Below are 57,671 nucleotides of genomic sequence, written 5' to 3'. Positions count from 1 at the left end.
CGTCTTGAAGGGGTCCGCGCCACCGCCGGTCTCCAGCGTCACGCCCCGCGCCTGCGCGTCGCGCATCAGCAGGTTGTTGATCAACCGGTACAGCCCCACCTCCTGCGGCAGCGACGTGTCGTAGCCGGAGACGGGCGAGTACATGACGCCGTTCACCACGTGCGTGGCGTAGAACATGTCCACGCGGCCGTCCTTCACCAGCGCGCGCACGTCCATGAGCGAGCCCGCCAGCATCTCCTCCATGTACGTGACGCTGATGGGCGGGTTGGTGGCGTACTTCTCCCGGTGCAGCCGCCGGTACAGCTCCGCGAGCCGGGGCGCGCAGCCGGGAAGCTCCCGGGCGTCCACCACGCGGTAGCCGGACGGCTCCAGCAGCCGCGCGTCGCGCCGCCGGTTCTCCCGGACGCGCCGCTCCAGCTCCGCCTCGAAGGGGAGCATCATCCGCGTGTGCGTCATGTACGAGAACGCGTAGCCCTGTGCCTGGAGGTGGTTGAGCAGGGCCGCGTGCGTGACGGGGTTCACCGCGAGGAAGTAGGGGGCGTGGTCCGGAAAGCGCGTGGTGAGGAACGCCGTCAGACGCCGCGCCTGGTCCTCCGTGAGGTCCGCGCCCGCGTTGCGCAGGCTGGGCCAGCAGTCCACCTGGACGGCCTTGTCCAGGCGCAGGGTCTTCATCACCGCGCCCACGCCCCAGAGCGCGCTGCTGGCGGCGAAGCCGGCCAGGGGCTTCCAGTTTCCGGTCCGGATGGCCTTGCGCTGGCTGCCGATGAAGCGCTCGTACACCGAATGCAGCACCGAGTTGCCGAAGGTGCCGTCGGTGACGGACAGCGGGATGAGCAGGTCGTCCAGCCCCAGCACGAACATGCTCGCGCGGTCCTCGAACCACGGGCCAGGGCCGTGCTGGACCAGCGGGACGAGGAAGCTCCTCATGCCGCGCCCCTCCGCCGTGTCGGGGAAGGGGGCCGTGTGGATGGTCGTCGCGTCGTAGAGGATCATGGTCGGCTCAGGACTCGACGCCCAGGTGCGTGCACACGCGGCTGCGCGCGGCGTCCAGCGCCGCGTCCACGCCGTCCGCGCGCGAGCCCCCGCCCCAGGCCACGTCCAGCGACCCGCCCCCCTTGCCGTCCACGCACGGCGCCGCCGCCGCCATGAGCTGCCCCGCGTCCAGGCCCAGGCCGCGCAGCGCCGCGCTCGCCGCCGTCACCAGCACCACCTTGTCGCCGCGCGTGGCGGTGAGCACCACGCCCACGCTGCCGGCCGCGCCCCGCAGGGCCTCCACCAGCGCCTTGAGGTGCGGCGCGGGCGCTTCGCCCAGGTGCGCGGCGACCAGCGCGGTGTCGCCCCAGCGCGTGGCGGATTCCAGCAACTGCCGCGCGTGCTCCGCCGGGGTGGGACCCTGGGGCTCGGCGGGCCTTGCGGGCTTGCGGCGCGCCTCGTGCTCCAGCTTCGTCAGCCGCTCGCGCAGCGCGACCACGCGCGACATGGGCTGGGGCCAGTTGTGCAGCGTCTGCGACAGCGGGGCCAGGGCCTGGAGCCGCGCATCGCCGGGGAGGCTCGCCGCCGCGTCCAGCGCCGCCTCCAGCGCGTCCAGCTGCTCGCGCACCTTTCGCGCCGCCTCCAGCGGCGTCTGCCCCAGGGGTGATGCCAGGGGCGTCTGGGGCGGGCCGAAGCCCACCACCGCGTCGCCGTCCACCTTGCGCAGCATGGCGACCGTGGGCGGCCGCACGGCGTCGTTGGCGTAGCGCTGGAGCGCGCGCCAGGCGAGGCGGCGCGGGCCGGACAGGTGCTCCGTGTAGACGGCGCTCCAGCGGGGCAGCGGCACGGAGCCGCGCATGCTCTTGAACGGATCCGCGCCCGGTCCCAGCTCGATGGTGAGGCCCACGTCCAGCGCGTCGTTCATCAGCTGGAACACCAGCCCCCGGTACAGCCCCAGCTCCTGCGGCAGCGACAGGTCGTAGCCGAACAGCGGGGAGAAGAGGACGCCCTGGCTGACGTGGTGGGCATAGAAGCCGTCCACCCGCCCGTCCTTCACCGCCAGCTTGTAGGTGAGCAGGCCCTGGCGCAGCGTCCAGCGGTACCACTCCTGGGTGAACTGGAGGTTGGTGTGGTACTTGCCGCCGTTGAGCGCGCGATACAGCTCCTCCAGCCGGGGCTCGCAGTCCGGGACCTCGCGCCCGTCCACCACGCGGTAGCCGGACGCCTCCAGCAGCCGCGCGTCGCGCCGCCGGTTCTCCCGCACCTGCTTGCTGACCTCCTGCAGGGGTAGCGTCATGCGCGTGTGCGCCGCGTAGAGCAGCGCGTAGCCCCGCTCCACGAGCGTGTTGAGCAGCGGCGCGTAACCGGCCGGGTTGAGCGCGCAGAAGACGATGGCGTGGTGCGGAAACCGCTCCGCCAGGAACGCGGTGATGCGGTCCACCTGTTCACCGGTGGGCTGCGAGTGGACGTTGCGCAGCACCAGCCAGTGGTCCACCAGCACCACCTTGTTGATGCCCGCCGCCTTGAGCAGCGCCCCCACCGTGTGCATGGCGCCGCGCATCACCGCCGCGCGCGCCGCGCCGAACGCCTCCGCCGTCACCCCCGTCATCTGCAACGTGATGTAGCGAGAGAAGGTGGAGTGCAGCGCGGAGTTGTCATACTCCGTGTCATTGACGGCCAGCGGCAGGCGCAGCTCCTCCAGCGCCAGCACCTGGAAGGTGGTCCGGTCGGTGACGTACGCCGTGCTGCCGTGTTTCACCAGCGGCACGATGAAGTCCCGGGCCATCCGGCCCTCGGGCGTGTCCGGCCAGTTGCACGAGTCGACAGTCTGCGCGTCGTAGAGATTCATGAATGAGTCACGATTGCGTGTATCCCAGAGCGAATCAAGGTAGTCATACAGAGCGTGATTAACCGGTCTTCATGACTGGAAAGGAATGAAGCCATGAACCGGATGTTCGCGGGTGCGTCGGGCGTTGGGGGCGGCGCGGCGGTGGGCCCGTCGGCGGCGGACGCGCGCACGCGGCTGCGGCAGGCGGACCAGGCGATGTCGGAGGCGAGCGCGAAGGCCGGCTCCGCGAAGGGCTTCTCGGACTTCCTGGCGGAGGACGCGGTGATGCTGGTGGAGGGTGAGTACGCGCTGAAGGGAAGGCAGGCCATCCTGACGTGGCTGACCGCGCACCCGCTGGAGCAGGGCGGCGCGCCGCGGTGGGAGCCGGTGCGCTGGGACGTGAGCGCGGACGGGACGCTGGGCTATTCGGTGGGCACGGCGACGGTGGACGTGGAAGGGGCGACGCAGCAGGTGGTGGGGCGCTACATCTCCGCGTGGAGGCTGCAGGCGGATGGTCAGTGGCGCGTGGCCGTCACGGTGCGCAACGCCGCCACGACGCCCATGACGCCGCCCGAGGGCTTCTCTCCGGCGAACACGGAGCCCGGAGCCGCGGCGCGCACGCTGTCGAAGGACGCGGTGCTGGAGGAGGCGATGGCGGCGGACCGCGCCTTCTCCGCGCAGTCCGTGCGGGAGGGCATGGGCAAGGCGTTCACGGCCTGGGCGGCGCGGGACGCGGTGCTGCTGACGGGCGCCGCGGGCCTGTACGGCCAGGACTCCATCGCCAGGGCCTACGCGCCGTTCACGCTGGAGCAGACCGACCTGCGCTGGGAGCCGGTGCTGGGCGACGCGGCGGCGTCCGGGGACCTGGCGTACACGGTGGGCCGCGCCATCTCGACGGGCAAGGACGCGCAGGGCCAGCCGCGGAAGGACTTCGTGAAATACCTCTCCGTGTGGCGCCGCCAGGCCGATGGCTCGTGGCGCTACGTCACCGACGGCGGCAACTCCAGCCCCGGCCCCCAGGGGCCCTGAAAGCCAATCGCGCCATGTCCACCACCCTCCTATCCGACGCCATCGCCTTCCATGACGACCTGCTCCAGCAGGGCGACCTGGCGCGCCGCACCCATGAGCTGCTCGAGCGCACCGCCCGGGAGAAGGGCATCACCTACGGCGGCCGGGGGCTCAACCACGTGCTGCGGCCGTTCTTCGTGACGCCGGAGCAGCACCAGGAGATCCGCCGGGGCGCGCACGCGGTGTGCCAGACGCTGGAGGAGCTGGCGGCCCGGGCGGCCAGGGACCCGGCCTTTCTGGCGTCGCTCGCGCCGCAGGGCTGGGAGGAGATGCTGTTGCCGGTGGACGGCCTGCGCCCGGACCAGGCCGTCGTGGGGCGGCTGGATGGCTTCCTGGGGCCGGACGGAGTCATCCGCTTCATCGAGTACAACCCCGACCCGGGGGGCCCCATCAACTCGCACCACCTGGGCCAGGCCTTCGACGTGGCGCCGGTGATGGAGGCGTTCGGCCGGCGCTACGAAGTCACCCGTCCGGCGACCGCGCCCAACCTGTTGAGGTCGCTCGGCGCGCTCCAGGCGAAGGGCGGACGGTCCGGGCTGCCCACGCTGGCCGTGTTCGGCCCGGCCAGCCCGGACGACGCTGACGAGGAGGTGGCGTATCAGCAGTACCTGGAGGCGCACGGCGTGCGCCAGCGCATCGTCACGTCCGAGGACGACTGGACGTACGCGGGTGGCGTGCTGCGCGTTGGGGACTTCCCGGTGGACGTCGTCACGTACATCTCGTCCGTGGGCTTCGGGGGCTTCGTGGTCGGTTGTGGCCCGGACCACCCTGTCACGCGCGCGCTCACCGACGGCGCGGCGCGGTTCCTCAACGGGCTGTTCCGCGCCGTCATCTTGCGCACCAAGGCGCTCTTCGCGGTCATGAGTCGCATGGCGGACGAGGGCGCCCTCGACGCGGAGCGCGGCGCGCTCCTCAAGCGGCACCTGCCGTGGACGCGCCTGGTGCGCGAGGAGCACACGTCGCGCGACGGCGCGAGCGTGGACCTGGTGCCGTGGATCGCGGAGCACCGCGAGCACCTGGTGCTCAAGCCCGTCAACGAGTTCGGCGGCAGCGGCGTCACGCTGGGCTGGCAGACGGACGCGGACACCTGGAAGGCCACGCTCCAGCGGGCGCTGGGGGAGGCCTGGGTGGTGCAGGAGCGCGTTCCCATGCAGCCGCAGGCGTTCCCGGTGTTCGACGGGAGCGAGGTGCGCCAGCAGTCGCTGAACTCGGACATGAACCCCTTCCTCTGGGAGAACGGCCGGCAGGAGGGCTTCTTCGTGCGCCAGTCCGCCTCCAGCATGCTCAACCTGTCCCAGGGCGGCAGCCTCACCACGCTGGCCGTCGTCCGCGCCCGCTGAAGGCGCACGGGCCTCCGCTCTGGGTGTTCAACAGGCAGAACCTGGACACCGGGACGGCGAAGCCCGTGCGCCTGCAGTGGCTGCTGCGTCGCATGTACCGCCACAGCTGTGACAGGGATTCGTCTGACATTGGCTCGGTCACGTCATGCCGTCGAACTCCCAATGGAAGACCTCTGCTATCCTCTCGTGCCGCTGTCCCCTCCCCGCTTCGAGGTCACCATGAGCCCCTCCGTGAAGAAGTTTGGAAAGCTGCTCCTCGCCGTCGCCATCGGCGCGGCCGCGTCGTTCGGCACCACCGTGGCCGCCTCCTCCGGCCCCTCCGAGCAGTCCCAGTCGCTCGCCTGCGTGGGGTCCCACGGCGGCAGCTGTGTCAATGACTGCATCGAGGACGGGTTCGACTACGGGCGCTGCTACGGCGACTGCGTCTGCTTCTACGCGTACTGATTCGCTCCAGAGCGGACCGCCCTGTTGAAACACCTTGGCGGTCCGGGGGTTCAGTTCCGCCGAGGAGCGATCCAGATGCGCCACGGGCCCTCCTGCGCCGTGCCCCGGGTGGTGTAGGCTCAGGCCTCGCCGCACTCCTTCTGGACGGTCCTCCTTGGAAATCCTTCTTGCTCCCGCCCGGCGCATCGACCTGGGCAAGCGCGCCGGTGTCACGGGCGGGCTGTTGGGCGTGCTCTGCGTCGTCGCGGAGTTCTGCTTCCTGTTCCCCCACGTGCTCGTGTCCAACGACGGCCGGGCCTTCTACGTGGAGCACCTGGAGGTCTTCCGCGGCATCCTCCAGGTGTCCATCGTCGCCACCTTCCTGCTGGGCACCTTCAGCGTGCTGACCCTGCGCTCCAAGGCGCACGGCGGCATCGCCATGGTGCTGGCCATGGTGGCGCTGCTCCTGGGCGGCAGCGAGGCGGAGCCCCTGACCCACACGCCGCGCGCGATGAGCGCGGGCCTGGACTTCTTCGCGTTGGACCTGCTGGTGCTCGGGCTGGTGTTCATCCCCATGGAGCGGCTGTGGGCGCTGAACGACCAGAAGATCTTCCGCAAGGGCTGGCAGACCGACCTCAAACACTTCTTCGTCAGCCACGTGGGCGTACAGCTCATCTCCTTCGCGGTGCTCATCCCCGTGCAGGTGTTCCTGTCCTGGGCCGTGAAGATGGACTTCCAGGCGCACGTGGCCGCGCAGCCCATCTGGCTGCAGTTCTTTGAAATCCTGCTCGTCATCGACCTGGTGAGCTACTGGGTGCACCGGGCTTTCCACACCTTCGGGTGGATGTGGAACTTCCACGCCATCCACCACTCGCCGCTGCAAATGGACTGGCTGGCCAGCTCGCGCAGCCACCTGGTGGACACCCTGGTCAACCGCTTCGCGGGCTTCGTGCCGGTGTTCCTCCTGGGCTTCCACCCGTCCGCCATCTACGGCTACCTCGTCTTCGTGTCCTTCCACGCGGTCTACATCCACGCCAACGTCAACCACCGCTGGCCGTACCTGCGCTGGATCTTCGCGACGCCGGAGTTCCACCACTGGCACCACACGTCGGACGACGAAGGCATCGACAAGAACTTCGCCGTCTTCCTGTCGTTCATCGACGTCATCTTCGGCACCGCGTACATGCCGGCCCACTGGCCCTCGAAGTACGGGACCACGAAGTTCCAGCCGCCGGAGACCTATCTGGGGCAGCTGGCCTACCCGTTCCAGCGCCACAAGCAGACGCCCTACGGATAGGCCCACTCCTTCAACAGCAACCACGCACATGGAGGCTGCGTGGCGATGAGCCTCGGTCAGGCGAACCGCTCGCGGAAGGCCCGCAGGTTGGGCCCGTCCCCGCCACGCTCCCACACCGCGAACACCACGCGCTCGAAGACGCCCGGGAAGGCGTCCAGGGCCCTGGCGAAGGCATCCGCCGCGTCGTGGGGGTTGTTGCGGAAAGCACCGCAGCCCCACGCGCCCAGCACCAGCGTGCGGTGCCCGTGGTGCGCCGCCACCTGAAGCACCTTGAGGGCTCGCGCGTGCAGCGCCTCGCGCATCCGGGGCAGCAGGTGCGGTGCATTCCGCGCGGCCGAGCCTGCGTTGGGCGCGGGCGCGGTGATGACGGACACGCGGAAGGGCGTCTCCAACAGCGTGAGCCCCTCGTCTCGGAAGAAGGGCACCTGGGGCGAGTAGATGAGGTGGTCCGTGTACAGCGGTGAGGACTCCGCACGGTTCGCGTCGTAGTACTCGCGCTGCGTGAGGAGGCACGGATAGAGCGCCGAGCAGCGCGCCAGGTCCTCCTCCTGCGCCTTCGCTCCGCCCAGGAAGCCGCCGCCCGGGTTCTTCGCGGACGCGAAGTTGAGCGCGACGACGTCCTCCACACCTTCCGCCTCCACCCACCGCCGCGCCGCGGCGCCGGTCTTCTCTGACGTGACCTCGATGCGAAGCGCGACGCTTCCCGCGCGAGGCTCGGGCCGGGGCAGCCGCGCGAAGTCGCCGGGCCGGTAGAGCACCGTCCCGCGCTGGGCGCGCTCCACCTGTTCCCGGAACCGCACGGGCCTCCCGGACGGCGCCACGTACTCACCCCGCTCCACGATTCCCACCGTCTCCTGCGCAACTCCCTTCAGCGACATGTCCCTCTCCCTGGCTGGCTGCCCCCGGCAACCTTCGTGTCCGAAACACACGAAGATTGGCGCGTAGGCCTGACATGTGGCCGGTGCCGGCAGGAAGATCACCGGCGCTCCGCCACGACCCATCGCATGAGGCGCCTGGCGAAGTCGCCTCGGTAGAAGCAGGGGGCTACCTCGCCATGATAGGGTTTGAAGTCCACTCGAAGGTCCCCCTGGGGTTTCCCATGAAGCTCTCTCTTGCTGCGATGGTGACGGTGGTTGGCCTTTCCCTCCTGGCGTGCGGAGGTCCGGCCCTTGAAGACACGATGGCCCCCGAGGCCGAAGCGCGGACGGTGTCCCAGTTCGGAACCTGTACGGCGACCTGCGCCGGGGGAACATCGGTCTCCTGTACGGGGACCACCTGCTCGTCGACCGACAACCAGGGCGTGACGTGCGACGGAGTATTGACCGCGTGTGCGTCATCGTGCGCCGGACTGCCGTCGTGCAGCCTGTACGTGAACCAGCGGTGCACGACCCCGAACGCGACGAAGGACTGCTGCAACGCCACGAGCCACAGCGTGAACTCCCTGCTGTGCTCGGGCTCGGCGAGCACGGGCTACCGCTGGCTCAATTTCTAGCGCTGCCTCTCTGCCCCTGATGACTCCAGAGCCCCCGACTCCAGTCACCAGGGGCCCTCCGGAAGGCCCCCCGCTTCGCCGTAGCTCCCTGGAATCAGGAAGGAGCAAGCACGCCGACGCACCCGTCTTCAAGCAGTACCCGTCGCATTCGGCCGACATGAAGGAGACCGTCGACGACCGCCTCCGCCTCCGGGAGGAGTTCGAGACCATCGACAACTACGACGAAGGCACCGACGCCCGGAACTTCTTCCAGAAGATGTCCGGCCAGCCGTCGCCCTTCCAGAAGGTCGTCGGCGACCTGGAGAAGTGATGCACCGGCTCGTGAACTGAAAAGACACAACTAAAGCTGAAAATCCGGAACTGACTGACATTCAAGCAAGTCTTATGATAGGCTGCCTCCGCATCGTTCCGCTACGGAGGCAGTCCCATGACGTTCAAGTCCAAGCTGGCCGCGCTGTCTGTTCTCACCCTCTCCCTGGCCTTCACGGGTTGTGGCCTCAGCGAGGAGCAGACGCCCGCGCAGCTGGAGTCCCCGGCGGCGGAGGTGGATGACCGCGAAGTGTCGGCCCAGGCCTTCGACGGGCCCTGCGCACCGTCCTGTGATGACGAATGCGTCATCTACGCGCGCTGCCGGACGGAGCATGATTCCTACGGCATCAATCTGCCCTATGGCCTGTTCAGCTGGGCCGACAAGAAGGCCATCATCAATAGCAACCATGCGCACCCGGGCTGCGTGGCGATGATCCTCGGGTCGAACCCGGCGGGCCACACCGCGTTCGTGGACAGCGTGAACACCGCCGCCTCGCCCAACCGCATCACCCTGCATGAGTCCAACTGGAGCAGCGGCAGCTCCTGCGACGCGCGCACCGGCACCAAAGCCCAGTTGAACATCACCAACTACTGGTGCCCGCCGGGCGCTCACACCAGCAGCTGCGCCGGCCCCCTGTAGCCGCCACACGTTGCGCCGCCCGTGTGTCCCTCCCCGCACCCACACCGCGAACACCTGACGACGGGCCCTGACTGTGCGGCTTTGACGGCTTCGCATGGCAAGGCTAGCGTTCAGGCCGCAGCCCTTGCCGCGGTGTTCCGACCGTGCATCCGCCCATTCAGGAGGTTGTCATGATTCGCTTGTTGAAGAACGCGGGACAGACATTGTTCACTGTCGTTGCGGCCGCTGCCTTGTCATTCGGCGCCACACAGGCCTTCTCCACGCCAGCACCCCAGGGGCAGGCGTATACCTGTGACGCCTGCATCCAGTATTGCCTCGACAGCGGTTACTCGGGTGGCTTCTGCCCCAGCAGGAACGAGTGCGCCTGCTATTGAAGTCCGGGCTGGGCCTGGCGCGCGCTCACGGGGCCGAGTAGTGCACCGGCGGTGACTCGCCTGGGAAGGTGGGGATCCGCTCGAGCATTTGCTCGTCCACGAAGCACCAGGCCCAGTCCTCCCCAGGCTCGAACGATTTGATGACCGGGTGGGAGCTGGCGTGGAAGTGCCGGGTCGCGTGGCGTGACGGCGAGTCGTCGCAGCAGCCCACGTGCCCGCAGGTCAGGCACATCCGGAGGTGGACCCAGTCCCCTCCGTCCTTCAGACACTCCACACAGCCATGGCCGCTGGGGTGGACGGGAGCCGTCCGGTGGTGCTCGGTCGCTTCCAGATGGGAACATGCCTTCTTCATGGCTCGCGCTCCGTGTGGGGGCATCCGTGCGCTGGCCCCCGGGTGTCGAACATGGGGATGCGAGGGGGCCTATCGCAACGCATCTGGCGGCCCCCCCGTGCTGCCGTGCCGGGATTCGGACGCGGTGGCGGAGGCCAGGCAGGCGTGCAGCTGCGCCACCACCGCCGAGCCCTCGCCGATCGCCGCGCCCACCCGCTTGACGGAGTCCGCGCGTGCATCGCCGATGGCGAACACGCCGGGCAGGGTCGTCTCCAACGCGAAGGGTGCCCGCCCGGTGGCCGCCCAGGCCTCCGCCTGGCGCGGCTGCTCGCCTGACGCCACGCCCGTGCGCACGAAGCCCTTCGCGTCCAGCGCGACACCGCAGCCCGCGAGCCAGTCCGTGGCCGGGTCCGCCCCGATGAAGAGGAAGAGGTGGCGCACCTCGTGCTCCTCCTCCCGCCCGCTGGGCAGGTGCCGCCAACGTACGCGCTGCAGGCCGCGCTCGTCCGAGCCCGCCAGCGCCACCACCTCCGTCTCCAGCATCAGCTCGATGCGAGGGGACGCGGTCAGGCGCTCGACGAGGTAGCTGGACATGCTCGCGGCGAGCCCCGGCCCCCGCACGAGCACGCGGACCCGACGCGCGTGGTTCGCGAGGAACACGGCCGCCTGGCCCGCGGAGTTGCCACCGCCGACGAGCACGACCTCCTCGCCGTCGCACATGCGCGCTTCGATGGGGCTGGCCCAGTAGAAGACCCCACGGCCCTCGAACCGGGCGAGGTCCGCGAGCGCGGGGCGGCGGTAGCGGGCGCCGCTGGCCACCACCACGGTCCGCGTTCGCACCTTGCGCCCGTCGGTCAGCTGGAGCGCGAGCGGCGCGTCCGGGTCCGCGCAGCGCAGGGAGGCGACCTCCGCCGGGATGGCCATCTCCACGCCGAACTTCTGCGCCTGCACATAGGCGCGCGCGGTGAGCGCCTGACCGGTGATACCCGTGGGGAACCCCAGATAGTTCTCGATGCGCGCGCTCGCGCCCGCCTGCCCCCCGAAGGCCCGTTGATCCAGGACGAGCACCCGCAGGCCCTCGGAGGCCGCGTACACGGCGGTGGCGAGCCCCGCGGGCCCCGCCCCCACCACGGCGACGTCATAGCGCGTCTCGAAGGCCCCCTCCGGGAGGAGGCCGAGCGCCCGGGCCAGGGTGCTCTCCGGGGGGTTCTTCAAGACCGAGCCATCGGGGCACACCACGAGCGGGAACTCCTCCGCGCGTGGCGCGTAGCGCTCGATGAGCGAGGCGGCCTCGCCGCCCTGCTCCGGGTCCAGCGCGAGGTACGGGTGGCCATTGCGCGAGAGGAAGCCCTCCAGGCGAACCCTGCCCGCGCCCTCGGGAGGGCCCACCAGGACGGGGCCCCCGGCACCTGTCTCGAGCAGGCCCACGCGGCGCAGGATGAGGGCGCGCATGATGCGCTCTCCGAGGTTCGCCTCCGCCACCATCAGCGCGCGCAGCCGGTGCGGGGGGATGACCAGCACCTCCACCTCGCCCACCGCGTGAGCGTCGACGAGCGAAGGGCGACCGGAGAGCTGGGCCACCTCACCGAGGAACTGACCCGGGCCCTCCTCCACGATGGGAATCGAGTGCCCCAGGCCATCGCGCCGGGAGATGGCCACGCGCCCCCGGGTGAGCACGAACATCCCAGGGCCCGGTTGCCCGGCCGCGACGAGGCACTCTCCATCAAGGAAGTGCCGGACCTCACCGAAGCGGAGCATGCGCTCCTGGTCCCGAGCGTCCAGGACGGGGAACATCTGGGAGCGGCGCGACTCGAGGTCTGGGGGCAAGGGAGGGGAAGTCATGACCGTGCCTGATACATGAGCATGGAATGCACGGGCGACACGAGCCCGGGCATTGGAGCGCTCGACCGTGTCGAAGGCCTCCCGGTGCGCCAGGAGCAGAGGCAGTAACGCGACGTCCTCTAGGATGCCGCCAGCGGGAAGCACCGGTTCAGGGAGGCAGTGACCATGGGTTTGGGAAATCGGTCCACGTTGGGTTCGGTGTTCATGCTGTTCCTGGGCGTGGCCGTTCCTCGGACACTCAGCGCCGCGCCGCCGGCGCAGGACGGTCTCGAGCTCAAGCGCTTCAAGGCGAGCGAGAAGACCGATGCGATGTATGTCCTGCGCGCCACGGGCTGCCGCAAGGCGGGCGACACCTGCCACCTGGAACTAGAGCTGAGTGGCGCGTCCGGAGAACAGCGCAAGGCGAAGCTGCCTGACGGCATGGCGCACGGGCTCCAGCAGGAGCCCCGCACGGCCGCCTCCTCCGAGAGCTGGACCTCCGGCGAGGAGGAGCGGAGCGTCACGACCTCCGTCCAGCCAGTCCAGTTGGAGGCCGAGACGTGGGGCCTCCTCGTCACCCAGGAGAGCGGGTTCGAGCATGTCCATCGCCGGCACCGCCTCTACGCGGTCAAGGACGGCGGGGTGACGGAGGCCTGGAACGGGGATGAGAACTTCGCCGGTCCGGAGCAGTCCTTCGTCGGCCCCTACCCGCTGACGCCGGGCTCACCTGTCGAAGGCTTCTTCAGGGAGTATGCGTTCCTCTCCGCCGATGCCGAGAGCGGCGAGCCCGACCAGTGGAAGCTCGACGCCTATCGCTGGGATGCCGCGGGCCGCAAGGCGGTGAAGGAGCTCCAGCACCGGCCCGGGAGCTACGCGGCCATCCTCGGGAGCTTCAAGACGGTCCAGGAGGCCATGGCATACCGCGATGGCGCGCAGCGGGATCAGGGCTGCGCGGCCGGGTTCCTCGTCCTCGCGAGCACGCCGCTCAAGCGCCTGACGCCAGGGCTGTTCATCGTGACGAGGATCCACGCCGGGAAGAAGGCGGCCGAGGCCGCGGTCCAGAAGGCGCGGACCTGCAATCCGAAACTCTCGGGCTACGTCAAGGCGCTCTGAGCTGGCGCGTGGGCGGCGGTGGGGTCACCACTCCGCCGCGTACCTCGCCCAGCGCCAGCAGCTGATGGCATCCGACAGCAGGTACACCTTCTTCATGAGAGGGACGTACTCCCCCTCCAGGCCCCAGGCCTGCACGATGTCCACCTTCACCATGCCGTCCACGAACGCGTTCGTCATCCGCGTCCTCAGCCGCCCGAGGAGGTTTCCCGGTCCCTGGCGATAGACGAGGATCTCTCCGGACTGGTACCGGTCCAGCGGCCCCGTGTTGAACTTCAGGTTCGAGCGCAGGAAGACCACGTGCTGGACGCCATGGTCCGTGACCAGCGCGCAGGCCAGTTGCGCCAGGATGGGATAGAGGTGGCTGTTCGGCATCTCCCCGCCGAACTTGGTGAAGTCCACCACCAGCAGCATGGGGAGGGTGTCGTCCACGCCCAGGGCCGCTACGTACTGCGCCAGCAGGCCGGCGATGACCGTGCCCGGGTTCGGCGCCTGGAGCCCCGGCTTCAGCAGCTTCGTGTGCAGGCTGTCCGACAGGTTCACCCAGACCTGCGTGCCCACCGCCGCCATGGGGACGTCGGGCGCGTTGAGGAAGCCCCCCATGTAGAACTCGAAGTAGGGAACGAAGGGGTCCAGGGTGTCCGGGCTCGGAGTGACCTCGTGGACCTGGTAGTTCATCCGCAGGAGGACCTCACTCAGGCACTTCGCCGCGGTCGTACCCGTGGGCGCGTAGATGCGGTTGAAGTCCTGGGGAAGCTGCCCCGTGGGGACGTTCTGGAGGATCTCGTGGAGCGCCGTCTCGTCGGTCCCCACCGAGGGCTTCCAGTGGCTCGCCAGCTCCGGCAGCGAGCCCAGCGCGTCCTGGAGCTCCGTGAGGGACAGGCAGGTCGCGCCCATGAAGGCCAGCTCCCACAGGGAGGACTCCAAGACCCAGATGTGGTCGAAGGCGCTGAGGTCGCCAGGGCGGGCCTTCAGCACTTCCAGCTTCATGGCCCGCCGGTGGATGCGGCCCTGCACGAAGTGGAAGAAGGCCGCCAGTCCCGCCTGGCCCTCCTGCCCCGCCTTCTTCCCCGCGGCATGGGCCAGCACGTTGGCGACCTCCGCCAGCTGCCGGACCCACGCGATGGCCAGCGCGTGGCCGCTCTTCTTCGCGACCACCAGCAGCGCCTCCACGTGGCGGATCCGGACGCCCCCATATCCCTTGTAGCCCTTGCGGTGCTCCGACTCCTTCGCCAGCGCCTGCCTCAGCAGCCCCAGCAGGTGGAGGAGATAGGTTTCATCCAGGGAGTACGCGCCCAATGACAGACGGGTGCCGTCGTATTCGGGGCCGTCCGTCTCCGCCTTCCACGACGTATAGGACGGCTCGGAGAACCCGAACGACCCCATGTATGAGTATTTGATGCGGGAGTCCTGCGCGTCGCTGCCTCCGCTGGGAAACCGCGGTTCTTTGAGCGTGCGCAGCGGCGGGGATTCGTGGCTCTGCGTCAGCGTCAGCGGGAAGCTCGCCGTGAAGCGGCTCGGGGGGACGTACTTCCCGGAGGAGGCACCCTCCTGGAAGGCCAGCTGATCCAGATTGCCCGCGAGCGCCAGCCCCCGGGTCTGGATGATTCCCATCAGGCCCCGGATGACGAACGGGAGCGGGTCCTCGAAGGGCCGCAGGTACACGTCCGGCGTGCCCTCCCCGTCCTCCAGGCTCCGCAGCAGGTTGGACACCTTGCGGGCCCGCCCGCCACCGGAGGTCCGGTACCCGAGCATCGCCAGGTTGATGAGGAACTGGCCATGCTCCGCGCCCAGCGCCTGGGTGAGCGCCTTGAGCAGCTGCTCGACCCGGCCCTTCTTGAGCGCCACCTCCTCCTTCGTCTTCGTGGGCAGGGCCCGGGACTCCCGCGCGAACTGCTTCCGGTCCGTCTCGAAGCCCTCCGCCCCCACCTCCCGGCCCGTGACGATGCACTCGTGCGCGGCCCAGAGGATGCTGAACTGCTCCTGGTCCCCGTCCTTCTGCTTGTCGTCGATGGAGGGCCGGGGCAGCCAGGGGTTGCCTTCCACCGAAGGCTTCGGCGCCGGCTGGAGCGTCGCCTTGCAGTCCACGCATTTCCCAGGAAACGGACTCGTGAACGCCTTGCACGCGGGACAGGTGTACATGCGCGAAATATAGAGGAGCGGGAGCCCCGGGGCCCAGCAGGGCGTCAACGCACGCCGGAGGCCTTGCCCTGGAGCTCCGGCATGCCGAAGTGCAGGCCCAGGGCGCGGCAGCCGGCGTCGGGCGCGGCGGCGTCCGGAGGCGCCCAGGCCCCGAGCGCGTGGTAGAGCCGCCCCTCCCGCCGCTCCAGGTAGAGGATCATGTTGAGCGGCCAGCCAGCGCCCTGGAACAGGTGCCGGTCCATGGGCGTGGGCTCCTGGCTCACCCGCAGGCCGCGCTCGTGGGGCGGACCGATGCGGTGCCAGTCCGGGTGCAGGTGGATGGAGCCCAGCACCTCCAGCCCCTCGGCCTCCGCCTCCGAGGTGATGCGCAGCAGCTCCCGGGGCTCGCACCAGTAGCCGCGACGGCCATTGGCGTAGCAGGCCCCGAAGCGCGGGATGATGGCGGCGTCGAACTCCTGGAGCACGGCCTCGTCCGTCTCACGGATGTTGGTGGCGAAGCGGAGGCGCTCCACCCGCATCCCGTCCTCGACGAAGCGCCCCAGCAACACGGCCCAGCTCCGGGGCGGCAGCTCCGGGGTGCAGGCCGCGTATTCGCGCTGGGCGTCCGCGAGGAAGTCCGACAGCACGCCCGGATCCAGCAGCACGAGCCGCGGACTCATTCCGTGGCCTCCGGCGTGGGGGCGCGGAGGCGGCCCTCGGCCCGGTCCTCGCGGAGCTGGGTGATGAGGCCGCGCGCGACGCGCTCCTCGAAGGCGGCGGTGGCGTCCGGCGTCCAGGTGTAGAAGCCCTGCCCCGTCTTCAGCCCCAGCTCCCCCTGCTCCACCTTGCGCGCGAGCACCGGTGGCACCGGCCGCCCGGCGTTGCGCATGACGCCGGTGACCAGGTCCAACCCCGCCAGGTCCAGCCGGTCGAAGACGCCGGACACGCCCAGGCGCCTTCCGATGCCCTGGGTGAGCACGCGGTCCACCATCTCCGGAGTCGCCACGCCCTCCTGCACCAGCCGGATGCCCTCGCCGATGAGCGCCTGCAGCAAGCGCGGGCCCACCGACGCGCCCGGCACGTCCTTCGCGTACACCACCGGCGTCTTGCCAAGCGCCTCGAGCCACTGGCGCACGGCCTCCACGACGTCGGGGGAGGTCCGCTCTCCGGGGATGACATCCACCAGGGGAACCAGGTGCGCTGGCAGGTAGTAGTGCGCGCTGAGGACGCGCTCTGGCCGGGTGCAGTCACGGGCCAGCGCCGTCACGCTCAGCGCGGTCGTGTTGGACGCAAGCACGGTGTCCGGCGCCGCGAGCCCGTCCAGTTGATGGAAGACCTCCTGCTTGAGCGCGAGGTCCTCGGGCACGGACTCGATGACGAGGTCCTGATCCGTGGCGGCCTCCGCGAGCACCAGCGTGCGCCGGATGCGCCCGAGCGCCGCCTCCCGTTGCGCCGGCGTCAGCAAGCCTGTCTCCACCAGCAGGGCCGCGTCGCGCTCCAGCTTCACCCTCGCGCGCTCACTGCTGTCCGCACGCGTGTTGTAGAGCACCACCCGCCTGCCGGCGATGGCGAGCTCGAGTGCGATGCCGCACCCCATGGCTCCGCCACCCACCACGCCCACCCGCATCAGTCGCCTGGTCGTCATGGCGGCGCAGCGTCGCCGCGCCCGCATGGCGGACGCAATCCCTCTCACACCGCCGCGGCGTTTCGGGCCGCCGCGGTGAAGGTGCGCTGCAATTGTCCGTTCCGCGCCCTCCACCGCATCGCGTCGTCCGGCGAGTCAAGCGCCTCCGAGCCTCCAGGGAGCCGTGCGTTCCTCCGGAACGCGGCGGCCTGCCGCGAGGCACCAGACGGCGCGGCGGTCGAGCCGGTGAGCCTTGGTACCCGGCGGCCACACCCCCAACGTCCAGGGGCAACGACCGAAAACGTGAGGCGCAAGCCTCCTGGCGGCCGGGGCGTATCTCGCGACACAGGAGGGGCTCATGACAGACACAGGCAGCAGCGGAAGGTCGAGGAAGAGGTGGTGCGGGCCCCTGCTCGCCCTTCTCCTGGGAGCGACACCCCTGCTCGGGGGGGCGCAGCAGGAGAAGGCATCCACCGAGTCAACCAAGGCCACCGAGTCCGCCGCTCGAATCGACCCCCAGGCCCAGCGCATCCTGCGCCAGATGAGCGACTTCCTGGCCGCGCAGCGCGAGTTCTCCGTGCGCACCGAGGGGACGCTCGATGAGGTGCTCGACTCGGGGCAGAAGGTCCAGATGCAGCGCGCGGGCGACGTGCGCCTGCAGCGGCCCAACCGCCTCCGCGTGGACCGCACCGGAGACCTCGCGAAGCTTCACCTCTTCTACGACGGCCGGCAGCTCACGCTTCACGGCGAGCGCGCCAACGCCTATGCGACGACGCCCGCCCCCTCCACCGTGGACGCCATGGTGGACATGGCCTCGCAGCGGCTGGGACTGGAGCCGCCCGGGTCGGACCTCCTCCTCAGCAACCCCTACGCCGCCCTCACCGAGGCCGTGTGCTCCGGGAGCTACCTGGGCCGCTCCATGGTGGACGGCGTGCCCGTGCACCACCTGGCGTTCCGCAACAGCGACGGCGTGGACTGGGAGTTGTGGGTCGAGGACGGCCCCCGGCCCCTGCCGCGCAAGTACGTCATCACCTCCCGGGACCTGCCGGGAGCGCCGCAGTACTCGGTGAGCCTGTCCGACTGGAACCTGTCGCCCCGGCTCACCCCGGATCAATTCCAGTTCACGCCGCCACGCGATGCGGTGCGCCTGTCGTTCCTCGCACCCGACTCGCAGGGCGGGGCGCAGCAAGGAGGCTCGAAATGAGGATGCACGCGCGCAGGTCCCGCCAGCGGGCGGGGGCGTTGTTGCTGGGGCTCTTCTTCCTGGGTGAGATGGTCCCGCAGGTGGCCCTGGCCCAGTACTACGGCACGTCGCGCCGGGTGGCGCGGCGCACCTCGCGACGCACGGCCGCCCGTCAGGACGCCTATTACGGCGGCACGAACACGGCCGTGGTGGCGGTGCCAGCGGGCGCGCACACCGTCACCGCGCTCCCCGCGGGATGCGTGGCCACGGTAGCGGGCGGCGTCACCTACCAGCAGTGCGGCGGCGTCCGCTACCGCCCCTACTACCAGGGGGAGAGCCTGGTGTACGTCGTCGAGTAGTCCCTGGCGCTCCGGCGGTGCAGCCCTGCTCCACCACCGGAGCGCCAAGAGTCTCCCGCGGGGCTACTGGTCCTTCAGGTTCCAGCCGATCTGCACGAGCCCGGTCGTCTTGCACTTCACCGTGTGGTCCTCGAGCGACGTGCTCGCGATCGAGAGCGTGACGGCCTCGCCGCCGGACATGGTGAAGGTGAAGTCGGAGCGGTTGCCCATGCCAGACGGGCCGCAACCCGTGACGACGATCTTGTTGGTGTAGACGTCGCCCTCGTAGCTCTCGATGGAGATCTTCTGCACGTACGAGCCGCCGTCGCCCTTGATGCACTGCGAGAGATCCGTGCTGCCGTTGATCGACACCAGGGCGGAGCCGGGGAGCATCGGGCCGCCGGTGGCCGTGCCAATGGAAGAACCGCAGTTGGTGGACGTGAAGGTGTTGATGCTGGCCATGGGGGGCGCTCCGGGCTTCGCTGAGGTGGTTGGATCCGAGCGGCTTCGCGCCGCTCGCGACGAACCCACCCAGTACACGCGGCGTGCCAGGGTGCAGGCCCCTCGAACCGCGTGTCCCAGGCCCTGTTTCGCCCCCTTCGACGTGTCGAAGCCCCTCGTTCGACGCCCGTTCGACATGTCGAAGCACGGAGCCAGCGGGCTTCCGTCCCCGGGAGCTGCCTCCCGGGGGCGAAGCGCGCCGCGCTACCGCGTGACGTCGACGGTGTAGACGCCGTCTCCGGAGGTGGCGGTGCCCGTCACGTGGGTGCTGCCCGGCGTACGGCGGACCTGGCCGGTGCCGTCGTCCTCGATTTCACCCGTGAGGGTGAGGTCCAGGGTGACGCTGCCCTCCAGGTCCCCGGTCATCTGGAAGGGCCCCTTCAGCGTCCCGCTGAAGGGGCCGTCCGGGATGTCGCGCAGCTGGAGGGTGAGCTCCGGCTGCGTCGTCGTGTCGGTGCTCGAAGCGTAGGTGAGGTCCACCGGGTCCTCGTCCTCGCCCACGACGATCTCGCCGTCGGAATACCCGGTCATGCCGATGCGCAGGCGCATGCCCTTGTTGGCCGAGCTGCCCTGGTCCACCTGCCCGCTGACGAGCAGGGTCCCGGAGGCGTCGCCCGTCGTGGACTGGGGCGGGATGTTCGCGCTGGACGCGGCGTTGAAGCCGGTGAAGCCCAGCTGCAAGGCCTTGCTCACGGACCTGTCGAGCCCGAGGTACGCGCGGCGGGCCTGCTCGTCGGAGCTGATGTCGTCATCACCGCACGCCGTGAGGCCCAGGGACAGCAAGAGGGAACACACGACAGCGGTCAGGGTACGCGGATGGGATGTGAGCATGGTGTCTCCTGTCAGCCGATGGTGCCGTTGCACGTGCAGGACGTCGTCCCGGTGCAGGCTTCCCCGGTGACCGTCTCGCAGTTGAGCCGCGGGCAGCACGGGTTGGTGGGTGAGCACGCCTGACCGGCGGCGGAGCACGTCGAGCCTGTCTCGCAGGTGCCGACGACGCTCCCGCCCGGGATGTTGCAGCCGAGCCCGACGCAGCAGTCCGCGGGCGAGGTGCAGGCCTGGCCCTGGGGCTGACAGGCGCTGGGGGCCGCGCAGGTGCCATTGGTGCAGATGCCGGAGCAGCAGGCGGCACCCGAGCCACAGGCCTTCCCGTTCGCGGCGCACGTGCCCGCGTCCGTCCCGCCGTCCTGGGTGCCCGTACCGCCGTCGGTACCGCCACCCGGCACGGCCCCGGCACGGCAGGCGTAGGCGAACTCGGAGACGATGGAGCAGGTGGTCCCGGCGCAGCACTTGGAGTTCTGCGGGTCACAGGTCGTGCCCACGGGATCGCACGTCACCTTCTGGCAGGTCAGGCCGCCATCCGCGCCGGGCAGGCAGCGCGCGCCGCCACAGCACTGGTCGGAGAACTGGCACTGCTGTTCCTGCGCGATGCAGCACGGCGCCTCGCCGGTGTAGCCCGTGGGGCAGCCCGCCGGGCAGTTGTTGTTGGGGCAGCCGCCGAAGCAGCGCGGCACGCCGGCGGAGTCCACCTTGCACACGGCCTTCTGGCCGTCGCAGCAGGCCTCGCGGGCGTTCACGTCGATGATGCCGCCGTCGGGCAGCTGGCCGCTGCCGCAGATGTTGCCCACCGGGTTGCAGCCATTCGGCTTGTCACAGCGGCTCGCGCGGCAGTCCACCGCGTTGGACACCTTCTCACCGCCACAGCACACGCCGTCGCTGGTGCAGTAGTCGCCCGTGGGACGGCAGCCGCCCACCGGCTGGCACACGGTGGTCCCGTAGCCCAGGTCCACGCACGTGCGCGAACAGCAGGTGCTGGAGCCCGAGCACGGGTTGCCGTCCTGGAGGCAGCCGCCCGCGCCGCCACCGCTGACCGCCACGCAGCGGCCCGGGGTGCCCGTGCTCTCCTGCGAGCACACACCGCCGCAGCAGTCCGCGCCCTTCATGCACAGGTCGTCGTTGGCCTGGCACGAGTACGCCGGCTTACAGACCCCACCCTGGCAGTTGCTGGAGCAGCAGTCCCCCGCGCCGGTGCAGGCCTGGCCCGGAACCTTGCAGCTGCTGGTGCCGCTGGAGGGCAGCGCCGCGCACTTGCCATCCGCGCCGCAGAGCTTCGTGCAGCACGCCTCCGCGCTGGCGCACGTGCTGCCCACGTCCAGGCACTGCAGCGTGGAGCACTTGCCGTCCAGGCAGCTGTTCGTGCAGCACTCGATGCCGCTGGTGCAGGCCGCGCCCGCGGCGGTGCACTGGGCACTGGGGGCCGGACAGACACCCGTGTCCGAACAGAGGCCCGTACAGCACTGGGCGCCGGAGTCCCGGCTGCACGCCGTGCCCTCGTTGAGGCACTGGGAGCCGGGCCCCGCGTCGGGGAGGGGCTGCCCCGCGTCCGTCCCGGCATCCACGGTGACCGGCGGGTTGTTATCCGGCGGCTTGCCGATTTCTCCACTGCTACAAGCCACGACACCGAGGGCCACACCCAGGGCCCCCAGCAACAGCCAGCGGTTCGCCTTCATCCGGACTTTCCCTTCCCAGCCGGCTGCCGCCGTCATCCCGACGACGCGGCCCCGGCCTCCATGGGCGCCACGACGTGGCGTGCCAGCCCCAGAGACCCGGGTCGGGGCCCAACGGCCACGCGCCACCCACACTCAGCGCCGCGTCAGGGGGTCCGTTGCAGCCGTTCCCGCGCCTTCACGTCGAGCTTCGCGAACACGTTGCGCAGGTGCCACCTCGTGGAGGAGCGCGCCACGTTGGAGCGCGCGCGGATCTCATGCCTGTGTCGTTGAGCTCCACCGCTCGACCATCAGGTCGATGAAGCGCCGCACCTTCGCCGGCAAGTGACGTCTGCTCGGATAGAGCGCCATGATCGGGACGTGCTCCGTCTCGCATGACGGCAGCAGCGCCTTGAGCCGCCCGCTCGCCAGGTCTTCGCCGACCAGGAAGCCGGGAAGATAGGCGATGCCCAGCCCCGCGACGGCCGCGTCCCTTATCGCCTCGCCGCTGTCGAGCCGCAGGCGGCTTCGTCCCTCCACCTTCACCGGGGGGCCGCCCTTCTCACGCAGACGCCAGTGCTGCCGTCGCGTCCGGCTGCTGAAGAGCAGGCAGTCATGCCCCGCCAGGTCCTCCAGCGTGCCGGGTTCGCCGTGCGCCTCGAGGTAGGAGGGCGCGGCGCAGACGAACACCGGGTGTCGGGCCACGACCCGGGAGACCAGGCGCGTATCGGTGCTGGAGGCATTGATGCGCACGGCCAGGTCGTAGCCCTCCTCGATGATGTCCGAGACGCGGTCCGTGAAGCTCACCTCCGCCTGAAGCTCGGGCCAGGTGCGCAGGTAGTCCCGCAGCAAGGGAAGGACCTGCCGTCTGCCGAACGCGGCCGGCAGGGTGAGCCGGAGAACCCCCCGGGGAGTTCCCGCGCGCTGTCCGACGCTGGCCTCCGCGTCGTCCAGGGCCGCGAGGACCTGCAGGCAATGCTCATGGAAGACACGGCCTTCATCGGTGAGGCTCAGCTGGCGCGTCGTGCGATTGAGCAGGCGCACCCCGAGGCGTGACTCCAACCGGGCCAAGGCCTTGCCCGCCGCCGAGCGCGTCAGGCCAAGAGCCTGACCGCCGCCCACGAAGCTGCCCGCGTCCACGACGGCCATGAAGGCGAAGATCTCATCCAACTGCGCGCGTTTCATTGATGGCGCTCCATTGTAGCGACCGCGTCGCTGGAGAGGGGAACGCCGTTCGTCAATGGGCCCGGTATACGAGCCCGGCATTCACCCATTCGTCTGGAGCGCCTCCATGCCCGTGACCCTGCTCAACCCCGATGGACTCATGAAGCCCGACGTGTACCGGCAGGTGGCGATCGCCACCGGCACCCGGCAGGTGCACATCGCAGGACAGGTCGCGTACGACGCGCAGGGGCAGCTCGTCGCCCGCGGTGACCTGGCGGGACAGGTGGCGCAGGTCTACCGCAACGTCGCCATCGCCCTCGCGGCAGCCGGAGCGACGTTCAGCGACGTCGTCCGGCTGACGTTCTACGTGGTCGACTGGAAGCATGAATTGATGCCCGCCTTCCTCGCCGGCATTGAGCAGGTCACCAAGGAGCTGCGGATCATACCGGCCCCAGCATCGCTCATCGGGGTCTCCGTGCTCTTCGAGCCGGGCGTCCTCGTCGAGCTCGAAGCCACCGCGGTCCTGGACTGAGCTGTTTCATGCGCCAGACCCTACGGCCAGTGCGCGGGTCCGGATCACCCCAAAGCCAGACACGCCCTGCGAGGGGTGTGACCCGGGTACGCTTGACGTTTCACTCACGCCCGCGCTCTCGTCGTCACATGAACGTGACCCTCTCCCTGGTTGTGAGCGCAGCCGTCACTTTCGCCTCGGCTCCCGCCCTCGCGCAGGAGCCCCAGCTCGACCTGCTCAATGGCAAGCCGCCCCCCACGGGAACCGGGATGCTCGTCACCGGCAGCATCCTGACCGGCGTGGGGGCGGTCAACCTGCTCACGTCGCCCCTCTGCAAGACCAGCCTCGTGCCTGGCGACACCCAGGGCGTCTGCCTTGGGACGTCGCTGGTCGTCGGAGGCCTCTTCGCGGCCGTGGGCGTTCCGCTCCTGATCGTGGGCGTCAGCCGCCACAACAGCTACGTCGAGTGGAAGCGGCAACGCAGCGCCCTCTCCGCGCTGCTCGACCTCAACGTCACGCCCACCCCCGGCGGCGCCGCGCTCACGTGGAGCGCCTCGTTCTGACTTCGCGTCCAGGACGCGGCCGTTGCAGCGGCGGTCACCCGGAGAGCACTGGCAGGAGCAGGTCCCGGATGTGGTCGGCGAGGAAGCGGTAGCTCACCCCCAGGCGGCCGGCCTCCGTGCGCAGGTCGGCCCCGTGGAGCACCTTGAACGCGGACTGCCGCGTGGCATGGAAGAGCCGGTCGTCGTTGCCACCCGGATCCAGCGAGGGTCCCCACTGCGCCAGGGGAACCCGCGCCCGCAGCCGCGCGCGCTCCAGGTAGCCCAGGTTCTCCGTCGGGCCGGGCTCGGGGGCCTGCTCGACCTCCAGGCTCCAGTCGATGGTGGGGAGGAAGTCCGCGTAGGGCACCAGCCCGCTGGAAGCCAGGGAGCCTCCCGTGAGCGCCGTGAGGATGGCGTTGATGACCTCCGGCAGGTTGACCAGGTTGCTGTGGGTGTCCTCGCGCTCCGGGGGCACGTAGGCGTGGTAGCAGGTGGTGGGCAGCCCCGGCAGGAGTGAGGCCTGGAAGAGCACGGTGCCGTCCCCGTTGGAGAGCTTGCCCGGCGCGGGCGGCGGCTGCGAGTGGAGCGTCCAGCCCCCCGGCCCCATGAGCGCCGCGTAGTCCGTCCTCCCATTCAGCCCGACGATGACCACGGTGCGCGACGCGAAGCGCTGGGCCACGTCCTGCGCCTGCAGGCGGGTGAACTGGTAGCCGCTGTAGGAGAAGCGCAGCAGCGGGTCGCGCAGGTCGAGGCGATAGGGATTGGTCCAGGACGCGGCGCGGTAGAGGTCCTGCCCGGTGCGCACGGGGTACTTCAGCACCGCGTCCAGCCCTGGCACCTGCGTGGGCCAGTACTCGCGGGGCGCCACGAGGAGGTTGAAGAGCCCCGGCATGCTCACCGCGGACTGGCGCAGGGTGGCGTTGCTGATGAGCCAGTCCGCGGGCGTGCCGGTGCCATCCTCGATGACCCGGATGGGCTTGAGCGCGCCCCAGAAGGGCGGCGCGCAGAAGACGATGCGCTCGATGGCGTCATCGAACTCACGCGTGGAGGCCAGCATCCGCAGCAGCACGCAGCCGCCCATGCTGTGGGTGACGAAGCGCAGCGGCTGCCCGTCCGTGCGCAGGCTCCGCAGGAAGAGCGCCAGCCGCTGTGCCTCGATGCCAATGCCGTCACGCCAGTCGAAGTTGAAGCGGCCCCACCCGATGCCCCCAAGATAGTCGGCGTAGTGGTCGCCGAAGACGGGCAGGTTGACCGTGGAGCGCGCGTAGACGAACTGCCCGGGGCCGTCGACTCCGCCCTGGGGCGTGACGTTCAGGAAGGCGAGGTTGTCCACCTCGTGCCAGATGCCCGTGTCGAGCCAGAGCGTGTCACGGCGCTGCCGGTCATACAGCTCACTGCCCATCACCCCATGCAGGAAGATGGCGCGGTGAGGCGAGTTGCGGATGTCATTGAGCCAGCCCGGCCAGACCTCGTCGGCGTAATACTCTTGCTTGAGCAGCATGGGGCCCCCGGTCCGGAAACTAGGGAGCCCCCGAGGCCGGGCACAATCACCCTGGGGGGGCGGGCTGGCGCGGGTGCTACGGCTTGCGCTTCGGGGGCTGGGCGGCGGCGGCTTCGCGCAGCTTGTCCTTCTTGCTCTTGCGCCGGCCCTTCACGCCGCCGTTCGGATCCAGCGGCGGCGCGGTCGGCGCGGCCGTCTCCACGGGCTCGAATCCCGCCACCTGCTCTCGCACGACGGTGAGCTGGTTGCGCTTCTCGATGAGGCGGAAGTGGGCTTCGGAGTCTGCGCTGACGAAGCTGATCGCCATGCCCTGCTCGCCCGCGCGCCCCGTGCGGCCGATGCGGTGCACGTAGTCCACGGTCGAGCGGGGCAGGTCGTAGTTCACGACCGCGGGCAGTCCCGCGATGTCCAGGCCGCGTGCGGCGACGTCGGTGGCGACGAGGACGCGCACGCGCTTCGCCTTGAAGTCCGCGAGCGCCTGCGTGCGGGCCCCCTGGCTGAGCTCGCCGTGCAGCGACGTCGCGGGGATGCCGGCGCGGTTGAGCTTCAGCGCGACATGGTCCGCCGCGTAGCGGCTGGCGACGAACGTGAGGACGCCGGACCACGCGTGGGTCTCCAGCAGGTGCCGCAGGAGCATCGTGCGCCGGGGTGCATCCACCTGGATGGCCCGCTGGACGATGAGGTCCGCGCCGGGCAGCTCACCGTCGTCCACGTCGATGCGCGTGGGCTCGTGCAGCAGCCGCTCCGCGAACGTGCGCACGGCGGGTGGGAACGTGGCGGAGAACAGCAGGTTCTGGCGGCGCGCGGGCAGGAGCGCGAGCAGGCGGTTGAGCTCGTCCGCGAAGCCCAGGGAGAAGAGCCGGTCGGCCTCGTCGAGCACCAGCGTCTCCACCTGCCCCAGCCGGAGCGCGTTCTGCTCCACGAGGTCCAGCGCGCGGCCCGGCGTGGCCACCACGACGTCCGCCCCGCCCCGGAGCGCCAGCATCTGCGGGTTCGCGGAGACGCCGCCGACCGCGAGGCAGGTCTTCAGCGGCTTCTTCAAGTGACGGCCATACCGCTGGAGGGCGTCAACGATTTGGGCGGCGAGCTCCCGCGTGGGCACCAGGATGAAGGCCCGCACCGGCCGGACCGCCCCACCCGGCCGCGCCCGCAGGGCCTCCAGGACGGGCAGGAGGAACGCGGCGGTCTTCCCCGAGCCGGTCTTCGCCGAAGCCTGGACGTCGCCGCCGCGCAGCACCACGGGAATGGCCGCGCGCTGCACCGGCGTGGGTTCGTCGTATCCGAGTTCAGCCAGGGCGCGGGTGAGCGCGTCCGACAGGCCGAGTGAAGCGAAGGTCATGGGAGGGGAGCTTGGAGTTGGCACGAAGGCCGTCATCGTACCCTGCCCCGAGGCTCGGCGCGGAGATGCTCCGGCCGCCGGACTATGCTCGGCGCCCATGCCCCCCTCTGCCCTCCCGGATGAAGCCGGAGCCCGTTCAGCCGGGCCTCGTGACGGATACGCGCGACGCGTCGGCCTGTTCTCGGGGGTGATGCTCGTCATTGGCGGCATCATCGGCTCGGGCATCTTCCTCAACCCGGCCATCGTCGCGCAGCGCGTGCACACGCCGGGGCTCACCCTGGGCGTGTGGCTGCTGGGGGGCGTGGTGGCGCTCATCGGCGCCTTCATCTACGGGGAACTGGGGCAGCGCATCCCCAAGGCGGGCGGCAGCTACGTCTACCTGCGCGATGCCTTCGGCCCGCTGCCCGCGTTCCTCAACGCGTGGGGAATGATGCTCATGATCGCCACCGGGGCCATCGCCGCGGTGGCCGTCGCGTTCGCCAACTACACCCTCGCGCTCACCGGCCTGGGGCCCGGCTTCCGGTTCCCGCTCGCCGTCGGCGCCATCGTCCTGCTCTCCGGGGTGAACTACCTCGGCGTGCGGCCCGGGGCGCTCACGCAGAACGTCTTCACCGTGCTCAAGCTGCTGGCGCTCGCGGTGCTCGTGGGCGCGGGGCTCCTGCTCGGACGCTCCCATCCGGCGGCGGTGGAGGCCGTCGCCGCGCCCCAGGCGCCCGACTCCCTCGTGCTCGCCCTGGGGGCGGCGCTCGTCCCGGTGCTCTTCAGCTACGGCGGGTGGCAGCAGACGAACTTCGTGGCCGAGGAGATGGTCGACCCCGAGCGCAACCTGCCGCGTGCGCTGTTGCTCGGCGTCATCGGCGTGGTGACGGTGTACCTGCTCGCGAACCTCACCTACCTGCGCACGCTCGGCGCGGCGGGGCTCGCGGCGAGCAGCGCCCCGGCCGCCGACGCGCTCGGCCAGCTGCTGGGGCCCGCGGGCCGCACGTTCATCACCGCGGGAGTGGCCCTCTCCACCTTCGGCTTCCTCAACCTGGTCATCCTCGTCTCGCCGCGCGTCTACCAGGCCATGGCCGCGGATGGACTGTTCTTCCCCTGGATGGCCCGGCTGCACCCGCGCTTCCGCACGCCATCCAACGCCATCCTCTTCCAGGCGGCCTGGGCCATCCTCCTCACGGGCACCGGCACGTACGGCGAGCTGCTCGACTCCGTCGTCTTCGCGGACTGGCTCGTCTTCGGCGCCACGGCCGCGACGCTGTTCGTCTACCGCGCGCGCGAGCGGCAGGGCCTGGTGCCCCGCGCCGCGTACCGGGTGCCTGGATATCCCTTCACCCCGCTCCTCTTCATCGCGGCCGCGCTGTACGTCCTGCTGGGCTCGACGGCCTCCAACCCGCTCAACGCGCTCAAGGGCACGGTGCTGCTCGGCGCGGGCGTGCCCGTGTTCCTCTACTGGCGCAGGCGCACCCGGCGGCCGGAGGCTCCGCCGGCCCTCGGCGCGCCCTGACCGCAGACGGCGAGCGCCACCGGCGGCCCGCTCAACCCTCGGCGTCCATGCGCGCCTTCTCGCGGATGATGAGGTCGCGCACGTGGTCGCGCAGGGCGTGCACGTCCCCGGCGAAGCCCGCCGGGTCGATGGGCTCCAGCACGCGCACCCGGGCGTGGACCGCCTGCTGGAGGACCAGCCCGTGCTTGGGCATGGTCCGCGCGGTGCCGGTGAGGACCACGGGGATGAGGGGGCAGCGCTCCTGGATGGAGAGCGTGAAGGCGCCGTCCTTGAAGGCCTTCACCTGGCCGTCATGAGAGCGGGTGCCTTCGGGAAACATCAGGATGGGGACGCCGCGCGACAGCCAATACCTGCACCCGGCCATCATCTGGATGATGCTGGCGCGGTCTCCGCGGATGAGCGGCACATAGCGGTTGAGGCGCATGTTCCAGCCGATGAGCGGCAGCTTGAAGTTCTCCGCCTTGGAGACCCACTTGAAGGGCCGGTAGAGACCGAAGAGGACCAGGATGTCCCCCAGCGACTCGTGGTTGGCCACCAGCACCGCCGCGCCCTTCCAGGGCAGGCGTTCGCGGCCCTCCACCCGCAGGTGCCACATCGGGTTCACGTAGAAATACAGCTGCGCCCAGAAGCACGAGTACAGGTGAAGCACGCGTCCATTCGCGTCAAACGGGCGGGTGAGCGCCCACAGCAGGAGCGCCCCAAGGAACAACACCGCGCTGGACAGCGCGAGGAAGGTCCAGAACGCCATCGAGAAGAGGATTCGGATGGCGCCCACTCTGTCATGGATGGGCAGCTCCACCCCCATCAGGTGAGCATTATCCCTGGATGGGGCAGCCCCCGTCCTCCGGGACGTGGCCTCTGATCGCTGGCCATCACTCCCCACGCCGACCTACGAGGGACAGGCGGGCAGCGTGCGCTTCCAGCTCGACGGCGTGGACTCCAGCTACCCGGCGTCCGCGATGCGCTCGAGCAGCTCGCTCAGCAGCAGGCTTTCGCCTTTTGAGAGCACACGGATCCGCCCGATGGAGGCCCGCAGCGCGGCGGCCATGGCGCGGACCTCCGTGTTCTTCGGCGTCGCCGCCTCGCCCGTGATGGCGGCCACCGCCGCCTCGCGCGTGGCCTGGGCGAGTCCGGGGTCGCGCTTGTCTTCGGGCTGGCTCAGCAGCGTGAGCACGGCCCCAATGCCCATCGCCGACACGAGGCCGAGCGCTCGCTCCTCACTGACCCGCAGCCTGCCCGCGAGCGCGAGGTTCCGGATGCGCCTGCGCAGGACGTCCTCCCCATCACCCAGCGACGGGGACTGCGACGCCAGCTGGGGATCGCTGCTCATGATGGCGAACAGCCCGGGATGGCTGAGGCCGAACGCGATGTGCGTGTCCCAGCCGTCGCGAAAGTCCTGAAGCGGATCCGGGTGCGGCTTGCGCGCCGCCTTCTCCGACACATAGCGCCGCATGGCGTGCTCGAAGACGACCGCGAGCAGGCCTCGCTTGTCGCCGAAGAGCCGGTAGAGGGTTGGTGCCTGCACCCCCGCGGCGGAGGCCACGGCCCGCGTGGTCGCGGCCTCGGGCCCTCCGGAGGCGATGAGCTCAGCGGCGGCCGCGATGATGCGCGCGCGCGCATCGGGGCCCTCCGCGTCCTCGGCAGCGACCTTCTCGCGGTCCCTCATGGGGCTGAGATAGCACGCTGCCCCCGGAACGCCGATAACGAAGGCTTGATATCGCCGCTAACGCTCGCTACGTTATCGCCGGAAACAAGTAACTGTTTCCAATGATATCCCAAGGAGCGTTCGATGATCGTCGTGACCGGAGCCACCGGGCAGCTCGGCCGTCTCATCGTGGAGAACCTCATCACCCGCGTCCCGGTGGACCGGGTCGCCGTCAGCGTCCGGGACGTGGACAAGGCCCAGGACCTGGCGGCCCGTGGCGTCCGGGTGCGCAGGGGGGACTTCGCGGAGCCGGCGAGCCTCGCGCACGCCTTCGAGGGCGCAACCCAGGTGCTGATGGTCTCGTCGAACGCGCGTGCGACGGGCGGCGACACCCTGGCCCAACATCGCGCCGCCATCGACGCCGCACGGGCCGCCGGCGCGCGGCGCATCGTCTACACGAGCCACATGGCCGCGAGCCACTCCTCGGCGTTTCCTCCGATGCTCGACCATGCGGCGACGGAGCAGATGTTGGCCGGGTCGGGGCTGGCGTGGACCGCGCTTCGCAACGGCTTCTACGCTTCGAGCGCGGTGTTCCTGCTGGAGAGGGGCCTGAAGACGGGCGTCTTCGAAGCGCCCGCGGACGGGAAGGTCTCCTGGACCACGCATGCGGACCTGGCGGAGGCGGCGGCGGTGATTCTGGCGAACGAGGGCCGCTACGAAGGGCCGACGCCGCCGCTCACGGCGGAGCAGGCGCTCGACTTCGAAGCGCTGTGCGAGCTTGCGTCGAGCGTCCTCGGACGCCCGCTGCGCCGGAGCGTCGTGCCGGAGGACGAGATGCGCGCGAAGCTCGTGGCCTCCGGCATGCCCGCGCCCGCGGTGGCCATCTCGCTCGGCCTCTACCGCGCGAGCCGCGATGGCGAGTTCGCGGCCGTCGACCCCACGCTGCGGGAGCTGCTGGGGCGCGCGCCGACGGGCATGCGCGAGGTGATGGCCGGGAAGCTGGGCCGGACGGCCTGACGACAGGGTTGCCAGCGCCCGGTCGGAGGGCTTGATTCCCCCAGCCCTCCGTTACGTCGCGTCCCTGCTCGCGGCGCCGCGGGCGAACATCCGTCCCAGCCACGCGTCGCGCGCCGCGATGCAGGCTTGAGCCACCTCGGACTGCGGGGCGATGTCATAGAAGCCGTGGAAGGCTCCGCCCCAGACGTGCAGCTCGCACTCGCCGCCCGCGGCAAGGATGCCGCGAGCATAGGCAATCGCCTCATCGCGGAACGTCTCCCCTCCCCCGACGTCGATGAAGGTCGGTGGCAGCCCGCGCAGCTCCGTCGCGCGCGCGGGCGCGGAATAGGGAGACACGTCAGGGCCGCCGCGACGGTCCCCCAGCACCGCCTGCCAGGCCGTCAGGTTGCTGGTGCGGTCCCAGACGCCAACGCCATCGTACCGGTGGGCTGACTCCGTCTCGTTGCGGTCGTCCAGCATCGGGCATTGCAGCAGCTGGCCCAGCAGCCGCGGACCGCGCCGGTCGCGGGCCAGGAGCGTGGCCCCCGCCGCGAGCCCTCCCCCGCCGCTTCCTCCGAAGATGACGAGCTGGTTCGGATCAAACCGCAGCAGCGCGGCATTCGCCGCCATCCACTCCAGCCCGGCGTAGCAGTCCTCCACCAGGGTGGGCGCTGGATGCTCGGGCGCCAGCCTGTATTCGACCGTCACGCAGACCGCGTCATGACGAAGCGCCCAGTCCACGAGCGGCTTCGCCCCCGCGAAGCGGGTCCCCATCACCATGCCGCCGCCATGGATGTGATAGACGGCAGGCCCCGGAGTCACGTGGTCCTGCCGCGCGATGACCGAGACTGTGATGTCCGCGCCCTGGTACCCGGGGATGCGGTGGTCGACGCAGCTGACCTTCGCATCTCCGATCAGGTCCTCCCGGCTCACGCGACTCAACGCGCGGAAGTGCTCGAGCTGATCCAGCGTCATCTTCACGGGCACATACCCCTCCAGCGAAGGCAGGAGCGCGGCCAATCGAGGGTCGAAGTCGGGCGGTGCGTTCGGGCGGGTCATGGGTTCACCTCTCCTGGAGAGAAGGGACGCTGGGGAATCACCGCATCTAGAATGGAATCACCTCTCACGGAAGGGCCGCGAATGAGACACCTCCTGCTCCTGCTCCTGCTGCTTTCAGGCTGTGCATCGCCGTCCAGGGGCACTGCTGCTCGGGAGGCCGTGGCGGAGACGGACACCGACTGGATCGTCAGGGACCTCTGCGACAAGCAGCTCGCACTGCTGGGCGAGGAGTCGCACCACGGCAATGCCAGGACGGTTGCCTTCAAGGTGGCCTTGACGCGCAGGCTCGTGGAGGAGTGCCACTTCGATGCGTTCTTCATCGAGGCTGGCACCTACGACTTCCTCCACATCCAGGCGCTGCTGAAGGCGGGCCAACCCGTCAGCGAAGACACGGTCGCCGCCGCGATTGGCGGGCTCTGGGCCACCCAGGAGATGGCGCCCCTGGTTCCCTTCCTGACCGCGCGGATCCAGGCGGGAACCCTCGTGGCGGGTGGGATTGATGATCAGATTGGCAGGGGCACCTACGCCCAGCGCCAGATGGCGCGTGAACTCATCCCCTTCCTCCCGGGTCCAAGGCAGGCCGCGTGCGGAGCGGAGATCGAGCGGTACATGGCCTGGGGATATGACGAAACCCACCCGTACACGGCCGACACCGCGAGGTTCATCCTGGGCTGTTGGCAGGAGCTGGAGCCGGTGCTCGCCGCGACCCCGGGCAGCCAGGGCCCGCTGCAGATGGTCCGCAACCTGGAGCGGTTCTTCACCCGCCAGGTCGCCAGGATGTCCCAGGCTCCGGCGCAGGCTGGGGACTGGAGCGACTACAACGGGCGTGACCGCTCCATGTTCATGAACCTGGATTGGCTCCTGTCCCAGTCTCCCGCGCCGAAGAAAGCCATTGTCTGGCTTGCCACCATCCATGCCGCGAAAGACCTCAAGGGCGTGGATGCGGACGTGCGCCACGTGATTCCCTTCGGGTCGTATGTCCATGAGAGGTTCGGAGCCCGGTCGTTCGTGCTGGGGTTCTCCGCGAACTCCGGGAGCTACTCCCTGGGCAGCACGACTCGCACCTTTGTCCTCGCGCCCGCGACGGACGACTCGCTGGAGGGCTGGGCGTTCGCCGGCCACGCCGCGGACACCCGCTATCTGGACACGCGCCAGCTTCAGGACTTCGGGCCCAGGGTGGCGCGTCCCCTGAACTACACGTGGACGACGGCGCCCTGGGCCACGGTCCTGGACGGGCTGTTGATCTTCCGGGAAGAAGCCCCATACCGCCCGGCGCCCCGCGAATGACATGCGTATGGCTTTGTCGACCCGTGGAAACCCCTTAGCCTGACATTCCAACGAACGCGTGACACGCCAGGACCGCAATCGTCCACATCCACAGGAACTCCATGAATTGCCCGTTTTGATTTGCAGTTAAACGGGAGTGGATGCTAGTAAGGCATTGGCTTCGGCCAACCCCGCACTCACAACTCAGGAGTAGTCCATGACGAGGAACGTGAAGCGTTTCCTGGCTGCCTCGCTGTTGTCGCTCGCTCCGTCCATCGCGTTCGCCGGGCAGGTGGAGCTCGGGTTCCCTGACTTCCTGTCCCAGCGTGACGAGTATGTGAGCGTCCGCGAGGGGGCGGTCCAGCTGCCCACGAAGCGGGAGTCCCAGGTGGCGTCCGTCGGCCCCGCGCTGGAGGACCTCTTCGTCCTCAACCAGACGGGCCTGCCCATCTCCCTGGGCATCCAGGTCCTGACGGGGACGCTCAACGGCGTGTTCAATCCCTATCCCGTGCCCACGGCCAGCTATGGCGGCTTCGAGGTGAGCGCCCCCACCCCGGCCCCGCTGATCGCGCAGCAGTACTACTGGACGGTGGACCCGGCGAACCCGGCCGCCGCGAAGACGTGTGTCTGGCGGGTGGAGGTCAGTGACGTCGGCGGCAGCTGCCAGGCGCAGGTCTTCTTTGGCACCTATGGCGGCGCCATCTGCACCGTCGACGCGGCCCAGTCCTTCATCGACCCGGTCACGTGCCAGACCCAGGTCGTCACCGTCATCCAGTGAGCTGAGCCGCACGCCGCCCGGGGCCTTGGATGAGGCCTCGGGCGGTGGATGGAACAGTGTGTCATCCCGGCGCGTATGACTTGCCATCGGACTGGATTAGGCTGAGGTCCGCAGCCTGCCCGGTCAAGATGACAAGGACGCGCGGATGTTCAATCCAACGGCTTTCACCACCCAGGAGCTCGTGCTCCGGGACAGCGTCATCAGTGGACTCAACAGCGCACTGAGCATCCCCAAGGTGCTCGAAGCCGCGCGTGCGTCCCTGCTCGAGTTCGTCCAGGCCGACGCCATGGCCCTGTGCCTCATGCACACGGAGCCGTTCGACTTCCAATGGCTCGTCCCGGGCTTCCCCATCCGCCTGCTGGATGACTATGCCGTCCTGGCCGAGCATGACTTCCTGCGGGCCCCCATCCTCGCGCGGCCCAACGTGCCCGTCCGCGATACGCAGCTGCTCACCCGCGATGAGTACGAACGCACCCTCATCTTCCAACGCAGCCGGGAGCTGGACCTGACGCTGGAACACATCATGGCGGTCCTGCTGCCCATCGGCCCCGGCCTCGTTGGCGCGCTCGCGTTCTACCGGAACAAGCGCCGCCCCTTCTCCTTGGAGAACACCACCGCGGTCGCCAGCATCAACGAGCACCTGATGAACACGGTGCGCAACTGCAATGACGCCCAGGGCCTCATGGCCGGTGCCCACCTTCTCGAGGAGCTCCACCGCCGTCCCGACTCCGCCTACCTCGTCGTGGAGCCTCCCTCCCGCGTGGAGTTCCGCTCCGAGCACGCCAACGCCCTCCTGGCCCGGTGGTTCACCGGCGCGGACATGCACTCCTGCGGGCTCCCGCTCGTCTTCAAGGAGCGGCTGGACGCCCTGGTTCGCATGGACGCGGACGCCCGGCTCGGGAAGACCCTCTGGGTCTTCAACCATCCCGAGGGCAACCGCACCTGCCGCTTCATCGAAATGCCCGCCGCTGACGGTCCCCGGCGATGGGCGCTCAGGCTGAATGAGATTCCCCACTCCATCCCGCTCCCCTGGGAGATGGAACGCCAGCTCACGCCCCGCCAAGCCACCATCGCGAGGCACCTGCTCTGCAACCGGAACAACGAGCAGATCGCCGTTGAGCTCGGCCGCAAGCTCCTGACCGTGAAGACCCACGTGCGGAACATCTTCGACAAGCTGGGCGTGGACAGCCGCGCGGACCTCCTCTACCAGGCCGCCCGCCTCAACAAGCCTGTCTGAGCGAATCGAACGGGGGGAAGACGCCTCCCGAGAGGCCAGGGCCCGGACGGGAGGCGCTCCCCGCTTGCGTGCGGTCGTCGCTACCTCGCGAGAGGGTGGCTGGAGGCGCCGTCCTCACGGAAGATGCGCGGGTAGACGCTCCGGGCGACCCGGGCCGAGAAGAGGATCGCCTCCTGGTCCTCCGGGTCCGTCAGCGGCGCCAGGAGCCGCTGCATCTCCGCCACGTGGTCCCCGTCCAGCGCCCCGTGGCTGCGCAGGAAGGTCACCGCCTTGTGGATGTTGGGGATGGCGCCCACCGCCTTGAGCCGCTCGGCCCACACGCCCGCCCGCGTCTGCGACAGGTACTCCAGCACGTACGCGGTCCCCAGCACCGCCGTCGGCACGCCCGAGCGCGACGTGAAGAAGTTCCACCCCGTGTAGGCCTCCACCGCCGGGCTCCGCGCCGCCGCCTCCACCTGCTCCTCCGAGCAGCCCAGGTTCCGCAGGTCCGACAGCAACCAGCGGTCGTGCCCGCGCTCCTCCTCGCCCTTCTGGATCAACAGCGCCGCCAGCTCCGGGTGCCGTCCCAGCCGATTGAGCCGGTGGCCGGCCTCGGCGAGGATCGGCGTGCTCCAGCGCGCGTAGTGATACGTCTGGACGAGGTAGTGGATGTAGCCCTCCAGGTCGAGGGTGCCATCGAGGAGGCGGCTGGCGTCGGGCCGCGCATCCACCGCGGCCACCAGCCCCCGCGCCTCTTCGTCCAGCACCGCCAGCCACTGCGTCCCCGCCTGATGCTCCGTCTGGGTTTGCACGTACGTCTCCTGTCCGGGGTCCGTTGGAGTCCCGGCTGCTGCGTGTTGAAGGTGAAGGGAAGGAAGAAGCCGCCCCGGGCCTAGACGGCGGGGCTCGCGCCGTCTTGCAGCGCGTGGAAGTGCGTCAGGGTGTCCGCCGGAATCTCATCGAGCGCCATGACGAGCGGCAGCGTGAACCACTGGAAGTACGCGTCGTAGAGCGGCTCCGCGATGAAGCGCGCCCCCATCGTCGTGGCGAAGAGCGAGGGGGACCTGGGCACCCGCAGGCCGTCCCACAGCCCCTGCTCCGCCCTCGCCCGCTCCTCCGGCGTGTAGAAGGGCTTGCGGGGCCGCTTGGGGGCCTGGCGCGGGTCGGGCACGTCCACCCGCCAGCGCGGACTCAGCCATCCCCGGTGGGCCGCCACCCGCGACGCCAGCAGCGCGTCCTCGGGCGAGTCCGTCTCCAGGTTCGCGGACGCGATCCAGTGCGTCACCCCGCGCCGCCGGCTCTCCGCGTACATGGCCGCCTGCAGCCACGAGACGGCCTGCGTGCGCCGCCACTTCGGCAGCACGCAGAAGCGCGAGGGCTCCGCGAACACCATCCCCGGGCGGATCACGCCCGAGAGGTCCAGCCGCTGCGCCAGCTCGAGCCCCACCGGCCCGCCCAGGTTCGCCGCCACCTCCGCGTTGGGCAACGCCACGCGCATCGTCGCCACCGGCTCCGAGCCGACATGGACGAGCAGGTGCACCGTGGTGTCGAGCGTGTCGATGGAGGTCATCTCCCGCCGCGACAGCGCCGACTGCTCGGTCAGCAGTCCCATTTCCCCGCCAAAGACAGCCCAGCGGATGCGGGCCGCGTCATCCATGTCCCGCTGGGTGGTGGCGACACGCCAGCGCCAGTGTCCGCACGTCATGGGTCCTTCTCCCGGTAGCGAAGCGAGGCCGGCGTCGTACCGACCTCACACCTCTCTTTCGTCGCCGGTGAGCCGAGTTCGAGCCCGGACGCTCCGGCGCCCGCTTGAGAGAGAGGGGCGCGCAACTTCCGGGCGCTTCCCGGGTTCACAGGGGCATTTCCCGGAGGAATTCCCCATGAAGCAACACCGAAGGACGACTTTCATCTCGGCGTGCGGGCTGCTGGCCCTGGGTCTCATCGGCTGTGGAACCGCCGGGGACGCCGACGTCGCCGTGGCGGATGCACCCCCGGGCACGTCCCAGGCGGCGCTCACGGCGGGCGAACAGGCCGCGCTGACCACGGCCAACACCTCGGAGAGCTGCGCGCCGCTCGGGAACTTCTACTGGGAGATTGGCAATGGCGCGGGGCCGCTCTACGCCATCCCGCGAGGCAGCGGGGTGACGGCCGCGACGGTGATGCCCATCGCGTCCGCGAGCAAGTGGCTGTACGCGGGGGCCTACGTGCAGTCGCGGGGGTACGCCAACCTCACCGCGGACGAGAAGAAGCGGCTCAACTTCACCAGCGGCTACATCGACGAGAACACCACCTTGTGTGGAGACGCCGGGACGACGGTCTCGGAGTGCTACGGCGCCGCCTACAAGAACGTCACCTACCGCCCGCTCCAGAACGGCCGGTTCTTCTACAACGGCGGCCACATGCAGAAGCTAGCCCTGGACGACATCGGGACCAGGAGGGGCACGGGACTGCTGAGCGTCATGGATTGGGTCAACGCCCAGTTGGGCACCACCCTTCCAGAGTCCGACAGCGCCGTCGCTCCGGCCGGGGGCTTCTCCGGCAGCGCGGAGCAGTACCGCGTCTTCCTGATGAAGCTGATCAACAACCAGTACGCGCTGTCCTCCCAGCTGACCGTGGACTCCGTTCCGGCCTGGGCGGGGGGCCCAGGCGTGTCCTCCACGCCGTGGACGGGGGGAGAGACGTATTACGGGCTCGGACACTGGATTGAAGGAGAGCCCGTCAACGGCGTGTGGACCGTGACGGGCCACTCCTCCCCGGGAGCGTTTGGCTTCTATCCCTGGGTGAATGCCGCCAGGAACAGGTACATGGTCCTGGCCCGCAGTCGCCAGCTCGGCGGGGACGAGGAGGGCCAGAAGTCACTCGCCTGTGCCCAGGCCATCCGCAAGGCCTACGAGTCGGGCGTGCCGCAACCGTAGCCCCTGCGATGCCGCCCCCCCCTCGCCGGGTCAGTGCACCTCGAACTCGTAGATGCGCGTGGCCGGGTCGCCGTTCTGGGACGCGGTGGTCACGTTGAGCTTGAGGTAGCGCGCGGAGGTGGCGCTGATGGGGTGGGTCGAGGTGCTGGCGGTGTTGTTGGTCACCGTCACCGGGGTGCTCCAGTTCGTGCCGTTGCTGGAGGTCTGGATGGTGAAGGCCCGGGTGTTCCAGGTGCTCGACTCACCGCCCGCGCCGGCGTGCTTGACGACGAAGCTGCTGACCGTCTGCGCTGACCCCAGGTCCACCTGCAGCCAGGCCCCCGAGGCCAGCGAGCAGAACTTGTCGGTCGTGCCGCCGGAGACGCTCCCGTTGACCGCCTTGGCCGGCGTTTCGCTGCTGTTGCAGGCCGTGGAGCCGGTCGCCGGCTTGTTGAGCGCCAGGTTGACGTAGCCTGTGCCGACCGAGACGGTCTGGGTCCGGGTGTGGCTGGCCCCGCCGTTGTCGGTCACGGTCAGGCTGACGGTGTAGTTGCCACCGCTGGCGTAGACATGGCTGGGGTTGGTGGCGGTTGAACCGCTGCCGTCGCCGAAGCTCCAGCTGCGCGAGGCGATGGTGCCGTCGCTGTCGCTGGAGGCGTCACTGAAGGTCGCGGTCAGTCCGCTCACGGTGACGCCGAAGTTGGCCACCGGCGGGGTGTTGCCGCTGACCGCGGTGTTGATCGCCGCCGCGTACTGCGCGCTGGTGCCCTGCGCCACGCACGCCTGGATGTCGTCGTACAGCCAGATGAAGCCGCCGTTGATGCCGGCGGTGCTCTTCCAGTTGCTCATCTTGCTCTGCACCGTGGCCGGGCTGTCACCGCTGGCGCAGCCGGAGCCGTGGCGCGACCACAGGCCCGGGTCCACCGTCATGCCCATCGCGGTGTTCCAGCTCGCCGGGTTGTTGCCGGCGCCGCCGTCGTACACCTGGAGGTAGATGCCGTCGACCGCGCTGCCGAGGTTGTCCTTGAGGCTGCGCCAGAAGGTCTGGTTGGTGTAGGGCGCGAAGGTGATCTTGTAGCCCAGGCCCGCCAGCATCTGCCCGAACTGGGTCGTCGGGGCCAGGTCGTAGGCGCTCTCGTCGTCGAAGTTGACCGCGGTGGCGCCGGTGGCGGTCTTCAGCGCCTGGAAGTTGCGGTACAGGATGCTGCTGCTGCCCGTGCCGCAGACCAGCGTGCTGCCGCAGCCAGCGGCGGTGCCGTTGACCAGCCGAGCCATGCGCTCGAAGTCGGGGACGCTCCAGGCGCCAATGGACACCTCGATGCGATTGACCGAGGTCGGCGCCGTCTTGAGCGAGGCCAGCCGCGTGGGCCAGGCCGGGTCACCGATGTAGGCGCCGTTCCTCACCACCGGGATGTCGTTGTAGACGAGGTCGCCGTTGTCCTCGATGTGGAAGCTCCAGAGGATCACGGTGGTGAAGCCCGAGCCGCGCAGGTCGTTCATCACCGCGGTGCCGCCGGAATAGAACGGGCCGCCGCCGTAGATGGCCGAATCCGCGAGGGCCGTCGGCGCGGACGCAGCCAGGGCAAGGGCAAGGCAGGACGCGAGTTGCTTCGACTTCGGCATGATGTGCTCCCCTGTCGCCAGCCTTGGCGACAGGGAGACATTGCGAGCGCGGAAACCAGCAAGTCAATACTTTTCAGACAAACTGGATTTTACCGGAATCCATCCAGCTCCGCGAGGTGAACATCATGAAACGGATCACACTTCTCTTCTGGCTGGCCACCGCGGGCTGCGCGTCGAGTCAGCGCCCTGCTGTCGCCGATCGTTGGCTCCTGACGGGCACGCGGCTCTATGTGGCTCCGGACGCGCCACCGCTGGAGGGCGCCTGGGTGATGGTGAGCGGCGGGAGGATTGAAGCCGTCGGCTCCGCGTCGGACGCTCCGCCGGCCGGGGTTCGGCGCGAGGAGGCCTGCGCTGGCGGCGTGATCACCGCCGGGTTCCAGAACAGCCACGTCCACTTCACGGACCCCGCGTTCGCCGGGGCCGCCAGCCGGCCGGGTGACGAGCTCCAGTCACCCCTGAACCAGCTGACCACGCGCTACGGCTTCACGACGGTCGTCGATACCGGCTCCGACCCCGCGAACACCGGGGCCCTGCGCCAGCGCATCGAGCGAGGCGAGCTGCGCGGGCCGGCGATCCTCACCGTCGGCTCGCCGATGTATCCGGAGAACGGCATCCCCTTCTACCTGCGCGACCTGCCGCCCGAGCTGCTGCGACAGCTTGCGCAGCCCGCATCTGCGGAGGAGGCCCGCGCCCTCGTCCGCGAGAACATCAAGTCCGGCGCGCAGGGGACCAAGCTGTTCGTCGCCACGCCCCAGGGGCATGGTGAGATCCGGCGCATGGCCGAGGACATCGCGCGCGCCGCGGTGGACGAAACGCACCGGCGGGGAGGCCTGGTCATGGTGCATCCCACGGATCCCGACGGGGTGAGCGCCGCCGTGCAGGCCGGGGCCGACGTCATCGTGCACACCACCATTGACTCACCGAAACAGGGGTGGAGCGCCGAGCTCGTCGGCCAGCTGGTCTCACGCCACGTCTCCGTGGTCCCCACGCTGCAGCTCTGGGGCTACGAGCTCACCAAGGCGGACGTGCCCGCCGACGTGCGCGAGCGCCTCGTGGGGGGTGCGGAGCGGCAGCTCGCGGCGTTCTCGAGCGCCGGGGGGCAGGTCCTGTTCGGCACCGACGCCGGGTACATGACGGACCTCGATCCGACGCAGGAGTACGTCCTCATGGCACAGGCAGGGCTGACGCCGATGCAGATCCTCGCGTCGTTGACCACCGCCCCCGCCGCGCGCTGGAGCGCCAGCGAGCGCCGGGGCCGCGTCATGCCGGGCTTCGACGCCGACCTCGTGGTGCTCGGCGGCGATCCCGCCACGGATGTCCGGCGGTTCACCGACGTGAAGTGCACGATCCGAGCGGGCAGGACGCTCTTCGTCCGCGCGCCAGCGGGTGGCGAGCCGCCGGCCCACTGACCGGTCCCGGGGCCTCCCGCGAAGAGGCCCCGGAGCGGAGCTACTTCTTCCCCTTGCCCTTGCCCTTGCCGCCCTTGTGGTGGTCGTCGTGGCCCCGGTCCTGCTGCCGGTGGTCGTGGCCGTCGTCACGGTACGACGCGGGCACGACGACCGCCTTCTTCGAGTGCTTCCACCGCTTGTAACGCCCGGGAGGCAGCTTGACGACAGTGACGGGGACCCGCCGCTCCTCCACGACCTCCCAGCCACCGTGGTAGTCGCGCGCCCGGTACCACCGCCCATCGCGGCGCACCCAGTACGCATCGTCCACGACGTAGAGGTCCTCGTCGTAGTCCTCCACCACCTGCACGCCGGGCTGCACGACGACGAGCGGCGGCGGGGTCGAGAAGACGATGTCGGGTAGCTTCACATCGATGTCTACACGCACCTGCCCGAAGGCCATCGCGGGAAGCAGGACCAGCGCTGCGAAGAGTCGTTTCATCCGGCAAGCGTAGGGGCGCGCAGGCGGGTCAGACAACCTCCGTGAATCATCGCATCGAGTGGCCCGCACTGTGTGTCGTTGCGTTCGTGGACACCCAGGAGCTTGCCGAGCGAACCACGCGACGCGGAACTGCTGTCCGCCAGCCCGGGCTCCGCGCTCGCCTCGTGTTTGGACAAGGTATCAATTCGATGACATAGCTGGCGCCCAGTTCACGTCGTCGCGCACTTCAGGAAGACGCCGCTCCACAGGAGGAGTCGGCGCCCGTCCGTGCGACACGAAGGAGCTGGCGCCAACATGACCCTCCCCTCTGATGACAAGCGCTCGCGGCTGGCCGAACTGCTGCGTGGAAAGATCCGTCCGTCCACCCGCGTGGCCGCCTCCTTCGGGCAGGAGCGCATGTGGCTGCAGGAGCGGCTGTCGCCCGGCAACGCTGCGCTCCACATGGCCGTCACCGTGCGCCTCTCCGGGCAGCTCGACCCGGTGGCGCTCTCCCGAGCCTTCCAGGCCGTCGTGGACCGCCACGACGCGCTGCGCACCACCTTCCCGGAGCACGAGGGCCGGCCGCTCCAGCAGGTCGCGCCGGACCTGGAGCTGTCCATCGCGGAGGTGGACCTGGGGAGCCTGCTGGAGGCCCAGCGTGAACCCGAGGCCTTGCGCCGTGTGCGCGAGGACGTCCGCGTGCCGTTCGACCTGGAGCGGGGGCCGCTGCTGCGCGCGGTGCGCTACCGGCTCTCCGAGGACGCGCACCTGCTGCTCGTCACGGTCCACCACATCGTGTCCGACGGCTGGTCCATGGGCGTGCTGGTCCGCGAGGTGGCGGAGCTGTACCAGGCCTTCGCGTCCGGCCAGCCGCCGTCCCTGAAGGCCCTGCCCCTGCAGTACGCGGACTATGCCGCGTGGCAGCGGCAGGGAGCGCAGGGGGACGCGCTCGAAGCGCAGCTGTCGTACTGGCGCCAGCGGTTGGATCCGCACGCGGTGCTGGAGCTGCCCTCGGACCGTCCGCGCCCCGCGAACATGGACGTCCAGGGGGCTCGCCACTCCATCGTCCTGCCCCCGGCGCTCACCCAGGGGCTCAAGGAGTTGGGCCTGCGCGAAGGCCGCACGCTGTTCTCCGTGCTCCTGGCGGCGTTCAACGTCCTGCTCCAGCGCTACTCCGGCCAGGACGACCTCGCCGTCGGCACTCCCGTCGCGGGCCGCTCCCGCTCCGAGCTCGAAGGCCTCATCGGCCTGTTCGTCAACACGCTCGTCCTGCGCTCGGACCTGTCCGGCGACCCGTCCTTCCGCCAACTGCTGAGCCAGGTGCATGACTCCGCCCTTGGCGCCTTCGCGCACCAGGACGTGTCCTTCGAGAAGCTGGTGGAGGTGCTCCAGCCCTCGCGCCGGCTGAACGTGTCACCGCTGTTCCAGGTGATGTTCGTCCTGCAGAACGCGCCGCTCTCCCTTCCTCCCCTCCCCGGCCTGCGCATGGACGCACAGCCCGTGGACGCGGGCGCGGCCCGGTTCGACCTGACGCTCATCGCCACCGAAGAGGCTCGCGGCCTGCGCCTCATCGCGGAGTACCGCACGGCCCTCTTCGACGAGGCCACCGTCGCGCGCATGCTGGGCCACCTGCGTTCGGTGCTCCAGGCCGTCACCGTGGACGCCGGGCAGCGGGTGTCCGCGCTGCCGCTCATGGAGGAGCCCGAGCAACGTCGGGTGCTGGCGGACTGGAACGCGACGGCGACCGACTTCCCGCGCGATGCCACGCTGCATGGCCTCATCGAGGCGCAGGTGGAGCGCACGCCGGATGCGGTGGCACTTGAGTTCGAGGGCCGCACGCTGACGTACCGGGAGCTGGACGCGCGGGCCAATCAGCTCGCCCACGCCCTCATCGCGCAAGGCGTGGGGCCCGAGGTCCGCGTCGGCCTCCTGCTGGAGCGCTCCCTGGAGCTTGTCGTCGCACTGCTCGCCACGCTCAAGGCCGGCGGCGCCTACGTTCCCTTCGACCCCGCCTACCCTGCCCAGCGCCTCACCTGGATGCTGGAGGACGCACGTCCCGCCGTCCTGCTGGCCCAGGAGCACCTGCTCTCGCGCCTGCCCGCGCATGACGCCCGGGTGCTCTGCCTGGACACGCAGTGGGAAGCCATCGCGCGCCAGCCCCGGCATGCTCCGCCGCCGCGCGCCACCGCCGACGGTCTGGCCTACGTCATCTTCACCTCCGGCTCCACGGGCCGCCCCAAGGGTGCCATGAATGCTCATGGCCCCGTGGTGAATCGCCTGCTGTGGATGCAGTCTGCCTACGGCCTGGGCCCTTCGGATGTCGTCCTGCAGAAGACGCCCTTCAGCTTCGACGTCTCCGTCTGGGAGTTCTTCTGGCCCCTCATGACGGGCGCACGTCTTGTCGTCGCGAAGCCTGGCGGCCACCAGGAGCCCGCCTACCTCGCGCGCCTCATCTCCGAGGCTGGTGTCACCACGCTGCACTTCGTGCCCTCCATGCTCCAGGTGTTCCTGGAGGAGCCGGGGCTGGAGTCCTGCACGTCGCTGCGTCGCGTGGTGTGCAGCGGTGAAGCCCTGCCGGTGGAACTGGCAGAGCGTTGTCTGCGGAGGCTGCCCTGGGCCGGACTGCACAACCTCTACGGACCCACCGAGGCCGCCGTCGACGTCACCTTCCACCAGTGCCTGCCGGGTGAGTCTCGTCGCTCGGTGCCCATTGGCCGGCCCGTGGCCAATACCCAGATTCGCCTGCTGGACTCCCGCATGGAGCCCGTGCCCGTGGGCGTTCCGGGGGAACTCTTCATCGGCGGTGTGCAGGTGGGGCGCGGCTACCTGGGACGCCCGGAGCTGACGGCCGAGCGCTTCATCCCGGATGCATTCAGCGACACGCCGGGTGCGCGGCTGTACCGCACGGGTGACGTGGCGCGCTGGTTGCCCGACGGCGCCATCGAGTACGTGGGCCGCGCGGACTTCCAGGTGAAGGTGCGCGGCCTGCGCATCGAGCTGGGGGAGATTGAGGCCTCGCTGGAGCAGCACCCTGGCGTGCGCCAGGCGGTGGTGGTGGCCCGCGAGGATTCGGCGGGCGACAAGCGGCTGGTGGCCTACGTGGCATGCCGCAGCGGCTCGGAGACAGTGGACGTCTCCGCACTGCGCTCGCGGCTGCACGAAAAGCTGCCGGAGTACATGGTGCCCTCCGCCTTCGTGGTGCTGGAGGCCCTGCCGCTGACTCCCAGTGGCAAGGTGGACCGCAAGGCCCTGCCCGCTCCGGAGGCGCCGGTCTCCACCGCCGAGTACGTCGCTCCGCGCAATCCCACCGAGGAGAAGCTCGCGGCCCTCTGGGCCCAGGTGCTGCGCGTGCCCCGCGTGGGCGCCACCGACCACTTCTTCGAATTGGGTGGCCACTCACTCCTTGCCACACAGCTCGTCTCTCGCGTGCGCGCGGCCTTCGGCGTGGAGCTGGCCCTGCGCACCGTCTTCGAGGCCCCGACGTTGGAAGGCCTCGCGCGGCACCTCGACGCGGCCGGCACGTCGGAGCCTGCTGCGTCCGGGTTGCCGCCCCTGGTGCCGGTGCCGCGAGGGGAGGCCCCGCCGCTGTCCTTCGCCCAGCAGCGGCTGTGGTTGATTGATCAGCTGGAGCCCGGGACGGCCACGTACAACATGCCCGTCGCCCTGCGGCTGTCCGGGGCGCTGGACGTCGAGTCCCTGCGCCGCGGGCTCGAAGCGCTGATGCACCGCCACGAGGCCCTGCGCACCACGTTCCGCGACACGCCCGAAGGCCCCGTGCAGATCATCGCGCCGCCGTCGGCCCTGACGTTGGACCTCACCGACCTGCGCTCCCTGCCGCACGAAGAGCGTCAAGCCGAGGCACGCCACCGCGCCACCGCCGAGGCCCTTCGCCCCTTCGCGCTCACCACCGGCCCCCTGGTGCGCGCGGCCCTCTTGGTCCTGGAGGAGCAGGAGCACCTGCTGCTCCTGACGATCCACCACATCGTGTCCGACGGCTGGTCCCTGGGTGTGCTCGTCCGCGAGGTGGCGGAGCTGTACCGGGCCTTCGCGTCCGGCCAGGCCCCGGCCCTGACACCGCTGCGCTTGCAGTACGCGGACTATGCCGCGTGGCAGCGTCAGTGGATGCGGGGGGACGCGCTCGAAGCGCAGCTGTCGTACTGGCGTCAGCGGTTGGATCCGCACGCCGTGCTGGAGCTGCCCACGGACCGGCCACGTCAGGCGCAGCCCGATGGCCGGGGGGCTCGTTACGAGTTGCTGTTGCCCCTCCCGCTCGTCCAGCGCCTCAAGCTCGTGGCCCTGCGCGAGGGCCGCACGCTGTTCTCCGTGCTCCTGGCGGCGTTCAACGTCCTGCTCCAGCGCTACTCCGGTCAGGACGACCTCGCCGTCGGCACCCCGGTCGCGGGCCGCTCTCGCTCCGAGCTCGAAGGCCTCATCGGCCTGTTCGTCAACACGCTCGTCCTGCGCTCGGACCTGTCCGGCGACCCGTCCTTCCGCCAACTGCTGGGTCAGGTGCATGACTCCGCCCTTGGCGCCTTCGCGCACCAGGACGTGCCCTTCGAGAAGCTGGTGGAGGTGCTCCAGCCTTCGCGCTGGCTGAACGTCTCCCCGCTGTTCCAGGTGATGTTCGTCCTGCAGAACGCGCCCCTGTCGCTCGTGCCGCTTCCCGGCCTGCGCATGGACACGTTGCCGGTGGATGGCGGTGTGGCGCGCTTCGACCTGACGCTGGTCGCGTCCGAGGAGGCTCGCGGCCTGCGCCTCAGCGCCGAGTACCGCACGGCCCTCTTCGACGAGGCCACCGTCGCGCGCATGCTGGGGCACCTGCGTTCGCTGCTCCAGGCCGTCGTCCGGGACGTGCGGCAGCCCCTGTCCGCGCTGCCGCTCATGGACGAAGCCGAGCAGCGCCAGTTGCTCATCGACTGGAACGACACGCGGTCGCCGTTCCCCCACGAGACCTCCATCCACCAGCGCTTCGCGGAGCAGGCGCGCGAGACGCCGGACGCGGTGGCCGTGGTCTTCGGTGACGAACACCTCACGTACCGGCAGCTGGACGAGCGCGCCAACCAGCTCGCCCACGCGCTCATCGGCCTGGGCGTGCGTCCGGGCACTCGCGTGGCGCTGGGCCTGGGACGCTCGCTCGACCTCATCGTGGCCATCCTCGGCGTGCTCAAGGCCGGCGCGGCCTACGTCCCGCTGGAGATGAGCTATCCCCACGAGCGCCTCGCGATGCTGCTGGAGGACTCTGGCGCTCCCGTGCTGGTGACCCGCTCCGACTGGGAGCAGAGCCTCCCGTCCTTCTTCGGCGCCACCCTGCTGCTGGACGACGAGGCCCCGCTCCTCGCGCGCAAGCCGACTCACGCGCCCAGCGTGCCCGCGTCCGCGGACAGCCTGGCCTACGTGATGTTCACCTCCGGCTCCACCGGCCGGCCCAAGGGCGTCATGGTGCCCCACCGCGGCGTCGTGCGGTTGGTGTGCGGCGCGTCCTACTTCCGCTTCGGCCCGGAGCACCGCTACTTCCAGCTGGCGCCCACCGCCTTCGACGCCTCCACGATGGAGATCTGGGGCGCCCTGCTGCACGGGGCGCAGCTGGTGCTGGCGCCGCCGCATTCGCTGTCGCTGGAGGAGCTCGCGGCCTTCTTCCGCCGCCATGCTCCGACGAGCGTCGTCCTCACCACCGCGCTCTTCGAGCAGCTGGCGCTCCACCAGGGAGAGACCCTGGCGCGGGTGTCCCAGCTCATGATCGGCGGCGACGTGATGCCCGCCGAGCGCGCCCGTCAGCACCTGGCGAAGCTGGCTCCGGGGTCCGTGCTCATCAACGGCTACGGCCCCACGGAGAACACCACCGCCTCCACCGCGCACATCATGACCGCGGCGTCCGCCGTCGGGCATGCGGTGCCCATCGGCAAGCCCATCGGGCAGTCGACGGTCTACGTGCTGGACACCCACCTGCGACCCGTGCCCGTGGGCGTGGCCGGTGAGCTGTTCGTCGGTGGCGCCGGCCTGGCGTGGGGCTATCTGCGCCGCCCCGACCTCACCGCCGAGCGCTTCGTTCCCAACGCCTTCACCTCTTCGCACGGCGAGCGCCTCTACCGCACGGGCGACAGGGCTCGCTGGCGCGCGGACGGCACGTTGGAGTTCCTGGGCCGCACCGACTTCCAGGTGAAGGTGCGCGGCTTCCGCATCGAGCCGGGCGAGGTGGAGTCCGCGCTGCAGCGGCTGCCCGGCGTCGCCGAGACGCTGGTGATGGCCCGCGAGGACGTGCCCGGCGACAAGCGTCTGGTCGCCTACGTCGCCATTCCTTCCGGCGCGGGTGGACCGACGCTGGACGCCGCGGCGCTGCGAGCACACCTCCAGCAGCAGCTGCCCGGGCACATGGTGCCGACCGCCTTCGTCGTGATGGAGGCCCTGCCCCTCACGCCCAACGGCAAGGTGGACCGCGCGGCCCTGCCCGTCCCCTCCGCGGCCGCGCTGGAGCGCGGACGGTACGTGCCCCCGACGACCCCCACCGAGCAGAAGCTCGCGGCCCTCTGGACCGAGGTGCTCCGCGTGGAGCGGATCGGCGCGGAGGACGACTTCTTCGAGGTGGGCGGGCACTCGCTGCTGGCCACCCAGCTCGTCTCGCGCGTGCTCGTGGCCTTCGGCGTGGAGCTGCCGCTGCGCACGTTCTTCGAAGCGCCCACCCTGGCGGCGCTCGCCCGTCGCATCGACGAGGCCGGGCCTCGGGCCTCCGAGGAGGAGGGGCCTGCGTTGACGCCGGTGCCTCGCACCGGGGACCTGCCGCTGTCGTTCGCGCAGCAGCGGCTGTGGCTGATTGATCAGCTGGAGCCCGGAAGCCTCGCCTACAACATTCCCACCGCCCTGCGGATGCAGGGGGTCGTGGACGTCGCGGCCCTGGAGCAGGCCTTCCGCGCCCTCATCGAACGGCACGAGCCCCTGCGCACCACCTTCGCGCCACGGCAGCCCGAGCCCGTCCAGGTCATCCACTCCGCCGTCGACTTCTCCCTGTCCGTGGTGGACCTGGATGCGCTGGGGGACGCGGCCCTGGAGGAGTCACGGCGACTGGCCTCCGTGGAGGCCATGCGTCCGTTCGATCTCGCGCAAGGACCGCTGCTGCGCGTCCAGTTGTTGAGGCTCGCGGCCACCGAGCACGTGCTGCTCTTGACGATGCACCACATCGTCTCCGACGGCTGGTCCATGGGCGTGCTCGTGCGCGAGCTTGTCGCCTTCTACGAGGCGTTCCGGGAGGGGCGGTCGCCGGACGTGGCCCCGCTGCCTGTCCAGTACGCGGACTACGCTGCCTGGCAGCGCGCGTGGTTGCAGGGGGAGGTGCTGGAGGCGCAGCTGGGGTACTGGAAGCAGCAACTCACCGGCGCGCCTGCCCTGCTGGAGTTGCCCACGGACAAGCCGCGTCCCGCCGTGCAGTCCCAGCGCGGTGCGTCCCTGCCCGTGCACCTGCCGCTGTCCGATACGCTCACGGACTTCTGCCAGCGTGAAGGCGTCACGCCCTTCATGGCCCTGCTGGCCGCTTTCCAGGTGCTGCTGTCGCGCTACTCCGGCCAGCAGGACGTCGCCGTCGGTACGCCCATCGCAGGCCGTACTCGCGGAGAGACGGAAGGCCTCATCGGCCTCTTCATCAACACCCTCGTGCTTCGCTCCCACGTCGCGCCGGAGGCTTCGTTCCGGCAGCTGCTGGCCCGGGTGCGCGACACCACCCTGGCCGCCTACGAGCACCAGCACCTGCCCTTCGAGAAGCTCGTCGAGGAACTGCAACCGCAGCGCAGCTTGAGTCACTCGCCTCTCTTCCAGGTCATGCTCGTGCTGCAGAACGCGCCGGCCTCGGAGTTGAGTCTGTCGGGCCTGTCCTTCCAGCCTCTCGCGCGCGACTTCGAGGCCACCAAGTCCGACCTCACCCTGTCCCTCTCCCAGACGCCGCACGGCCTCACCGGCACGCTGGGCTACCGCACGGACCTGTTCGAGTCGTCCACCGTCTCCCGCATGGTGGAGCACCTGCGCGTCCTGCTGGAGGCCGCGCTCGCTTCGCCCGACTCGCGCGTCAGTGAACTGCCACTGCTGACGAGCGCTGAGAAGAAGCTGCTGCTGACGGACTTCGTCTCCACCGAGGCGTCGCTTCCTCCGCCTCGCAGCGTGCACTCCCTCTTCGAGCAGCGCGCCGCCCTCCGGCCGGACGCGCCCGCCGTGGCGTGCGACGGACAGGTGCTCACTTATGGGGAGCTGGACGCGCGCGCCAACCAACTGGCCTGGCACCTGCGCTCCCTGGGCGTCGGCACCGACTCGTGCGTTGCCCTGTGCCTGGAGCGCTCCGTTGAGACTGTCGTCGCCCTGCTGGGCGTCTGGAAGACAGGCGGTGCCTACGTGCCGCTGGACCCGGCACAACCTGCGTTGCGCTTGCAGTCCCTGGTGCAGGAAGTCTCCGCGCCCGTCGTCGTGACGGTGGCCCGCTACGCCTCCGCCTTCGAGTCCTCTTCCGCGCACGTTGTTCGCCTGGATGAGGACTCCTCCGTGCTTTCTCGCCTGCGCACCGACGCACCGCCGGTTGAGGCGCATCCGGACGCTCTTGCCTACGTCCTCTTCACCTCGGGCTCCACCGGCAGGCCCAAGGGCGTCGCCGTCGCGCACTCGCAGCTTTTCACCTACGTCGACTCGGTGACGCAGCGCCTTGGCCTGGAGGCCTGCGCAAGCTTCGCCCTCGTCTCCACCTTCGTCGCGGACCTTGGCAACACCGTCCTCTTCCCGGCCCTCACTACGGGTGGGCTCCTGCACGTCCTCACGCAGGAGTGCGCCTCCAGCCCCGCGGCCCTCGCCGACTACTTCGCGCGTCACCCCATCGACTGCATGAAGGTGGTGCCCTCGCACCTGGCGGCGTTGCTCACCGCTCCCGAGCCTCGCCACGTCCTGCCTCGCAAGCGCCTCGTGCTTGGCGGTGAGTCCTCCACCTGGGCCCTGCTTCAGTCCGTGCATGCACTCGCTCCCGACTGCGAGGTGCACAACCACTACGGCCCCACCGAGACGACTGTCGGTGTCCTCGCGGGCCGTGTGCAGCTGCCCGCTTCGACTGCCGTGCCCCTGACCGGGACGACTGGCGGTGCGTTCGCCGGCCAAACGCAACAGCCCGCCTCGACGGCCGTGCCCCTCGCCGGGACGACTGGTGGGGTGCAGCAGCCCGCGTCGACTGCCGTGCTCCTCGCCGGGACGACTGGGGGGGCGCAACAGCTCGCTGCGACTTCCGTGCCCCTGGGCTGGCCCTTGGCCCACTCGCGCCTCTACGTCCTGGATGCTTCGCTGCGCCCCACGCCTCTCGGCGTCCCGGGCGAGCTCTTCGTCGGCGGCGCCCAGGTGACTCGCGGCTACCTGGCCCGGCCTGACCTCACGGCCGAGCGCTACGTGCCGGACCCCTTCAGCCCGGCCCCCGGCGCTCGCATGTACCGCACGGGCGACCGCGTGCGCTGGCTCTCCGATGGCCGAGTGGAGTTCCTCGGCCGCGTGGACTTCCAGGTGAAGGTGCGCGGCTTCCGCGTGGAGCCCGGCGAAGTCGCCACCGTGCTTCGCGCACTTCCCTCCGTGCACGAAGCCGTCGTCGTGGCCCGCAGGGACTCTCCCGGCGAGGCCCGCCTCGTCGCCTACGTCGTCGCGGACTCCACGGACGTGTCCTCACTCCGCGAAGACCTGAAGCAGCGGCTGCCCGAGTACATGGTGCCCTCCGCCTTCGTCTTCCTGGAGGCCCTGCCCCTCACCCCCAACGGCAAGGTCGACCGCAAGGCCCTCCCCGTTCCTGAAGCCACCTCCTCCACCGCGTACGTCGCCCCGGGCACACCTACCGAGGAGAAGCTCGCGGCCCTCTGGGCCGAGGTGCTGCGCCATCCCCGAGTGGGCGCCACTGACCACTTCTTCGAACTGGGCGGTCACTCGCTGTTGGCCACGCAGCTCGTGGCCCGCGTGCGCGCGGCTTTCGACGTGGAGCTGCCCCTGCGCTCCGTCTTCGAAGCCCCGACCCTGACGGGCCTCGCGCGCCACATCGATGACGCCAGGGCCCGTGCGTCCGTGCTTCTGGCTCCGCCCCTCGTCGCGGTTCCTCGCACGGGAGAGCTGCCGCTGTCCTTCGCGCAGCAACGCCTGTGGTTCCTGGATCAGCTCCAGCCCGGAACGGCCACGTACAACATGCCGTACGCGCTGCGCCTGGAGGGTCCGGCTGACGTCTCCGCCCTGGAGCGAGCCTTCCACGCGCTCATCCACCGTCACGAGTCCCTGCGCACCACCTTCCACGCGCAAGCGGGCGAGCCCGTCCAGCGCATCCACTCCTCCGTGGACTTCGTCCTGGAACGGATGGACCTGGAGCACCTCGCCGAGGACGCGCGTCAGGCGGAAGCGCAGCGGCTCGCTGCCGCGGAAGCGCTGCGCCCCTTCGACCTCACCCGGGGCCCGCTGCTGCGTGCCTCGCTCCTGAAGCTCGCCGAGCACCAGCACGTGCTGCTCGTGACGCTGCACCACATCGTCTCGGACGGGTGGTCTCGCGGCGTGCTCGTGCGCGAGGTGGCCGCGCTCTATGCGGCGTTCGTCCAGGACAGACCTTCACCGCTCCCCGAACTGCCGTTGCAGTATGCCGACTTCGCCGTCTGGCAGCGCTCGTGGCTGCAAGGCGATGCGCTCGGGGCTCAGCTGGACTACTGGAAGCAGCAGCTCTCCGGTGCTCCAGCCCTGCTGGAGCTCCCCACCGACAAGCCACGTCCCGCCGTGCAGACCCAGCGCGGCGCATCCCTGCCGGTGCACCTGCCTCTGTTGTTGTCAGAGGCGCTGTCCGACTTCTGCCAGCTCGAGGGCGTCACGCCCTTCATGGCCCTGCTGGCCCTCTTCCAGGTGTTGCTGTCGCGCTACTCCGGCCAGCAGGACATCTCCGTCGGTACGCCCATCGCCGGCCGCACTCGCGCGGAGACCGAGGGCCTCATCGGCTTCTTCGTCAACACCCTCGTGTTGCGCTCGAACGTGCAGCCCACGCTTTCGTTCCGGCAGCTTTTGGCCCGTGTGCGCGACACCACCCTGGCCGCCTACGAGCACCAGCACCTGCCCTTCGAGAAGCTCGTCGAGGAGCTGCAACCGCGGCGCAGTCTGAGTCACTCGCCTCTCTTCCAGGTCATGCTCGTGCTGCAGAACATGCCTGCCACGGAGCTGAGTCTCGCGGGCCTGACCTTCCGGTCCTTGGAACAGGACTTCGAATCCACCAAGTTTGATCTACGGCTCTCCCTGACGCAGACGGCCCAGGGGCTCACTGGAGCCCTGGGCTACCGCACGGACTTGTTCGAGTCGTCCACCGTCTCCCGCATGGTGGAGCACCTGCGCGTCCTGCTGAAGGCCGCGCTCGCTTCACCCGACTCACGCGTCAGCGAGCTGCCGCTGCTGACGGACACCGAGCGGAAGCAGCTGCTTCAGGACTTCGTCTCCACCGAGGCACCGCTTCCCCCGCCTCGCAGCGTGCACTCCCTCTTCGAGCAGCGCGCGGCCCTCCAGCCGAATGCGCCCGCCGTGGCGTGCGATGGGCAGGTGCTCACGTATGGAGAGTTGGACGCGCGCGCCAACCAACTGGCCTGGCACCTGCGCTCGCTTGGCGTCGGCACTGACTCGTGCGTTGCCCTCTGCCTGGAGCGCTCCGTCGAGACCGTCGTCGCCCTGCTGGGCGTCTGGAAGGCCGGCGGTGCCTACGTGCCGCTGGACCCGGCACAACCTGCCCTGCGCTTGCAGTCCCTGGTGCAGGAAGTCTCCGCGCCCGTCGTCGTGACGGTGGCCCGTTTCGCCTCCGCCTTCGAGTCCTCTTCCGCGCATGTCGTTCGCCTCGATGAAGACGCGGCAGCCCTCTCCCGACTGCGCACCGACGCACCGCCGGTTGAGGCCCATCCGGACTCCCTCGCCTACGTCCTCTTCACCTCCGGCTCCACCGGCAGGCCCAAGGGTGTCGCCGTCGCGCACTCCCAGCTCTTCACCTACGTCGACTCGGTGACTCAGCGCCTTGGCCTGGAGGCCTGCGCAAGCTTTGCCCTCGTCTCCACCTTCGTCGCCGACCTGGGCAACACCGTCCTCTTCCCTGCCCTCACCACGGGTGGCCTGCTCCACGTCCTCACCCAGGAGTGCGCCTCCAGCCCCGCGGCCCTCGCCGACTACTTCGCGCGTCACCCCATCGACTGCATGAAGGTGGTGCCCTCGCACCTGGCGGCGTTGCTCACCGCTCCCGAGCCTCGCCTCGTCCTGCCTCGCAAGCGTCTGGTGCTCGGCGGTGAGTCCTCCACCTGGGCCCTGCTTCAGTCCGTCCATGCACTCGCTCCGGACTGCGAGGTGCACAACCACTACGGCCCCACCGAGACGACCGTCGGTGTCCTTGCCGGCCGTGTGCAGCTGCCTCCGGCACACCCGGCTTCCGCATCCGTGCCGCTGGGCTGGCCCTTGGCCCACTCGCGCCTCTACGTCCTGGACGCTTCACTGCGCCCCACTCCGCTGGGCGTCCCGGGCGAGCTCTTCGTCGGCGGCGCTCAGGTGACTCGCGGCTACCTCGCCCGTCCCGACCTCACGGCCGAGCGCTACGTGCCGGACCCCTTCAGCCCGGCCCCCGGCGCTCGCATGTACCGCACGGGCGACCGCGTGCGCTGGCTCTCCGATGGCCGCGTGGAGTTCCTCGGCCGCGTGGACTTCCAGGTGAAGGTGCGCGGCTTCCGCGTGGAGCCCGGTGAAGTTGCCACCGTTCTCCGCGCACTGCCCTCCATTCACGAAGCCGTCGTCGTGGCCCGCCAGGACGCCCCTGGCGACACGCGCCTCGTCGCCTACGTTGTTCCTTCCTCGGGCACTCTCGACGTCGCCTCCGTGCGTGCTCTGCTCAAGCAGCGGCTGCCCGAGTACATGGTGCCCTCCGCCTTCGTCGTGCTGGAGGCCCTGCCCCTCACCCCCAATGGCAAGGTGGACCGCAACGCCCTGCCCGTTCCCCAAGCCTCCACGTCTTCCACGGACTACGTCTCCCCGAGCACTCCTACCGAGGAACTGCTCGCGTCCCTCTGGGCCGAAGTGCTACGCGTGGAGCGCGTCGGCATCGCGGAGGACTTCTTCGCCTTGGGTGGCCACTCGCTGCTGGCCACGCAGCTGGTCTCGCGCATCCGTGCCGCCTTCGGAGTGGAGGTGCCGCTGCGCGCGCTCTTCGAAGCCCCCACCATCGCGGCCCTCGCCCCGCGCATCGAGGCCGCGCGGCAGGTCCGTGCCTTCCAGGCGCCTCCGCTGGTGCCGGCACCTCGCACGGGAGAGCTGCCGCTGTCCTTCGCGCAGCAGCGCCTGTGGTTCCTGGATCAGCTCGTCCCCGGCGCCTCCACCTACAACATCCCGTCCATCCTCCGCCTGGATGGCGAGTTGCACGTCGAGGCCCTGCGCCAGAGCCTCACCGAGCTGGTGCGCCGCCACGAAGCCCTGCGCACCACCTTCTCCGAAACCCAGGGTCAGCCCTTCCAGCGCATCGCGTCCCCCAGCGAACTGCCCCTGCCCACGGTGGACCTCACCCACCTGGGCGGGTCCGCCCTCGACGAAGCCCGGCGCCTGGCCTCCACCGAAGCCCAGCGTCCCTTCGACCTGGCCTCCGGTCCCCTCGTGCGCGCGCTGCTGCTGAAGCTCGCTCCCACCGGGCACGTGCTCGTCTTCACCCTGCACCACATCGTCTCCGACGGCTGGTCCCGTGGCGTCCTCGTCCGCGAGGTGGCCGCGCTCTACCAGGCCTTCTGCGACGGCCGGCCCTCTCCCCTGCCCGAGCTGCCCGTCCAGTACGCCGACTACGCCCTCTGGCAGCGCTCCTGGCTGCAAGGCGACGTCCTGGAGGCCCAGCTCTCCTACTGGCGCCAGCGCCTCGCGGACGCGGCGCCCCTGGAGCTGCCCACGGACTTCCCGCGCCCCGCCGTGCAGTCGTCCCACGGTGGCATGCAGCCGCTGCGGCTGCCCTTGCCGCTCGCGGGTGCGCTCAAGGCCCTTGCCCAGTGTGAAGCGGTCACTCCGTTCATGCTCTTGATGGCGGCCTTCCAGGTGCTCCTCTCGCGCTACTCCGGCCAGGAGGACATCAGCGTCGGCACGCCCATCGCGGGCCGCACCCACGCGGAGACGGAGAGCCTGATCGGCTTCTTCGTCAACACGCTCGTCCTTCGCTCACAGGTCTCTTCTGGCGGTTCCTTCCGTCAGTTGATCCAGCAGGTGCGTGAGGCTTCCCTGGGCGCGTATGCCCACCAGGACATCCCCTTCGAGCGCCTCGTCGAGGCGCTGCGGCCCCAGCGCGACCTGACGCGCCCCCCGCTCTTCCAGGCCCTCTTCGCCCTGCAGAACACGTCCATGCCTTCGCTCCAGCTCCCAGGGCTCTCCCTGCGCGGCCTGGAGTTGGAGGGCCACAACGTCAAGGCCGAGCTGGAGCTGTTCCTCTTCGAGACGCCGAACGGCTTCGACGGCGCGCTCGGCTTCAACACCGACCTCTTCGCTCCCGCCACGGCCCTGCGCATGGCACGGCACTTCGTGTCGCTCGTCGAAGCGCTCGTCTCCCATCCGGAGGCGTCGCTCGCCTCCGCGTCCATGCTCTCCCAGGACGAGCTTCACCAGGTGCTGGTGCGGTGGAACGACACGCGGTCGTCGTTCCCCGCCGAAGCATCCATCCACCAGTGCATCGAAGCACAGGTGGAGCGCACGCCGGATGCGGTGGCACTTGAGTTCGAGGGCCGCACGCTCACGTACCGGGAGCTGGACGCGCGGGCCAATCAGCTCGCGCATGCCCTCATCGCGCAGGGTGTGGGGCCCGAGGTCCGCGTCGGACTCCTGCTGGAGCGCTCCCTGGAGCTCGTCGTCGCCCTGCTCGCCACGCTCAAGGCCGGCGGCGCCTACGTCCCCTTCGACCCCGCCTACCCCGTCCAACGCCTCACCTGGATGCTGGAGGACGCGCGCCCTGCGGTCCTGCTGGCTCAGGAGCACCTGCTCTCGCGCCTGCCCGCGCACGAGGCCCGGGTGCTGTGCATCGACACGCAGTGGGAAGCCATCGCGCTCCAGCCCCGCCACGCCCCGCCGCCGCGTGCCACCGCCGACGGTCTGGCCTACGTCATCTTCACCTCTGGCTCCACCGGCCGTCCCAAGGGCGCCATGAATGCTCATGGGCCCGTGGTGAATCGCCTGCTGTGGATGCAGTCCGCCTACGACCTGGGCCCTTCGGACGTCGTCCTGCAGAAGACGCCTTTCAGCTTCGACGTCTCCGTCTGGGAGTTCTTCTGGCCCCTCATGACGGGCGCGCGCCTCGTTGTCGCCAAGCCCGGTGGACACCAGGAGCCCGCCTACTTGGCGCGTCTCATCTCCGAGGCGGGCGTCACCACGCTGCACTTCGTGCCCTCCATGCTCCAGGTGTTCCTGGAGGAGCCGGGGCTGGAGTCCTGCACGTCGCTGCGTCGCGTGGTGTGCAGCGGTGAGGCCCTCCCGGTGGAACTTGCAGAGCGCTGCCTGCGGCGGCTGCCCTGGGCCGGACTGCACAACCTCTACGGACCCACCGAGGCCGCCGTCGACGTCACCTTCCACCAGTGCCAGCCGGGGGAGTCGCGCCGCTCGGTGCCCATTGGCCGGCCCGTGGCCAATACCCAAATCCGTCTGCTGGACTCCCGCCTGGAACCCGTGCCCGTGGGCGTTCCAGGAGAGCTCTTCATCGGCGGCGTGCAGGTGGGACGCGGCTACTTGGGACGCCCGGAGCTGACGGCCGAGCGCTTCATCCCGGACGGCTTCAGCGACACGCCGGGCGCGCGGCTCTACCGCACGAGCGACGTGGCCCGCTGGTTGCCCGACGGTGCCATCGAGTACGTGGGCCGCGCAGACTTCCAGGTGAAGGTGCGCGGCCTGCGCATCGAACTGGGGGAGATTGAGGCCTCGCTGGAGCAGCACCCTGGCGTGCGCCAGGCGGTGGTGGTGGCCCGTGAGGACGCGGCGGGCGACAAGCGGCTGGTGGCCTACGTGGCATGCCGCAGCGACGCGGAGACGGTGGACGTCTCAGCACTGCGCTCGCGGCTGCACGAGAAGCTACCGGAGTACATGGTGCCCTCCGCTTTCGTGGTGCTGGACTCCCTGCCGCTAACGCCCAGTGGCAAGGTGGACCGCAAGGCCCTGCCGGCCCCGGAGGCGCCGGTCTCCGCCGCCGAGTACGTCGCCCCGCGCAACCCCACCGAGGAGAAGCTCGCGGCCCTCTGGGTCCAGGTGCTGCGCGTGCCCCGCGTCGGCGCCACCGACCACTTCTTCGAATTGGGCGGCCACTCACTCCTCGCCACGCAGCTCGTCTCTCGGATCCGCTCCGCATTCAGCGTCGAACTGCCCCTGCGCGTCCTCTTCGAGGCGCCCACGCTCTACCGCCTCGCCCTCCGCGTGGAGGAAGCCTTGCAGGCCGCGGAAGGCACCGCCCTGCCTCCGCCGGGCGCCATCGCCCGGGGCGACGAAGCGCCCCTCTCCTTCGCGCAGCAGCGGCTGTGGTTCCTG

41 protein-coding genes (1 of these 41 running past the window's edge) are annotated in these 57,671 nt (G+C 70.1%); 19 read left to right on the top strand and 22 right to left on the bottom strand.

Annotated elements, in window-relative coordinates; translation table 11 throughout:
* Both AABA78_RS38385 and AABA78_RS38380 read right to left on the bottom strand, forming a co-directional pair.
* Window positions 1–993, bottom strand: the 5' portion of a protein-coding gene (locus AABA78_RS38385; protein ID WP_338270497.1) for a GNAT family N-acetyltransferase. The gene continues 834 nt to the left of window position 1, outside the view; only the first 993 of its 1,827 coding nucleotides appear in the window; the start codon lies at window positions 991–993; its stop codon lies off the left edge, out of view.
* A 7-nt stretch (window positions 994–1,000) separates the two neighbouring features.
* Window positions 1,001–2,821, bottom strand: a complete 1,821-nt coding sequence (locus tag AABA78_RS38380) for a DHHA1 domain-containing protein (protein WP_338270496.1) — start codon at window positions 2,819–2,821, stop codon at window positions 1,001–1,003.
* A gap of 93 nt (window positions 2,822–2,914) precedes the next feature.
* On the opposite strand from AABA78_RS38380, the gene AABA78_RS38375 reads away from it, so the two are divergent.
* From AABA78_RS38375 to AABA78_RS38360, 4 genes are all read left to right on the top strand, one after another.
* Window positions 2,915–3,829, top strand: a complete 915-nt coding sequence (locus tag AABA78_RS38375; protein ID WP_338270495.1) for a YybH family protein — start codon at window positions 2,915–2,917, stop codon at window positions 3,827–3,829.
* A gap of 14 nt (window positions 3,830–3,843) precedes the next feature.
* On the top strand, window positions 3,844–5,208 hold the full coding sequence (locus AABA78_RS38370) for a hypothetical protein (protein WP_338270494.1): 1,365 nt from the start codon (window positions 3,844–3,846) through the stop codon (window positions 5,206–5,208).
* 219 nt (window positions 5,209–5,427) lie between these two features.
* Window positions 5,428–5,652: a hypothetical protein gene (locus tag AABA78_RS38365; RefSeq protein WP_338270493.1), complete on the top strand. Its 225-nt coding sequence runs from the start codon at window positions 5,428–5,430 to the stop codon at window positions 5,650–5,652.
* Between the two features lie 154 nt (window positions 5,653–5,806).
* Window positions 5,807–6,928 carry a sterol desaturase family protein gene (locus AABA78_RS38360; RefSeq protein ID WP_338270491.1) on the top strand — a complete coding sequence of 374 codons (1,122 nt, stop codon included), beginning with the start codon at window positions 5,807–5,809 and terminating at the stop codon, window positions 6,926–6,928.
* Between the two features lie 56 nt (window positions 6,929–6,984).
* Here the strand turns inward: AABA78_RS38360 and AABA78_RS38355 are convergent, their stop codons facing one another.
* Window positions 6,985–7,806 (bottom strand): TIGR02452 family protein, encoded by an 822-nt coding sequence (locus AABA78_RS38355; RefSeq protein ID WP_338270490.1) that lies wholly within the window; start codon window positions 7,804–7,806, stop codon window positions 6,985–6,987.
* A 166-nt stretch (window positions 7,807–7,972) separates the two neighbouring features.
* Entirely contained in the window at window positions 7,973–8,395 is a 423-nt protein-coding gene (locus AABA78_RS38350; RefSeq protein ID WP_338270489.1) for a hypothetical protein, read from the bottom strand.
* A gap of 182 nt (window positions 8,396–8,577) precedes the next feature.
* On the opposite strand from AABA78_RS38350, the gene AABA78_RS38345 reads away from it, so the two are divergent.
* Window positions 8,578–8,730: a hypothetical protein gene (locus AABA78_RS38345; protein ID WP_338270488.1), complete on the top strand. Its 153-nt coding sequence runs from the start codon at window positions 8,578–8,580 to the stop codon at window positions 8,728–8,730.
* 117 nt (window positions 8,731–8,847) lie between these two features.
* Window positions 8,848–9,369 carry a hypothetical protein gene (locus AABA78_RS38340; protein ID WP_338270487.1) on the top strand — a complete coding sequence of 174 codons (522 nt, stop codon included), beginning with the start codon at window positions 8,848–8,850 and terminating at the stop codon, window positions 9,367–9,369.
* Window positions 9,370–9,768: 399 nt separating this feature from the next.
* On the opposite strand, the gene AABA78_RS38335 is transcribed toward AABA78_RS38340, so the two are convergent.
* Window positions 9,769–10,095: a UBP-type zinc finger domain-containing protein gene (locus AABA78_RS38335; RefSeq protein WP_171412153.1), complete on the bottom strand. Its 327-nt coding sequence runs from the start codon at window positions 10,093–10,095 to the stop codon at window positions 9,769–9,771.
* Window positions 10,096–10,164: 69 nt separating this feature from the next.
* Window positions 10,165–11,901: an FAD-dependent oxidoreductase gene (locus tag AABA78_RS38330; RefSeq protein ID WP_338270486.1), complete on the bottom strand. Its 1,737-nt coding sequence runs from the start codon at window positions 11,899–11,901 to the stop codon at window positions 10,165–10,167.
* Between the two features lie 180 nt (window positions 11,902–12,081).
* Between AABA78_RS38330 and AABA78_RS38325 the strand changes: the two genes are divergently transcribed.
* Entirely contained in the window at window positions 12,082–13,008 is a 927-nt protein-coding gene (locus tag AABA78_RS38325) for a hypothetical protein (protein ID WP_338270485.1), read from the top strand.
* A 24-nt stretch (window positions 13,009–13,032) separates the two neighbouring features.
* Here the strand turns inward: AABA78_RS38325 and AABA78_RS38320 are convergent, their stop codons facing one another.
* The 3 genes from AABA78_RS38320 to AABA78_RS38310 all read right to left on the bottom strand — a co-directional run bounded on the left by AABA78_RS38320 (window position 13,033) and on the right by AABA78_RS38310 (window position 16,771).
* Entirely contained in the window at window positions 13,033–15,093 is a 2,061-nt protein-coding gene (locus AABA78_RS38320; RefSeq protein WP_338270484.1) for a hypothetical protein, read from the bottom strand.
* Window positions 15,094–15,191: 98 nt separating this feature from the next.
* Window positions 15,192–15,806: an MPN domain-containing protein gene (locus tag AABA78_RS38315; RefSeq protein ID WP_338270482.1), complete on the bottom strand. Its 615-nt coding sequence runs from the start codon at window positions 15,804–15,806 to the stop codon at window positions 15,192–15,194.
* Window positions 15,803–16,771, bottom strand: a complete 969-nt coding sequence (locus tag AABA78_RS38310) for a 3-hydroxyacyl-CoA dehydrogenase family protein (protein WP_338270480.1) — start codon at window positions 16,769–16,771, stop codon at window positions 15,803–15,805. Before AABA78_RS38310 ends, AABA78_RS38315 begins: the two co-directional genes overlap by 4 nt.
* A 337-nt stretch (window positions 16,772–17,108) precedes the next feature.
* Here AABA78_RS38310 and AABA78_RS38305 point away from each other — a divergent pair, with 337 nt between their 5' ends.
* A complete protein-coding gene (locus tag AABA78_RS38305) occupies window positions 17,109–17,954 on the top strand; it encodes a DUF2092 domain-containing protein (protein WP_338270479.1) in 846 nt (281 codons plus the stop codon).
* Window positions 17,951–18,292 (top strand): hypothetical protein, encoded by a 342-nt coding sequence (locus tag AABA78_RS38300; protein ID WP_338270477.1) that lies wholly within the window; start codon window positions 17,951–17,953, stop codon window positions 18,290–18,292. The genes AABA78_RS38305 and AABA78_RS38300 overlap by 4 nt, the downstream gene beginning before the upstream one ends.
* A gap of 63 nt (window positions 18,293–18,355) precedes the next feature.
* Here AABA78_RS38300 and AABA78_RS38295 read toward each other — a convergent pair whose 3' ends face one another.
* From AABA78_RS38295 to AABA78_RS38280, 4 genes are all read right to left on the bottom strand, one after another.
* Window positions 18,356–18,733: a hypothetical protein gene (locus AABA78_RS38295; protein ID WP_338270474.1), complete on the bottom strand. Its 378-nt coding sequence runs from the start codon at window positions 18,731–18,733 to the stop codon at window positions 18,356–18,358.
* A 243-nt stretch (window positions 18,734–18,976) separates the two neighbouring features.
* Window positions 18,977–19,603 (bottom strand): hypothetical protein, encoded by a 627-nt coding sequence (locus AABA78_RS38290; protein ID WP_338270473.1) that lies wholly within the window; start codon window positions 19,601–19,603, stop codon window positions 18,977–18,979.
* Window positions 19,604–19,614: 11 nt separating this feature from the next.
* On the bottom strand, window positions 19,615–21,282 hold the full coding sequence (locus AABA78_RS38285) for a hypothetical protein (RefSeq protein WP_338270471.1): 1,668 nt from the start codon (window positions 21,280–21,282) through the stop codon (window positions 19,615–19,617).
* A gap of 252 nt (window positions 21,283–21,534) precedes the next feature.
* On the bottom strand, window positions 21,535–22,443 hold the full coding sequence (locus AABA78_RS38280) for a LysR family transcriptional regulator (RefSeq protein ID WP_338270470.1): 909 nt from the start codon (window positions 22,441–22,443) through the stop codon (window positions 21,535–21,537).
* Between the two features lie 106 nt (window positions 22,444–22,549).
* Here AABA78_RS38280 and AABA78_RS38275 point away from each other — a divergent pair, with 106 nt between their 5' ends.
* The gene (locus tag AABA78_RS38275; RefSeq protein WP_338270468.1) at window positions 22,550–22,954 is read left to right on the top strand and encodes a RidA family protein; all 405 of its coding nucleotides are present in this window, start codon (window positions 22,550–22,552) and stop codon (window positions 22,952–22,954) included.
* A gap of 128 nt (window positions 22,955–23,082) precedes the next feature.
* Complete coding sequence (locus AABA78_RS38270) at window positions 23,083–23,496, top strand: hypothetical protein (RefSeq protein WP_338270466.1); 414 nt, start codon at window positions 23,083–23,085, stop codon at window positions 23,494–23,496.
* 34 nt (window positions 23,497–23,530) lie between these two features.
* Here the strand turns inward: AABA78_RS38270 and AABA78_RS38265 are convergent, their stop codons facing one another.
* Together AABA78_RS38265 and AABA78_RS38260 are read right to left on the bottom strand one after the other, a co-directional pair.
* Window positions 23,531–24,976, bottom strand: a complete 1,446-nt coding sequence (locus tag AABA78_RS38265; protein ID WP_338270465.1) for a lipase/acyltransferase domain-containing protein — start codon at window positions 24,974–24,976, stop codon at window positions 23,531–23,533.
* 76 nt (window positions 24,977–25,052) lie between these two features.
* Entirely contained in the window at window positions 25,053–26,315 is a 1,263-nt protein-coding gene (locus tag AABA78_RS38260; protein ID WP_338270464.1) for a DEAD/DEAH box helicase, read from the bottom strand.
* Window positions 26,316–26,412: 97 nt separating this feature from the next.
* Between AABA78_RS38260 and AABA78_RS38255 the strand changes: the two genes are divergently transcribed.
* Complete coding sequence (locus AABA78_RS38255; protein WP_338270463.1) at window positions 26,413–27,816, top strand: APC family permease; 1,404 nt, start codon at window positions 26,413–26,415, stop codon at window positions 27,814–27,816.
* Between the two features lie 31 nt (window positions 27,817–27,847).
* On the opposite strand, the gene AABA78_RS38250 is transcribed toward AABA78_RS38255, so the two are convergent.
* On the bottom strand, window positions 27,848–28,621 hold the full coding sequence (locus tag AABA78_RS38250; protein ID WP_338270462.1) for a lysophospholipid acyltransferase family protein: 774 nt from the start codon (window positions 28,619–28,621) through the stop codon (window positions 27,848–27,850).
* 138 nt (window positions 28,622–28,759) lie between these two features.
* Window positions 28,760–29,482 carry a TetR/AcrR family transcriptional regulator gene (locus tag AABA78_RS38245; RefSeq protein WP_338270461.1) on the bottom strand — a complete coding sequence of 241 codons (723 nt, stop codon included), beginning with the start codon at window positions 29,480–29,482 and terminating at the stop codon, window positions 28,760–28,762.
* A 123-nt stretch (window positions 29,483–29,605) separates the two neighbouring features.
* On the opposite strand from AABA78_RS38245, the gene AABA78_RS38240 reads away from it, so the two are divergent.
* A complete protein-coding gene (locus tag AABA78_RS38240) occupies window positions 29,606–30,478 on the top strand; it encodes an NmrA family NAD(P)-binding protein (protein WP_338270460.1) in 873 nt (290 codons plus the stop codon).
* A gap of 51 nt (window positions 30,479–30,529) precedes the next feature.
* Here AABA78_RS38240 and AABA78_RS38235 read toward each other — a convergent pair whose 3' ends face one another.
* Complete coding sequence (locus tag AABA78_RS38235) at window positions 30,530–31,516, bottom strand: alpha/beta hydrolase (RefSeq protein WP_338270459.1); 987 nt, start codon at window positions 31,514–31,516, stop codon at window positions 30,530–30,532.
* A gap of 81 nt (window positions 31,517–31,597) precedes the next feature.
* Between AABA78_RS38235 and AABA78_RS38230 the strand changes: the two genes are divergently transcribed.
* The 3 genes from AABA78_RS38230 to AABA78_RS38220 all read left to right on the top strand — a co-directional run bounded on the left by AABA78_RS38230 (window position 31,598) and on the right by AABA78_RS38220 (window position 34,797).
* Complete coding sequence (locus AABA78_RS38230; RefSeq protein ID WP_338270458.1) at window positions 31,598–32,803, top strand: erythromycin esterase family protein; 1,206 nt, start codon at window positions 31,598–31,600, stop codon at window positions 32,801–32,803.
* Window positions 32,804–32,999: 196 nt separating this feature from the next.
* On the top strand, window positions 33,000–33,560 hold the full coding sequence (locus AABA78_RS38225; protein WP_338270457.1) for a hypothetical protein: 561 nt from the start codon (window positions 33,000–33,002) through the stop codon (window positions 33,558–33,560).
* A gap of 145 nt (window positions 33,561–33,705) precedes the next feature.
* Window positions 33,706–34,797, top strand: a complete 1,092-nt coding sequence (locus AABA78_RS38220) for a helix-turn-helix transcriptional regulator (protein WP_338270456.1) — start codon at window positions 33,706–33,708, stop codon at window positions 34,795–34,797.
* Between the two features lie 80 nt (window positions 34,798–34,877).
* On the opposite strand, the gene AABA78_RS38215 is transcribed toward AABA78_RS38220, so the two are convergent.
* The gene (locus tag AABA78_RS38215; RefSeq protein WP_338270455.1) at window positions 34,878–35,588 is read right to left on the bottom strand and encodes an iron-containing redox enzyme family protein; all 711 of its coding nucleotides are present in this window, start codon (window positions 35,586–35,588) and stop codon (window positions 34,878–34,880) included.
* Window positions 35,589–35,668: 80 nt separating this feature from the next.
* Window positions 35,669–36,481: an N-acyl amino acid synthase FeeM domain-containing protein gene (locus tag AABA78_RS38210; protein ID WP_338270454.1), complete on the bottom strand. Its 813-nt coding sequence runs from the start codon at window positions 36,479–36,481 to the stop codon at window positions 35,669–35,671.
* Between the two features lie 175 nt (window positions 36,482–36,656).
* Between AABA78_RS38210 and AABA78_RS38205 the strand changes: the two genes are divergently transcribed.
* Window positions 36,657–37,691 (top strand): hypothetical protein, encoded by a 1,035-nt coding sequence (locus tag AABA78_RS38205; protein WP_338270452.1) that lies wholly within the window; start codon window positions 36,657–36,659, stop codon window positions 37,689–37,691.
* Window positions 37,692–37,721: 30 nt separating this feature from the next.
* On the opposite strand, the gene AABA78_RS38200 is transcribed toward AABA78_RS38205, so the two are convergent.
* Window positions 37,722–39,293, bottom strand: a complete 1,572-nt coding sequence (locus AABA78_RS38200; RefSeq protein ID WP_338270451.1) for a PKD domain-containing protein — start codon at window positions 39,291–39,293, stop codon at window positions 37,722–37,724.
* Between the two features lie 125 nt (window positions 39,294–39,418).
* Here AABA78_RS38200 and AABA78_RS38195 point away from each other — a divergent pair, with 125 nt between their 5' ends.
* Window positions 39,419–40,702, top strand: coding sequence for an amidohydrolase family protein (locus AABA78_RS38195; RefSeq protein WP_338270450.1), 1,284 nt, complete (start codon window positions 39,419–39,421; stop codon window positions 40,700–40,702).
* Between the two features lie 40 nt (window positions 40,703–40,742).
* On the opposite strand, the gene AABA78_RS38190 is transcribed toward AABA78_RS38195, so the two are convergent.
* The gene (locus AABA78_RS38190; RefSeq protein WP_171412125.1) at window positions 40,743–41,180 is read right to left on the bottom strand and encodes a hypothetical protein; all 438 of its coding nucleotides are present in this window, start codon (window positions 41,178–41,180) and stop codon (window positions 40,743–40,745) included.
* 294 nt (window positions 41,181–41,474) lie between these two features.
* On the opposite strand from AABA78_RS38190, the gene AABA78_RS38185 reads away from it, so the two are divergent.
* On the top strand, window positions 41,475–57,671 hold a 16,197-nt coding region (locus tag AABA78_RS38185), incomplete at its 3' end, for a non-ribosomal peptide synthase/polyketide synthase (RefSeq protein WP_338270449.1).

The organism is Corallococcus caeni (genome assembly GCF_036245865.1).
Taxonomy (GTDB): domain Bacteria; phylum Myxococcota; class Myxococcia; order Myxococcales; family Myxococcaceae; genus Corallococcus; species Corallococcus caeni.
This window is presented reverse-complemented; position numbering and strand designations above follow the sequence as displayed.

Excerpts from the sequence above, each read along its gene's own strand:
- AABA78_RS38290 (WP_338270473.1), bottom strand. The coding sequence starts at position 19,603 with ATGCTCACATCCCATCCGCGTACCCTGACCGCTGTCGTGTGTTCCCTC.
- AABA78_RS38380 (WP_338270496.1), bottom strand. The coding sequence starts at position 2,821 with ATGAATCTCTACGACGCGCAGACTGTCGACTCGTGCAACTGGCCGGAC.
- AABA78_RS38325 (WP_338270485.1), top strand. The coding sequence starts at position 12,082 with ATGGGTTTGGGAAATCGGTCCACGTTGGGTTCGGTGTTCATGCTGTTC.
- AABA78_RS38260 (WP_338270464.1), bottom strand. The coding sequence starts at position 26,315 with ATGACCTTCGCTTCACTCGGCCTGTCGGACGCGCTCACCCGCGCCCTG.
- AABA78_RS38200 (WP_338270451.1), bottom strand. The coding sequence starts at position 39,293 with ATGCCGAAGTCGAAGCAACTCGCGTCCTGCCTTGCCCTTGCCCTGGCT.
- AABA78_RS38270 (WP_338270466.1), top strand. The coding sequence starts at position 23,083 with ATGAACGTGACCCTCTCCCTGGTTGTGAGCGCAGCCGTCACTTTCGCC.
- AABA78_RS38335 (WP_171412153.1), bottom strand. The coding sequence starts at position 10,095 with ATGAAGAAGGCATGTTCCCATCTGGAAGCGACCGAGCACCACCGGACG.
- AABA78_RS38375 (WP_338270495.1), top strand. The coding sequence starts at position 2,915 with ATGAACCGGATGTTCGCGGGTGCGTCGGGCGTTGGGGGCGGCGCGGCG.
- AABA78_RS38340 (WP_338270487.1), top strand. The coding sequence starts at position 8,848 with ATGACGTTCAAGTCCAAGCTGGCCGCGCTGTCTGTTCTCACCCTCTCC.
- AABA78_RS38265 (WP_338270465.1), bottom strand. The coding sequence starts at position 24,976 with ATGCTGCTCAAGCAAGAGTATTACGCCGACGAGGTCTGGCCGGGCTGG.
- AABA78_RS38305 (WP_338270479.1), top strand. The coding sequence starts at position 17,109 with ATGACAGACACAGGCAGCAGCGGAAGGTCGAGGAAGAGGTGGTGCGGG.
- AABA78_RS38295 (WP_338270474.1), bottom strand. The coding sequence starts at position 18,733 with ATGGCCAGCATCAACACCTTCACGTCCACCAACTGCGGTTCTTCCATT.
- AABA78_RS38365 (WP_338270493.1), top strand. The coding sequence starts at position 5,428 with ATGAGCCCCTCCGTGAAGAAGTTTGGAAAGCTGCTCCTCGCCGTCGCC.
- AABA78_RS38190 (WP_171412125.1), bottom strand. The coding sequence starts at position 41,180 with ATGAAACGACTCTTCGCAGCGCTGGTCCTGCTTCCCGCGATGGCCTTC.
- AABA78_RS38220 (WP_338270456.1), top strand. The coding sequence starts at position 33,706 with ATGTTCAATCCAACGGCTTTCACCACCCAGGAGCTCGTGCTCCGGGAC.
- AABA78_RS38310 (WP_338270480.1), bottom strand. The coding sequence starts at position 16,771 with ATGACGACCAGGCGACTGATGCGGGTGGGCGTGGTGGGTGGCGGAGCC.
- AABA78_RS38255 (WP_338270463.1), top strand. The coding sequence starts at position 26,413 with ATGCCCCCCTCTGCCCTCCCGGATGAAGCCGGAGCCCGTTCAGCCGGG.
- AABA78_RS38250 (WP_338270462.1), bottom strand. The coding sequence starts at position 28,621 with ATGGGGGTGGAGCTGCCCATCCATGACAGAGTGGGCGCCATCCGAATC.
- AABA78_RS38300 (WP_338270477.1), top strand. The coding sequence starts at position 17,951 with ATGAGGATGCACGCGCGCAGGTCCCGCCAGCGGGCGGGGGCGTTGTTG.
- AABA78_RS38210 (WP_338270454.1), bottom strand. The coding sequence starts at position 36,481 with ATGACGTGCGGACACTGGCGCTGGCGTGTCGCCACCACCCAGCGGGAC.
- AABA78_RS38315 (WP_338270482.1), bottom strand. The coding sequence starts at position 15,806 with ATGAGTCCGCGGCTCGTGCTGCTGGATCCGGGCGTGCTGTCGGACTTC.
- AABA78_RS38355 (WP_338270490.1), bottom strand. The coding sequence starts at position 7,806 with ATGTCGCTGAAGGGAGTTGCGCAGGAGACGGTGGGAATCGTGGAGCGG.
- AABA78_RS38240 (WP_338270460.1), top strand. The coding sequence starts at position 29,606 with ATGATCGTCGTGACCGGAGCCACCGGGCAGCTCGGCCGTCTCATCGTG.
- AABA78_RS38280 (WP_338270470.1), bottom strand. The coding sequence starts at position 22,443 with ATGAAACGCGCGCAGTTGGATGAGATCTTCGCCTTCATGGCCGTCGTG.
- AABA78_RS38225 (WP_338270457.1), top strand. The coding sequence starts at position 33,000 with ATGACGAGGAACGTGAAGCGTTTCCTGGCTGCCTCGCTGTTGTCGCTC.
- AABA78_RS38230 (WP_338270458.1), top strand. The coding sequence starts at position 31,598 with ATGAGACACCTCCTGCTCCTGCTCCTGCTGCTTTCAGGCTGTGCATCG.
- AABA78_RS38195 (WP_338270450.1), top strand. The coding sequence starts at position 39,419 with ATGAAACGGATCACACTTCTCTTCTGGCTGGCCACCGCGGGCTGCGCG.
- AABA78_RS38345 (WP_338270488.1), top strand. The coding sequence starts at position 8,578 with ATGAAGGAGACCGTCGACGACCGCCTCCGCCTCCGGGAGGAGTTCGAG.
- AABA78_RS38275 (WP_338270468.1), top strand. The coding sequence starts at position 22,550 with ATGCCCGTGACCCTGCTCAACCCCGATGGACTCATGAAGCCCGACGTG.
- AABA78_RS38245 (WP_338270461.1), bottom strand. The coding sequence starts at position 29,482 with ATGAGGGACCGCGAGAAGGTCGCTGCCGAGGACGCGGAGGGCCCCGAT.
- AABA78_RS38205 (WP_338270452.1), top strand. The coding sequence starts at position 36,657 with ATGAAGCAACACCGAAGGACGACTTTCATCTCGGCGTGCGGGCTGCTG.
- AABA78_RS38285 (WP_338270471.1), bottom strand. The coding sequence starts at position 21,282 with ATGAAGGCGAACCGCTGGCTGTTGCTGGGGGCCCTGGGTGTGGCCCTC.
- AABA78_RS38235 (WP_338270459.1), bottom strand. The coding sequence starts at position 31,516 with ATGACCCGCCCGAACGCACCGCCCGACTTCGACCCTCGATTGGCCGCG.
- AABA78_RS38370 (WP_338270494.1), top strand. The coding sequence starts at position 3,844 with ATGTCCACCACCCTCCTATCCGACGCCATCGCCTTCCATGACGACCTG.